Source organism: Saccharopolyspora griseoalba, from assembly GCF_042665275.1.
GTDB classification, from domain to species: Bacteria; Actinomycetota; Actinomycetes; order Mycobacteriales; family Pseudonocardiaceae; genus Saccharopolyspora; species Saccharopolyspora griseoalba.
Window position 1 is genome coordinate 220889 of record NZ_JBHTCJ010000005.1, and the last position, 57671, is coordinate 278559.

Sequence of the window (57671 nt, forward strand, 5' to 3'; positions counted from 1 at the left end):
GGCGTCGAACTGGGCGTGCTCACCCACGGCCACCCCGACGGCTACTTCCCGGCGGCCGCGCTGGCGGGCCTGGTCAACGCGCTGGCCGCGGGCCAGTCGCTGGCCGAGGCGGTGGAGACCGCGCTGCCCGAGCTGGACCGCATGGAGGGCGCAGAGACCACCGCGCAGGCGCTGCGCTCGGCCGTGGAGGTCGCCACCTCCGGTCCGGTCTCGCCGACGGTGCTGGAATCGCTGGGCGTGGGCTTCAACGCCCCCGAGGCGCTGGCCATCGCGGTCGCCGCGGCGCTGTCGCACCCGGCTTCGTTCGGCGACGCGGTCTCGCTGGCCGCCACCCACGCGGGCAACAGCGCGGCCACCGCGGCGATCTGCGGGGCGCTGCTGGGCGCCGAGCGCGGCGTCGACGAGGTTCCGCGGGAGTGGATCGAGCAGCTCGAACTGCGGGAAGTCCTGGAGCAGCTGATCGACGACGCGGAACGGGCGCGCGCCGAGGCCGAACCGGACCAACCCGCCCCCGAGTGGGCCGCCCGCTACGCCGGGTAGTCCGAAGTGGACGGGAGCGGGCTGGACGACACCGAGCGGGCGCTGCTGAGCGCGTGGCGCGTGCAGCAGCACCCGGATCCGGTGGAACGCGAGCTGCTGGAGCTGCACCGGCACTGGCAGCGGCACCCGGCCCGTCGCCCGCTGCTGGCCGCCGAGCTGCTCGACACCGGGGAGCTCGCCTCCCGGTTGCTCGGCGTGCTGCTGGGCAGCGCGGTCGGCGAGTTCGCCGTGCTGGGGCGAGTCGGCCAGCGCAGCACCGCGCTGCTGTTCGTGCTCGAAGGCCTGATCCGCGCGCACACCGCCGCGCGCAGCTCGGGCGCCGGTGACCCGGTGACCGCCGCCCTCGACGGGCTGCGCCGCTGGCTGCACACCCGGGGCGTCCCGTGGCGGGATTGCGGTTCCGCAGCGCCCGCCCCGAACGGCCCGCTGGTCGAAGCCCCGGAGCTGCGCAGCCGGTTCAGCGACGACCCCACCCCGCTGACCGCGCTGGCGAAGGTCACCGGCGGGCACCCGGTGGGCAGCAGGCAGCACCCGATCAACACCTCTGCGACGGCCACCTCGGTCCCGCTCGGCGCGGTGGCGGCGCTGTGGTCGGACGACCCCGGCGTGGTGCACGCCCTCGGCGGCGATCTGGCCGCGCTCACCCACGGGCACCCGCGCGGGCACCAGCCCGGCGGAGTGCTCGGCGTGGCGACGCTGTGGCTGCTGCGCGGCCACGACCTGGAAACCGCGCTGCGGCAGGGGATCTCCGGCTGGCAGGCGGCGCGCACCGAGCTCGGCGCAGCGGTGCGGCTGGGCAGGCTCAGCCCCGCCGGGTTCCGGCCCGGCCCCGCGCACCTGGCCCGCGCCGGGAGCAGCGGACTGGACTCGCTCGCGGTCGCCGCGCGGGTGGCGCTGGCCTGCCAGGACGACTTCGACTCCGCGATCACCTCCGCCGGCGTGCACGACGGCGACGCGGCGAGCTCCGCCGCCCTGTGCGGGCAGCTGATCGGCGCGCTGCGCGGCCCGACCGCGATCCCGGCCGAGTGGCTGGACCGGCTGCCGATCACCCCGCTGGTCGAGCGGCTGGCCACCGACGCGGCCCGCGAGTTCGGCCCGCACCCGGACGAGTCGGCGGCCTGGGAACGGCGCTACCCCGCCTCCGACGCGGTCGCCCCGGCCGCGGCGGGCACCGACTACCGCACCGGGTTGACCTCCGCGCCCCGCTCGGCGGCCGCGCGGGACCGGTTCCGCGGCGCGGTGCTCGGCGGCGCGATCGGGGAAGCGCTGGGCGCGCAGGTCGCGGCGGACAGCTGGGCGGAGATCCAGGACCGGCACGGCCCCGGCGGGCTCACCGACTACATCCCGGCGGGCTTCCCGTCCGGTCGGCTGGGCAGCGAGGCGCAGCTGCTGCTGTTCTGCGTGGAAGGGACCCTTCGCGCCAACATCGCCCGCCGCACCACCGGTCTCGACGACCCGATCCGGCACCTGCAGCACGCCTTCCAGCGCTGGCTGCACACCCAGCACCTGAGCTGGCCGCGCGCGGCGGGCGAGTTCCTGCGGGAGACCCCGGAGCCCGACGGCTGGCTGGTCGGGCAGCGCGCGCTGTTCCAGACCCGCAACCCGGGCCGCACGATGATGCGCACCTTGATCGCCTTCGCCAAGGGTCAGCGCCCGATGGGCACCCCGGCCGCGCCGGCCAGCGACTCGGCCGACAGCGGCGCGCTCCTGCGCGCCGCACCGGCGGCGCTGTGGAGCGACGACCCGGCCGAGGTCTTCGACCTGGGCACCAGGGCCGCCGCGCTCACCCACGGCGACCCCACCGCGCTGCTGGCCGCGGGGACGCTGGGCTACCTGGTCTCGCGGCTGATGCTCGGCGAGGACCCGCCCGAGGCGGTCGCCGGCGCGCTGGAGCAGATCGCGCCGCACCGCGGGCAGCAGGAGCTGTCCCGCAGGCTCGGCGCTGCGCTGCGGTCGTCCGCCGACCGGCTCGACCCCGAATCGCTGGTCCGCGAGCTCGGCACCGGCGCCTCCGCGGCCGAGGCCCTGGCCATCGGGACCTGCGCGGTGCTGGCCACCGACGCCGACTTCGACGCCGCGCTGCCGCTGGCGGCCAACCACTCGGGCAACAGCGCCGCCACCGCGGCGGTGGCCGGGGTGCTCAGCGGTGCGGCGCGGGGAGCCGAGGCGATCCCGGAGCGCTGGATCACCCAGCTCGAACTGCACGCCGAGATCGACGAGCTCGCCCGGGACGCCCTCCGCGAGTTCGGCCCGCAACCGCCGGACTGGGGCGAGCGGTACCCGGCGACCTGATCTCCCGCTTTGCCGGGGCGCCTCGGGTCGTTAACGTCTGGCGCATGGACGAACTCGTGCACCTCGACCTGGCCGACGGGGTCGGGACGATCACCCTGGACTCCCCGCACAACCGCAACGCGCTGTCCGCCCAGCTGCGGCGGGAGCTCAAGGAACGCCTGGACTCCGCGATCGCCGACGACGCGGTGCGGGTGATCGTCCTGGCGCACACCGGCAAGGTGTTCTGCGCCGGGATGGACCTCAAGGAGTCCCGCTCGGCCGATGCCGACGCGCAGGGGGTCAACGAGTTCCCCGCGCTGCTGGAGCAGATCTGGAACAGCCCGAAGCCGGTGGTGGCCAAGCTCGCCGGACCCGCGCGGGCGGGCGGGGTCGGCCTGGTGGCCGCCTGCGACATCGCGGTGGCCGCCGAGGAGGCCACCTTCGCGTTCTCCGAGGTGCGCATCGGGGTCGTGCCCGCGGTCATCTCGGTGACCGTGCTGCCCCGCATCGACGCCCGCAGCGCGCACGAGCTGTTCCTCACCGGCGAGACCTTCGACGGGAGTCGGGCCGCCGAGATCGGCCTGATCAACTCCGCGGTGCCGGCCGAGCAATTGGACGCCGAGGTCCAGCGCTACACCGACATGCTCGCGCTGGGCGGCCCGGGCGCTCTGGCCGCGACCAAGCGGATGCTGACCGCGCGGCCCGCGGCGGGCATGTCCGAGGCCTTCGCCGAGATGCTGGAGCTCTCCGCCCAGCACTTCGCGGGGACCGAGGGCCAGGAGGGCATGCGCGCCTTCGCCGAGAAGCGCAAACCGTCCTGGGTGCCCGATTCGCTGCGATGACCGGCTGTTGATGGCCACCCGTTGCGAGCCGCTCGCGGCGGGTGGCGCCCGGCGTCACTCCTCGGTCAGGACGGCCTGGAAGGTGCGCCCGCACATCGGGCGTTCGGCGGCGTCGCGGAGGACCGCGTTGATGCCGTTGAACGCCCGCGGGTCGTGCTCGGCGAGGTTCTGGAAGCCCGACCAGACCAGCACGTGCTCGCCCTCGGGCAGCCAGGACAGGTCGGTCAGGCAGTCGAACAGCGCGTCGAGGTTGCGCCCCGCCCACTCCGGGAAGTCCAGCACCGCTGCGATGCCGTCCAGCGTGGTGCGCTTGCTGTCCAGGTCCGCCCCGTCGAGCACGTGCACGATGGCGCCGCGCTGCTCGGCCTCGGCGACCACCTGAGCGGTCGTGCGATCGCAGGGAGGCTGCTCACTCACCGGCCGTTCCCTCCGCAACCTCAGCTTCGTGGCGATCATGGTGCTCAACCCGCGGTGTCGACGACGACGAACGACTCGTAGTGGTCATTGGTGTAGTACACCTCGTGCTGGCTGCCGGTGACCAGCCTGCGCGCTCCCCGATCCCGCTCGCCGGGGGTCGGCACCGTGTACTCGTGGTAGTAGCCGCGCTTCTCCGCGGGCAGCTCGCCCTCGTAGTTCCCGAACACCGAGCCGTCCTTGCCGGGGTACGGGAACGGGCCGCCTCGCTCGATCAGGTCCCAGGTCTTGCCCGCCTCCGCGGGGAGGCCGGAGAGCTCCTCGACCGGCAGGCCCGACTCGGCGGCACCGGGAACCGACCCGGAGCTCTGCGACTCGGCGAAGATGTCCTGGCCGAACCACCCCAGCACCACCAGGGCGACCAGCCCGACCAGCGCCGAGGAAATGCGCTTGCGCGAACTCACGCCGTCCGTCCCCTCTCGCCGCGTCCCCCGGCGGCATCGCGCCCGCGGGTGAACCTGGCCGCGAGGACGTCGAGCGCGCGGTCGACGCCTCGCGCCACGCCCCAGCTCAGCGGCACCAGCACCGCGAACACCAGGGCGACCTGCAGCGGGTAGGCCAGCTGCACGAGCCACAGCTCGACGCCGTCGTACCACGAGACCAGCATCTCCAACACAAACGAGCAGGGTACGCCCGCCCGACCGCCCCCGGCTCACCACCCGCCCCAACCACTCCCCTCCCGATTGGGAGCCAATTCCGGGAGCGGAACCACCTCCCCATCCGCCCGCGAAGTTCGAGGGTTTTCTGAGGTTTTACCCGGTTGGGGGAAGGGGTTGCGGTGCGTTGGGAGGCGGGAGCGAGCGCGGGAGGGAGCGGGGCGCCGGAGGCGTGGGTTGGTCGGGTCGGGTGGGCCGGGGTTCGGGCGTGGAGCGGGGTCGGGGCGGGTTCAGGGGGTGGAGTGGGTTCGGATGCTCTTGATGATGGCGCCGAAGTCCTGGTCGCCGCCGCCCTCCTCGTTGAAGCGGGCGTAGAGCTCGGTGGCGAGCTTGCCGATCTCGGTGTCGGTGCCGCTCTGCTCGGCGGCGGACAGCGCCAGCTTGAGGTCCTTGAGCATCAGGGCCGAGGCGAAGCCGGGCTCGTAGTCGTGGTTGGCCCGGCTGGTCTCCACCAGGTCCGGCACCGGGCAGTTCGTGGTCAGCGCCCAGCACTGGCCGGTCGAGATCGAGGCCACGTCGTAGAGCGCCTGGTGGGACAGCCCCAACCGCTCGCCGAGCACGAAGGCCTCGCCCACCGCGATCATCGAGGCGCCCAGGATGAGGTTGTTGCACATCTTGGTGACCTGCCCGTGCCCGGCCCCGCCGCAGTGGATGACCTTGCGCGCGGCGGGTTCGAGCAGGCCCTCGGCCCACTGGAAGTCGGTCTCCGAGCCGCCGACCATGAAGGTCAGCGTGCCCGCCTCGGCACCGGCCGTGCCGCCGGAGACCGGGGCGTCGATGGAGCCGAAGCCGGCCTCCTCGGCGCGCTGGTGGGCCGCGCGGGCGTCGGCGACGTCAGCGGTCGAGGAGTCGATCAGCAGCGCACCCGGCGTGGCGGCGGGCAGGATCTCGTCGTAGGCCGTCAGCACGTGCTTGCCGCTGGGCAGCATGGTGATCACCGCTTCGGCTCCGGCGACCGCCTCGGCGATCGAGGACACCGTGGTCACACCGCGCTTGGCCGCGTCCTCCAGCGCAGCCGGGGCGAGATCGAAGCCGCGCACGGTGTGCCCGCCCTTGACGAGGTTCGCCGACATCGGACCGCCCATGTGGCCCAGCCCGATGAAACCGATGACAGCCATTGTCACAACCTTTCTGCGCTGGAACTTCCGTCAAGGGCGCCGGGGCTCAGCCGAAGATGACCGGCTCGTCCGGGCCCGGTTCGAAGAACTTCTGCACCCGAGATTCGTCCACTTCGGACAGCTCGGCGGGCGACCACTGCGGGTTGCGGTCCTTGTCGACCAGGGTGGCCCGCACGCCCTCCACGAAGTCGCCGATGCGCACGCAGGCCATCGCCAGCCGGTACTCCTGGACCAGCGCCTGCTCCAGGGAGTCGTACCCGCTGCGCAGCGCGCGCAGCGTGACCTTCAGCGCGGTCGGCGACTTGGCCTCGATCGCCGTCGCCGCGTCCTGCGCGGCCTGCTCGGGCCGCTCGCGCAGCCTGCGCAGGACCTCCGCGACGTCGTCGGACGAGTAGGCGGCGTCGATCCACTCGCGCTGCGCGGCCAGCGGGGCCTCCGGGGCCGGGGCGGCGAAGGACTTGAGCACGTCGTCGACCTCGCCGGTGGCCAGCGCCTCGACCAGCTCGGGCAACCGGTCGCTGGTGACGTAGTGGTCGGCGATGCCGCACTGCAGCGCGTCCGCGCCGCCGACCGCACCTCCGGTGAGCGCCAGGTGGGTGCCCAGCTCACCGGGGGCGCGCGACATCAGGTAGGTGCCGCCGACGTCGGGGATGAACCCGATGCCGACCTCGGGCATGCCGACCTTGGAGCGCTCGGTGACCACCCGGTGCGAGCCGTGCGCGGTGATGCCCACGCCGCCGCCCATGCAGATGCCGTCCATGATGCCCACGACGGGCTTCGGGTAGTTCGCCAGCGCCGAGTTGAGCCGGTACTCCTCGATCCAGAAGGTGCTCGGCAACGACTCGTCCCCGGCCTTGACCGCGTCGTGCAGCGCCCGGACGTCACCGCCGGCGCACAGCCCCTTCTCCCCGGCGCCGTCGATGAGGACCGCGCGGATGTGCCGGGCGTCCCGCCACTGCTCGATCGCCTCGGTCATCTCGCGAACCATCTGCAGGGTCAGCGAGTTGAGCGCCTTCGGGCGGTTGAGCGTGATGCGTCCGAGCGATCCGCTCTCGCGGACCAGGATCTCGGGTTCGGTCATTGCGAACTCCTACGAGCGTTCTTCCGAAGTGGCCGGGCCACTCGGTCTTCCGGTGACCACCCCCGCGCCGCGGCGCGGAGCATCGCGGAGCGCTGCTCAGGCCGCCAGCAGACCGCGCGAGATGATCAGCCGCATGATTTCGTTGGTGCCTTCCAGGATCTGATGCACCCGCAGGTCGCGGACGATCTTCTCCAGGCCGTACTCGGCAAGGTATCCGTATCCGCCGTGGATCTGAAGCGCCTCGTTGGCCACGTCGAAGCCGGTGTCGGTGGCCAGCCGCTTGGCCATCGCGCACAGCCTGGTCGCGTCCGGGCTGCCGGTGTCCAGCGCCCAGGCCGCGCGCCACAGCATCAGCCGCGCGGCCTCCAGGTCGGTGGCCATGTCGGCGAGCTTGAACTGCAGCGCCTGGAACTCGCCCAGCTTGGAGCCGAAGGCGCTGCGCTCGCGCACGTAGCCGAGGGACTTGTCCAGCGCCGCCTGCGCACCCCCGAGAGAGCAGGCGGCGATGGACAGCCTCCCGCCGTCGAGCCCGGCCATGGCGATCCGGAAGCCGATGCCCTCCTCGCCGAGCCGCTGATCGGCGGGCACCCGCACCCCGTCGAAGATCACCTGCCTGGTGGGCTGGGCGTTCCAGCCCATCTTGTGCTCGTTGGCGCCGAACGACAGGCCCTCGGCCCCGGCCTCCACGACGAAGGTGGAGATGCCCTTGTGCCCGGGTTCGCCGGTGCGGGCCATCACCACGTAGACGTCCGAGCTGCCGCCCCCGGAGATGAACTGCTTGACCCCGGTGAGCACGTAGTCGTCGCCGTCGCGGACCGCGCGGGTCTGCAGCGCGGCGGCGTCCGACCCGGCACCGGGCTCCGTGAGGCAGTAGCTGGCCAGCAGCTCCATCGTGGACAGCTTCGGCAACCAGCGCGCCCGCTGCGCGCCGGTGCCGAACCGGTCGATCATCCCCGCGCACATGTTGTGGATGGAGATGTAGGCGGCGATCGACGGGTCGCCACCGGCCAGCGCCTCGAAGATGAGCACCGAGTCGAACCTGCTCAGCCCGCTGCCGCCCACCGACTCGTCGACGTAGACGCCGCCGATGCCCATCTCGCCCGCGGCGCGCAGCACCTCCACCGGGAAGTGCTTGGCCTGGTCCCACTCCACCGCGTGGGGCGCGAGCTGGTCGTCGGCGAACTCGCGCGCGGCCTGCCGGAGCGCGCGCTGGTCGTCGGTCAGGTCGAACGGCGAGGCGGGAACCGCTGCAACGGACACGTCCGCTCCTCGGGAGTCGTGGGGCCGGGATCGCCGGCCCGCGGCGGTCAGTGCATGGTCGGGATCGTGAAGCTGGCGCCTTCCTTGAGCCCGGAGGGCCAGCGCGAGGTGACCGTCTTGGTCTTGGTGTAGAAGCGGATCGAGTCGGGACCGTGCTGGTTGAGGTCGCCGTATCCGGACCGCTTCCAGCCGCCGAAGGTGTGGTAGGCGATCGGCACCGGGATCGGCACGTTGACCCCGACCATCCCGGTGTTGACCCGGGAGACGAACTCGCGGGCGGCATCGCCGTCGCGGGTGAAGATCGCCACCCCGTTGCCGTACTCGTTCTCGGTGGGCAGCCGCAGCGCCTCCTCGTAGTCGGCGGCGCGCACCACCGACAGCACCGGGCCGAAGATCTCCTCGCGGTAGACCCGCATGTCCGGGGTGACGCGGTCGAACAGCGAGGCGCCCAGGAAGAAACCGTCCTCGTGGCCCTCCATCCGGAAGTCGCGACCGTCGACGAGCAGCTGCGCGCCCTCGTCGACGCCGACCCCGATCAGGTCGTGCACCCGCTGCCGGGCCTGGCCGGTCACCAGCGGGCCGAAGTCGGCCTCCTCGTCGAAGCTGGTGCCGATCTTGAGGTTGTTGACCTTCTCCACCAGCTTGTCGACCAGCGCGTTCGCGGTCTCCTCGCCGACCGGCACGGCCACCGAGATCGCCATGCAGCGCTCCCCGGCCGAGCCGTAGCCCGCGCCGATCAGCGCGTCGGCGGCCTGGTCGATGTCCGCGTCGGGCATCACGATCAGGTGGTTCTTCGCGCCGCCGAAGCACTGGGCGCGCTTCCCCCTGGCCGCGGCGCCGGAGTAGATGTACTCGGCGATGTCGGAGGAGCCGACGAAACCGATCGCCTCCACGCGGGGCTCGTCGATCAGCGCGTCGACGGCGGCCTTGTCGCCGTTGACGACGTTGAAGACCCCGGGCGGACCGCCGGCTTCGATGAACATCTCGGCCAGCCGCAGCGGGACCGAGGGGTCGCGCTCGGAGGGCTTGAGCACGAACGCGTTGCCGCACGCGATGGCCGGGGCCGCCTTCCACAGCGGGATCATCGCCGGGAAGTTGAACGGGGTGATGCCGGCGACCACCCCGAGCGGCTGGCGCATCGAGTAGACGTCGATGCCGGTGCCGACGCCGGTGCTGTACTCGCCCTTGAGCAGGTGCGGGATGCCGGTGGCGAACTCGACGACCTCCAGCCCGCGCTGCACGTCGCCCCTGGCGTCGGGCACCGTCTTGCCGTGCTCGGAGGCCAGCAGGCGGGCCAGCTCGTCCATCTCCTCGTTGCACAGCTGCAGGAAGCGCATCAGCACCCGGGCCCGCTGCTGGGGGTTCTTCGCCGCCCAGCCCTCCTGCGCCGCCGCGGCGTTGTCCACCGCCGCGGTGACCTCCGCGGGCGTGGCCAGCGGAACCCTGGCCTGGACCCGCCCGGTGTTGGGGTCGAACACGTCACCGTAGGAACCCGAGGTCCCCGGCACGCGCTTGCCGCCGATGAAGTGTTCCAGCTCGTTGGTCATCTCGCAACGCACCTTCCGCCGAACCGCGCCGTTCAATACTCGGAAGCCAAACTTTTGGTGGCCCAATCTTTGCCCGAACACACCCGTCCACGACAGGGTGCGTTGCATCACAGTATCGATTCCGAGGTGGCATGGCAGTTCGGCCTGAACCCATCCGCCCTCGGACGGGAGCTCAGGCCGAGCAGCTGGGCGTCACACCGCGGTCTTGGCCGCGACCTTCTCGCGCCACGGCTCGGGCAGGTCGGCCAGGCCGCCGGAGACGTGGCCGGCCAGGTCCGGGCGGTCGTGGAACTGCAGCGCGAAGACCTCGCCGACGGTCACGCCGTGCTCGGGGCGGGACAGCACCCGCACCTCGTCCCCGGCGCGCACCTCCCCGGAGCGCTCGACGGCGAAGTAGGTGCCGGTGCGGCCGTGCTCGGTGAACCGCTTGACCAGGCGCTGGACGTCCCAGAAGCCGGCGAACACGCGGCAGGGCTGGCGCGGCCCGGTCACCCGGAGCACCGCGTCGCCGACGGCCCAGCGCTCCCCGATCACGGCATCGGTGCTCGCGCCGCCGGTCAGCGTCAGGTTCTCGCCCGCGTTGCCCGCCACCAGGTCCTTGCCCAGCTCGCCCGACCAGAAGTCGAGTTCCTCGGCGTCGAAGGCGTAGGCCGCCTGGAACCAGCGGCCGTGGTTGTCGGTGTCGCACACGGCGTCGCCGGACACCCCGGACTCGGTGAAGCGCACCGGCCCCGGGACCGGCCGCTTGTCGATGCCGGACCTGCCGACCCGCCCGGTCCACTCCGCGTTGGACACCACGGCCACGTTCACCGAAGACACCGCACCCACGCGGCCCAACCTACGCCACGGCCGCGCGTGCGCCCCAGGGATTTTCCCGCGGGTCACACCCCGCGCACGACGAAAGCGGGCGGGAACCCGACGCCATTGGGTTCCCGCCCGCTCCGCACCATTGCGATTTTTCCGACACCCCGCCACAGGGCCGCTGGTGCGATCGTGGGGTGACCTGGAGGTCACCGGTCCTTCAGTTGGATCAGTGGAACTGCGCGGTCTCGGTGGAGCCGGCCAGCGCCGTGGTCGAGGCGTTCGGGTCGATCGCGGTGCTGATCGAGTCGAAGTAGCCGGTGCCGGCCTCGCGCTGGTGGCGAGTCGCGGTGTAGCCCCGGTCCTCCGAGCCGAACTCCTTCTCCTGCAGCTCGACGTAGGCGGTCATGCCGTCCTGCGCGTAGCCCTTGGCCAGGTCGAACATGCTGTAGTTCAGCGCGTGGAAGCCCGCCAGGGTGATGAACTGGAACTTGAAGCCCATGTGGCCGAGCTCGCGCTGGAACTTGGCGATGGTGCTGTCGTCCAGGTTCTTCTTCCAGTTGAACGACGGCGAGCAGTTGTAGGCCAGCATCTGGTCCGGGTACTCGGCCTTGACCGCCTCGGCGAACTTGCGGGCCATCTCCAGGTCCGGCGTGCCGGTCTCCATCCAGATCAGGTCCGCGTGCGGGGCGTAGGCCTTGGCGCGAGCGATGCAGGGCTCGATGCCGTTGCGGACCTTGTAGAAGCCCTCCGCGGTGCGCTCACCGGTGATGAACGGCTTGTCGCGGTCGTCGACGTCGCTGGTCAGCAGCGTCGCGGCCTCGGCGTCGGTGCGGGCGATGACCAGCGACGGCGTGCCGGCGACGTCCGCGGCCAGGCGAGCGGCGTTGAGCGTCTTGACGTGCTGCTGGGTGGGGATCAGCACCTTGCCGCCCAGGTGACCGCACTTCTTCTCGGAGGCCAGCTGGTCCTCCCAGTGCACGCCCGCGGCACCGGCGGAGATCATGCCGCGCATCAGCTCGTAGGCGTTGAGCACGCCGCCGAAGCCGGCCTCGGCGTCGGCCACGATCGGGGCGAGCCAGTGGATGTCCTCGTTCTCGACGGACTCGGTCCCCGGGTCCAGCGCCTCGGCCCAGTTGATCTGGTCGGCGCGCTTGAGGGCGTTGTTGATCCGGCGCACGACCTGCGGGACCGAGTTGGCCGGGTACAGCGACTGGTCGGGGTAGGTCTCGCCGGCCAGGTTGGCGTCGGCGGCGACCTGCCAGCCGGACAGGTAGATGGCCTTGAGGCCGGCGCGGACCTGCTGCACGGCCTGGTTACCGGTCAGGGCACCCAGCGAGTTGATGTAGTCGGTCTCGTGCAGCAGCTTCCACAGCCGCTCGGCACCCTGACGGGCGAGGGTGTACTCCTCCTGCACGGAACCGCGGAGCCGGATGACGTCCTCAGCGGTGTGGGTGCGCTCGATGCCCTTCCACCGGGGATCGGTGTCCCACTCGCGCTGCAGCTCCTCGGCGGCCTTCTTCGCCTGCTCACGGATGCTCATTTGTTTCCCCCTCCGGGATCGCTGGCGGCCTGTTGGGATCAACTGTGCACCCTCACAAGCGAAACAGGGGGAGATTTTCGAGGTAATTTTTCGCATTTTTCTGCTAAGCTCAACGCCATGACGGAGTTCGCCAGCGAAGAAGACCGTAGTTTTTCTACGGAACATGACCTTCTGGTCTTCGGTCAGCGCCTGCGGCACTTGCGCCGCGCCGCCGGGCTGACCCTCGTGGAGCTCGGCGAGCGCGTCGGGAGAGCGCCGTCACAGCTGTCGCTGCTGGAGAACGGGCACCGGGAGCCCAAGCTGTCCCTGCTGCGCTCGCTGGCCGAAGCGCTGGGAACCACGGTGGACGAGCTGCTGTCGAAGAAGGCGCCGAACCGCCGCGCCGAGCTGGAGATCGCGGTGGAGAAGGCCCAGCTCGACCCGGTCTACCAGCGGCTCTCGCTACCACCGCTGAAGGTCGGCAAGCGGCTGCCCACCGAGGCCCTCGAACACGTGCTCGCGCTCTACGAGGAGCTCAAGCGCCGGGAGACCAAGCAGGTCGCCACCCCGGAGGAGGCCCGCAAGGCCAACGCCGAGCTGCGCTGGACCATGCGGGAGACCGGCAACTACTTCCCGGAGATCGAGCGGGAGGCCGGCAAGCTGCTGGAGCGGGTCGGCTACCACGGGGGTCCGCTGTCCGAGGGCATGATCCAGTCCATCGCCACCCACCTGGGCTACGGCCTGCGGTTCGTCACCGACCTGCCGCGCTCGGTGCGCTCGGTGACCGACCTGAAGAACAACCGGATCTTCCTGCGGCGGGAATCGCTGGGCATGCACAGCCCGCGCACGATCCTGCTGCAGACCCTGGGGCACCTGACGCTGGGCCACAGCCAACCGCGCGACTTCGCCGACTTCCTGCGCCAGCGGGTGGAGGCCAACTACTTCGCGGCGGCGGTGCTGGTCCCGGAGAAGACCGCGGTGCCGTTCCTGCAGGACGCCAAGGCCGAGCGGGACCTGGCCGTGGAGGACCTGCGCGACGTGTTCTCGGTGTCCTACGAGATGGCCGCGCACCGGTTCACCAACCTGGCCACCCGGTACTTGGACCTGGTCTGCCACTTCGTGCGCAACGACGAGACCGGCATCATCCACAAGGCCTACGAGAACGACGGCCTGGTCTTCCCGACCGACCCGACCGGCGCGATCGAGGGCCAGCGGATGTGCCGGTACTGGGCGGGTCGGCAGGTCTTCGCCTCCCCCGACCGGTACTCGACCTACTACCAGTACACCGACAAGCCGGGCGCCACGCACTGGTGCGTCGCGCACGTCGACCCGAGCCGCGGGCGGGACTTCGCGATCACGCTGGGCGTGCCCTACACCGAGTCGCGCTGGTTCCGGGGCCGCGACACCAACAACCACTCCAAGTCCGGCTGCCCCAACGGCGAGTGCTGCCAGCGCCCGCCCGCCGAGCTGGCCAACCGCTGGGAGGGCATGGTCTGGCCGTCGGCCCGGGCCCACTCGCACGTGCTGGCCGCCCTGCCCGCAGACACCTTCCCCGGTGTCGACGAGGCCGACGTCTACGCCTTCGTCGAGGCCCACCAGGCCTGAGCCCGAAGCCTTTTGATGAGAGGAGTCCCCGGCCGCTGCCGGGGACTCCTCTCATCAAGAGGGGAAGCCGCGCTCAGCGCCGGCGCTCGACGACCTTCTCGACCATCTCGACGAACTGGGCCGCGGCGGGCGAGAGCGGACCGGGGCGCCAGAAGAGCACGCCGCGGCGCACCACGCGCGGCCGCAGCGGCAGCACCACCGCACCCCGCGCGGCCGCGTCGCGAGCCAGCGACCGGGGCAGCAACGTCGCTCCCGCCCCGGCCATGACCAGCGGGACGATCATCGCCTGGTGCGCGGTCTCCACGGCGAACACCGGCGGATTCCCCGGCGTGCCGACGGTGTCCTCGATGACCGCGCGGGTCGCGGTCCCCGGCGGGGTGGCGATCCAGTCCATCGTGGACAGCTCGGCGGTGCTCAGCCGCTGCTGCCCCGGAGCCGAACCCGGCGGCAGCACGGCGAAGATCTCGTGCCCGCGCAGCACCACGCTCTCCAGCTCGCCCACGGGCTGCTCGGCGTCGACCAGGCCCAGCTCGCACTCACCGGCCCGCACCGCCGAGGTCACGTCGGTGCCCAGCTCGGGGTCGGCCACCCGCACCGCCACGTCCGGGTGCTCGCGGAGGAAGGCCCCGGTGAGCTCGGCCAGCGGGTCCACCGCGAGCGTGGTCTGCGCGACCACGTCCAAGCGCCCGGCCGAGAGCCCCAGCACCTGGCGCACCGAGGCCGAGGCGGTGCTCAGGTCGCGCATGACCTGCCGGGCCGGTTCGACCAGCGCATCGCCCGCCGAGGTGAGCGTCACGCCGTGCGGGATGCGGTGGAAGACCTTGCCGCCCAGCTCCTTCTCCAGGTTGCGGACGGCGTGCGAGAGGGACGGCTGCGAGATGTGCAGCGCCTGCGCGGCCGCCGTGAAGCTGCCGTGCTCGACGATCGCCAGGAAGTACTCCAGCTCACGCCGCTCCATCCGACCCTCCGCTCACGACGAACCCCGCCCGCCTGGCATACACCAGACGGGCGGGATCCTGCCAATCAGGCCGTCGCCGGCGGCGGGCGCCCCGCCCGAGGCGGGGCGCCTCGAGGCCACCGGCGCGCGGGTTCACTCGTGCGCGGTGCGGAAGGCCTCCTGGGCCTCCGCGTCGGACCACTGGTCGTCGTCCAGATCGACCCGGACCTGCTTGAGCCTGCCGGTGAAGGCGTTGTCCACCGGGGCGTAGTCGTCGGTGACCGGGCTGGCCCGGTCGCAGCCGACGTCGAAGGTCTCGTCGAAGGCGAAGTAGTACGGGATCGTCTGGTCCACCCGGACCGACCCGGACTCGACGCCGTCGACGTGCAGGGTGGCCGTGCCGCCCTTGCCGACGCCGCCGCCGTCGTAGTCGAACCGCAACCGGACTTCGTGCGCCCCCGCGGCCAGCGGCTCGGCCGCGCGGACGGTGTCGACCTTGATGCCCATCTCGTTGTAGGCGTAGGCGGGCCTGCCCTCGTGCAGGTACAGCGACCAGCCGCCGAACCGGCCGCCCTGGGCCACCAGCACGCCCTCGGCGCCGCCCTCGGGCACCTCGACCTGCGCGGTCAGGGTGTGCGAGCGGTTCTTGACGTTGGGCGCGGTCTCCTCGGTGAGCCGCTTGGCGTTGCCGTGGAAGGTCACCGAGCTGCGGTCGCCCATCAGGTCCAGCCGGCCGGCCTCTCGGGGGTTCTCCCGCTCGGTCATCCGGTCGTCCAGCGGGAACACGTCGTGCTTGGCCGCCTCGACCAGGAACAGCTGCTGCAGCTCGCGCAGCTTCTCCGGGTGCTGGTCGGAGATGTCGTGGGCCTGGGTCCAGTCGACGTTGGTGTCGTAGAGCTCCCACTCGTCGTCGTCGAAGGAGCGCCGCCGGCCGTCCTGGACCATCTCCCACGGCGTGCCGTGGCGGGTGACCGCCATCCAGCCGTCCTGGTAGATGCCGCGGTTGCCGACCATCTCGAAGTACTGCACGCGGTGCTGGTCGGGCGCCTGGGCGTCGTTGAAGCTGTAGAGCATGCTGGTGCCCTCGATGGGCTGCTGCGGGATGCCGTTGACCTCGGTCGGGTGCGGCAGCCCGGCGGCTTCCAGCGCGGTCGGCAGCACGTCGATGACGTGGTGGAACTGCTCGCGCAGCCCGCCGCTCTCCTGGATTCCGCTCGGCCAGTGCACGATCATGCCGTCGCGGGTCCCGCCGAAGTGCGAGGCGACCTGCTTGGTCCACTGGAAGGGCGTGTTCATCGCCAACGCCCAGCCGACCGGGTAGTGCGCGTGCGTGGTGGCGTCGCCCAGCGCCTCGTCGTGCTGGTTGATCAGCTCGGCGCTGTCCGGGATGCCGGAGGCGAAGCGGTGCTCGTTGAGCGTGCCGCCCAGGCCGCCCTCGGCGGAGGCGCCGTTGTCGCCCAGGATGTAGACGAACAGGGTGTTGTCCAGCTCGCCCATCTCGTCGAGGGCGTCGACGAACCGGCCGACCTGGTCGTCGGTGTGCTCGGCGAAGCCCGCGTAGAGCTCCATCAGGGAGGCCGCGGAGCGCTTCTCGGCCTCGGAGAGCTCGTCCCAGTGCGGCACGCCCTCGGCCCACGGCGCCAGCTCGGCGTCCTGCGGGACCACGCCGAGCTCCTTCTGCCGCTGCAGGGTGATCTCGCGCTGGCGGTCCCAGCCGTGGTCGAAGGCGCCCCGGTACTTCTCCCGGTACTCCTTGGGCACGTGGTACGGCGCGTGGGTGGCGCCGAAGGGCATGTAGACGAAGAACGGGTTGTCCGGCTTGAGCGCGGTCTGGTCGCGCACCCAGTCGATGGCGTTGTCCACCATGTCCTCGGACAGGTGGTAGCCGTCCTCGGGCTTGCGGCCCGGCTCGACCGGGTTGGTGCCGTCGAACAGCACCGGGTACCAGTGGTTCATCTCGGCGCACAGGAAGCCGTAGAACTTGTCGAAGCCCTCGCCGGTGGGCCAGCGGTCGAACGGACCGGCCGCGCTGACGTCCCGGGCCGGGGTCTGGTGCCACTTGCCGAAGGCGGCGGTGTTGTAGCCGTTGCCCTGGAGGATCTGACCGATGGTGGCCGCGCTCTGCGGCCGGATGCCGCAGTAGCCGGGAGCGGCGCTGGACATCTCGGTGGTCACGCCCATGCCGACCGAGTGGTGGTTGCGACCGGTCAGCAGCGACTGCCGGGTCGGCGAGCAGATCGCGGTGACGTGGAACCGGTTGTAGCGCAGGCCGCCGTCGGCCAGCCGGTCCGCGGTGGGCATGTTGCAGGGACCGCCGAACGCGCTGGGCGCGCCGAAGCCCATGTCATCGATGAGCACCACGACCACGTTCGGAGCGCCCTGCGGCGGGCGCAGCGGTTGCCGCGGCTGGAACGCCGGGCTCTGTTCGCGCGCGTCGAGCGCGGTTGCCGACGGCTGCTGCTGATCCGGGATCGGCAGCCGCTCGCGGGATGGTTCCACCAACAACCTCCAGGCATCATCGGACGCACCACGATTGGTGGCGCAGGCGATGAGAACGTCGAAACTGCTCCGCAAAACCGAAGCACCGCAATGTCTTTGCGCGCCACGCAGCCTATCGGCCAGCGACCACCGCACAAGCCGACCGACGCCCCAACGGCGCGACGCACCTCACAGATCGGCCGGATATCCCCAGTTCACCGAGCAACCAGACCGGTTCTCGATCCTCCCCATAGACCCGCTCTATGACCCCGGTGCCCTCGCAGTTTGGCCGGAAACTACGCCCCCTGGGAGCGTAGTTTCCGGCCAAACTGCGAGGTGCCCGAGCGGACGACGCCGAGGGTTACTTCTTGCCCTTGGGCTTGTCCTCCTTGGCGTCGCCGTCGGTGGACAGCGCCGCGACGAAGGCCTCCTGCGGGACCTCGACCCGCCCGATGGTCTTCATCTTCTTCTTGCCTTCCTTCTGCTTCTCCAGCAGCTTGCGCTTCCGGCTGATGTCACCGCCGTAGCACTTGGCGAGCACGTCCTTGCGGATGGCGCGGATGGTCTCGCGCGCGATGATGCGCGAACCGATGGCCGCCTGGACCGGGACCTCGAACTGCTGGCGCGGGATGAGCTCGCGCAGCTTGGTGGCCATCTTGGTGCCGTAGGCGTAGGCGCCGTCGCGGTGCACGATCGCGCTGAACGCGTCGACCGGCTCGCCCTGCAGCAGGATGTCCACCTTGACCAGGTTCGACGCCTGCGTCCCGGACTCCTCGTAGTCCATCGAGGCGTAGCCGCGGGTGCGGGACTTGAGCTGGTCGAAGAAGTCGAAGACGATCTCGCCGAGCGGCAGCGTGTAGCGCAGCTCGACGCGGTCCTCGGAGAGGTAGTCCATGCCGCCGAGCTGGCCCCGCCTGCCCTGGCATAGCTCCATGATCGCGCCGACGAACTCCGAGGGGGCGATCACGGTGCACTTGGCGACGGGCTCGCTGACCTCCTTGATCTTGCCCTCGGGCCAGTCGGAGGGGTTGGTCACCACGAGCTCGGTGCCGTCCTCCAGCTCCACCTCGTAGACCACGTTCGGCGCGGTGGAGATCAGGTTCAGGTTGAACTCGCGCTCCAGCCGGGCGCGGGTGATCTCCAGGTGCAGCAGGCCGAGGAAGCCGCAGCGGAACCCGAAGCCCAGCGCTCCCGAGGTCTCCGGCTCGTAGGTCAGCGCGGCGTCGTTGAGCTGCAGCTTGTCCAGGGCCTCGCGCAGCAGCGGGTAGTCGCTGCCGTCGACCGGGTAGAGCCCGGAGTAGACCATCGGCTTGGGCTCGCGGTAGCCGGGCAGCGGTTCCTCGGCGCCCTTCTTCTCCGCGGTGACGGTGTCGCCGACCTTGGACTGGCGGACGTCCTTCACACCGGTGATCAGGTAGCCGACCTCGCCGACGCCGAGCCCCTCGGAGGGCTTGGGCTCCGGCGAGATGATGCCGACCTCGAGCAGCTCGTGGGTGGCGCCGGTGGACATCATCCGGATCCGCTGCCGCGGGGTGATCTTGCCGTCGACCACCCGGATGTAGGTGACCACGCCGCGGTAGGTGTCGTAGACCGAGTCGAAGATCATCGCGCGGGCGGGCGAGTCCGCATCGCCCTCGGGCGCGGGCACGTCGTTGACCACGGCGTCGAGCACCTTGTCCACGCCCTCGCCGGTCTTGGCCGACACGCGCAGCACGTCCTCCGGCTCGCAACCGATGAGGTGGGCGAGCTCGTTGGCGTACTTGTCCGGCTCCGCGGCGGGCAGGTCGATCTTGTTGAGCACCGGGATGATCTGCAGGTCGTGCTCCATGGCGAGGTAGAGGTTCGCCAGGGTCTGCGCCTCGATGCCCTGCGCGGCGTCGATCAGCAGGATCGCGCCCTCGCAGGCGGCCAGCGACCGGCTGACCTCGTAGGTGAAGTCGACGTGCCCCGGGGTGTCGATCATGTGCAGCACGTGGTCCGCGCCGTCGACCGTCCACGGCAGCCGCACGTTCTGCGCCTTGATCGTGATGCCGCGCTCGCGCTCGATGTCCATCCGGTCGAGGTACTGGGCCCGGTAGGCGCGTTCCTCCAGCACACCGGTCAGCTGCAGCATCCGGTCGGCCAGCGTCGACTTGCCGTGGTCGATGTGGGCGATGATGCAGAAGTTCCGGATCCGCTCCGGCGGCGTGAACGTGGTGTCGGCGAAACTGCTCACTCAGTGTCCCTCGTGTGGGCGGCGTCCGTGTTGCGGTCGGCGGCGCCCGGCGACCGGGCGTTCGCTCCATGGTCCCACGTCGCCCGAAGTGCCCGGAGCCCAACTCCCGGTCACGGCGCCCCGGTCCCTCAGTCCCCTCGGGTGTCCCGGCGGATCGGGTGATCGGCGGGGACCTCCACGAGCACGATCCGCACGCCGTCCGGATCGGTGATCCAGGCCTCGTCCAGGCCCCACGGCTTGCGCTCCGGGGCCGCGAGGACGGTCACGCGCTCGGCCAGCCGGTCGAACTCGGCGCGCAGGTCCCTGACCTGCATCCACAGCACCTGGTCGGGGCTCGGGCCGTCCTCCCCCTCACCGGACACCTCCAGGAAGCCCTGACCCAGGAAGAACACCGTGCCGCCCGGGAACTCCCGCGAGACCGCCAGGCCGAGCACGTCGCGGTAGAAGCTCACCACCCGCTGGTGGTCGCGGGGGCGCAGGATCATCCGGCTGTTGAGCACCTCCATGGCGACCTTTCTACCGGCCGCCGGCGGCTGCCGCCCGGGTCGGCCGCCTCGGGCTCAGCCGAGGACCGTGATGCTGCGGCGGATCGGGCGCTCCTCGCTGCCGTCGACGAAGAGCTCGGGGGACTCGGCGCGGACCCGCTCGATGTCGTCGAAGACCGCGCGCAGGTGCGCGCGCAGGGCCTGCAGAGCGCCGTCGAGATCGCGGCGACGCAGTCCCTCGACGATCTCGCCGTGCTGGTCGATGAGCCCGGCCACCGGGCTGACGGTGCGCAGGCCGAGTCGGCGCGCCCGGTCGAGGTGGGCCTTGGCCTGCTCCACGGTGCGCCAGGCGTTGGCGTGCCCGCCGGTGGCCATCAGCCGCTGATGGAAGGCCTCGTCCAGCTCGAAGAAGCGCTCGGAGTCGTCGACGGCCTCGCGCTGCTGGTCCAGCAGGTCGTGCAGCTCGGCGACGTCCTGCTCGGTGCACCGCTCGACGGCGTCGGCCAGGGAGGCGACCTCGACGGCCTCCCGGACGAACTGCGCGTCGGCGATGCGCTGCGGGTCCACCCGCGCCACGAACGAGCCGAGCTTCGGGAACACCCGCACCAGGTCCTCGTCGGCGAGCAGCAGCAGGCTCTCCCGCACCGGCGTGCGGGAGACGTCCAGCTCGGCGGCCAGCTCGTTCTCCGAGAGCGGGTGACCGGGAGGCAGCTGGAGGGTGATGATGCGATGCCGGAGCTCGCGGTGCACCAGCACCCGGGCGGACGGTTTGCCTGCGCTCGCTGCCATGCGACCACCTTATCGACAGCGCTTGACCGGCTGGATCTCAGCACTTGTATGGTAGCGCTGGTATTCAAACACTGAGGAGGGTCGATGCCGACGGACCTCGACGCACGGGACCGGTCGGAGCGGACGCCGGGGAAATCTCTCGGCCGCACCGTCGCCGCATCGGTCATCGGCACCATCGCCGAGTACTACGACTTCTTCATCTACGGCACCGCCTCCGCGCTGGTGTTCAACGAGGTCTTCTTCCCCGACGTCGACCCGCTGGTGGGCACCCTGGCGGCGTTCTCCACCTACGCCGTGGGGTTCTTCGCGCGCCCGCTCGGCGGGCTGGTCTGGGGCCACGTCGGCGACCGGCTCGGCCGCAAGCGGACCCTGGTCTACACGCTGCTGCTGACCGGGTTGGGCACCTTCGTCGTCGGGCTGATGCCCACCTACGAGCAGATCGGCATCTGGGCCGCGGTGGTGCTGGTGCTGGTGCGGCTGATCCAGGGCTTCGGCGTCGGGGGCGAGCAGGGCGGAGCGCTGCTGCTCACCGCCGAGGCCGCACCACCGGGCAAGCGCGGCTTCTACGGCAGCTTCGTGCAGATGGGCTCGCCCGCGGCCTACCTGATCCCGACCGCGCTGTTCGCGGTGCTGGAGGCGCAGCTGTCCGACGAGGCGTTCCTGACCTGGGGCTGGCGAATCCCGTTCCTGCTCAGCGCCCTCGTCGTGGTGATCGGCCTCTACATCCGGCTGCGGGTGCCGGAGTCGGAGACCTTCCGCGCGGTCAAGGAGCAGCAGCGACCGCAGCAGGCCCCGCTGAAGGCGCTGCTGCGCGACCACCGGCGCGAGGTCGTCGGCGGCCTGCTGGCCAAGTTCGTGGAGGCCGCGGTGTTCCCGCTCTACACGATCTTCCTGGTCTCCTACGCCAAGCAGCACGGGGTGGACAGCGGCATCGTGCTGGACGCGGTGATCATCGCGATCGTCGCCGAGCTGATCATGCTGCCGCTGTGGGGCAGGCTCACCGACCGCATCGGCAGGCGCACCACGTTCGCCGGCGCCGCCGCGCTCAACCTGGTGCTCCTGGTGCCGGCGTTCCTGGCCGTCGAGACCGGCGACGTCGTGGTGATCACCGCGCTGATGGTCGCCGGGCTGGCGCTGGGGCACGCGGGCACCTACGCCCCGCAGGCGTCCTACTTCCCGGAGCTGTTCCCGTCGGCTTCCCGCTACAGCGGCGTCTCGGTGGTCTGGCAGTTCGGCGCCATGATCGCCAGCGGTCCGTTCACGGTCGTGGCCTCCGCGCTGCTGGTGCTCGCCGGCGGCGGCTTCGCCCTGGTCGCGGTCTACGTGGCGGCGCTGATCGGGCTGAGCCTGCTCGGGCTGCGGATGCTGCCGGAAACCGCGCCGAACCGCCGCGACGGCGAGTACGCCGACTGGCCGCGATACGAAACCCACTGAGAGCGAGGACGAATTGTCCAAGATCGTCGATGCGAAGGTCATCGTCACCGGCCCGGGCCGCAACTACGTGACGCTCAAGCTCACCACCGCCGACGGCGTGGTGGGCTGGGGCGACGCCACGCTCAACGGCCGGGAGCTGGCCGTGGCCGCCTACCTGCGCGACCACGTCTGCCCGCTGCTGCTCGGCCGCGACGCCAACCGCATCGAGGACACCTGGCAGTACCTGTACAAGGGCGCCTACTGGCGCCGCGGGCCGGTCACGATGACCTCGATCGCGGCGGTGGACATCGCGCTGTGGGACATCCTGGGCAAGGTGGCCGGGCTGCCGGTCTACCAGCTGCTCGGCGGCGCGGCCCGCGACGGCGTGCTCGCCTACTGCCACGCCACCGGCGAGGACGTCCCCTCGCTGCTCGACGACGTCGCCGCGCACCTCGAACGAGGCTTCCTGGCGGTGCGCGCGCAGGCGGCGGTGCCCGGGGTGGACAAGGCCTACGGCGTGCCGCCCCGAGGCGAGTTCTACGAACCCGCCTCGGGCGCGGTGCCCGAGGAGAGCCGCTGGGACACCGAGTCCTACCTGCGGCACGCTCCCGAGGTGCTCGGCGCGGTGCGCGAGCGGTTCGGCTTCGGCTTCCACCTGCTGCACGACGTGCACCACCGGCTGACCCCGATCGAGGCGGGAAGGCTCGGAAGGGACCTGGAACCGCACCGGATGTTCTGGATGGAGGACCCGGTCCCCGCCGAGGACCAGAGCGCCTTCCGGCTGATCCGGGAGCACACCACCACCCCGATCGCGGTCGGCGAGGTGTTCAACTCGATCTGGGACTGCCAGCAGCTGATCACCGAGCGGCTGATCGACTACATCCGCACCTCGGTCTCGCACGCGGGCGGGATCACCCACCTGCGCCGGATCTTCGCGCTGGCCGAGCTCTACGGGGTGCGCACCGGATCGCACGGGGCCGGGGACCTCTCGCCGGTGTCGCTGGCCGCGGCGCTGCACGTGGATCTCGCGGTGCCCAACCTGGGCGTCCAGGAGTACATGGGCCACACCCCGCAGACCGCGGAGGTCTTCCGCCCGAGCTACACCCTGGAGAACGGCTACCTGCACCCGGGCGACGCACCGGGTCTGGGGGTCGAGGTCGACGAGGAGGCCGCGGCGAAGTTCCCCTACGACCCCCGCTACCTCCCGGTCAACCGCCGCCGGGACGGCTCGATCCACGACTGGTGACCCCGCCCGCGAGCGGCGCGGTTCCGCCGAGGTGCTCCCGGGCGTGAAGCCCGCTGTTCCGAGCGGACCCGCGAACCGGCTGGCCGCGAAACGCGAAGAGGGCCCTTCCCGGCGGGGAAGGGCCCTCTCTCGGCGCTCGGCGTCAGAGCTTGTTGACGCGGGCGGCCATGGCCGACTTCTTGTTGGCGGCCTGGTTCTTGTGGATGACGCCCTTGCTGGCGGCCTTGTCCAGCGCGCGGGCCGCGGCCTGCTGCTGCTCGACGGCCTTGGCCTTGTCGCCGGTGGCAGCGGCCTCGCGGAACTTGCGGATGGAGGTCTTCAGCGAGGACTTCACGGCCTTGTTGCGCTGACGCGCGGCCTCGTTGGTGAGGATCCGCTTCGCCTTGGACTTGATGTTGGCCACTGCCTGCACCTTTCGTCGTAGGAACGCTCGTGCCGCGCTTCCATCGGCCCGGTCCCGAAGGACCGGTTTTCCTCCACGTCGGAAAGCCGCACGGCACGACGGACCATGCTAGCAACGCTCACCTGGGACTTCGCCGCCAGGTCGACGCGCGCGAGCGTGGTCACAGACGAGGACCCCGGACCGTTAGCGCGGCTTAGGGTTCCAGCTCGTGCTCACCGCCTTGAACTGGCCCGGATTCGCCGACCTGACCCTCGCCGGACTGCTGTTCCTGTGCGCGGCCGCGTTCCTCGCGGGCGCGGTGGACGCGATCGTCGGCGGAGGCGGGCTGATCCAGCTGCCCGCGATGATGATGCTGATGCCCGGCGGCGAGGTGATCTACTCGCTGGCCACCAACAAGGTCTCCTCCATCGCCGGCACGGCGGCGGCCGCGCGCACCTACGCCAGGCGCGCGCCGATGGACTGGCGCTCGGCGCTGCCGATGGCCGCGGTGGCGCTGCTGGGCTCGCTGGGCGGTGCGGCGCTGGCCGACGCGCTGCCCTCCTCGGTGCTCAACGTCGTGGTGCTGGTGGCGCTGGTGGCCGTGGGCCTCTACACCTGGCGCAAGCCCGGCCTGGGCTCGTCCGACGAGCCGCGGTTCGCCCGGCGGGTGCAGCTGCTGGTGATGCTGCTCGGCGGAGCGGTGATCGGGTTCTGGGACGGCATCGCCGGGCCCGGCACCGGCTCGTTCCTGGTGTTCTGGCTGGTGAGCCTGGTCGGCTTCGCCTTCGTCACGGCCTCTGCCACCGCCAAGGTGGTCAACGTGGCCACCAACGTCGGCGCCCTGATCTTCTTCGTGCCGGCGGGCAAGGTGCTGTGGGGCCTCGGGCTGGCGATGGCGGTCTGCAACGTCGCGGGCAGCGTCGGCGGCGCGGTGCTGGCGACCCGGCGCGGCTCCGGGTTCGTGCGCCGCATGTTCCTGACCGTGGTCACCGGCCTGGTCCTCAGCCTCGGCTGGAAGCTGGCCGTGGGCGCGTGATCGGCGGTACGGTCGTCGCGCCTGCGCCTGGGGTTCCGCCCGCGCTCCGGCGCTCGACCGACGACCAGGAGAGCGGGATCCGGTCCGAGCGGCACCAGCGGCCCCGGCAGAGGGCGGGGCCGCACACCTGACGGGGAAAGCCCTGAGGGCCCGGTGCCGCGCGCCCGCGCGGCCGGGGAGGGTTGATGGGCATCGCCGCAGTCGTCCTCGTCGTGCTGGCCGCGTTCGCGCACGCCGGCTGGAACTTCTTCACCAAGCGCGCCGGCTCCTCGGGCGCCGGCTTCGTGTGGCTGACCGCGACCTGCGCCACCGTGCTGTACCTGCCGGTCGCCGCGGTCGCGCTGGTCGCGACCGGGGTGCCGCCGGTGCGCACCTGGCTGCTCGGGGTGCTGGTCAGCGCGGTGATCCACCTCGGCTACTTCCTGCTGCTGCAGCGCGGCTACGCCGCCGGGGACATGTCGGTGGTCTACCCGCTGGCCAGGGGCACCGGCCCGCTGCTGGCCGTGGTGATCGCCGTGCTGGTGCTCGGCGAGCGCCCCGGGTGGCTCGGGATCTGCGGGGCCGCGCTGGTGGTCACCGGTGTGTTCGCGATCGGGCTCTCCGACGGCCTGCCGCGCGCCGGGGCGAACCTCGCCGGGATCGGGTTCGGCCTGCTCACCGGGGCCCTGATCGCCGCCTACACGCTCTGGGACGCGCACGCGGTGACCGGGCTGGCGCTGTCCCCGCTGCTGTTCGACTGGTCCAGCAACCTCGCCCGCAGCGCACTGCTGGCCCCCTACGCGATCGCGCGCAGACCCGCGCTGGCAGCGGTGTGGCGGCGGCACCGCCGGGAGATCCTCGCCGTGGGGCTGCTGTCGCCGCTCGCCTACGTCCTCGTGCTGTTCGCGATGCGGCTCGCGCCGGTGAGCCTGGTGGCTCCCGGCCGGGAGCTCAGCATCGTCATCGCCGGCGTGCTCGCCTGGCGGCTGCTCGGCGAACCGCAGCCCGCCCGCCGCCTCACCGGCGCGGCCGTGGTGCTCGCCGGCGTCGTGCTGATCGGCGCGGCGTGAGCCCCTGTTCGGGGTTGCGGCGGTGCCGGTGGCAGGTCCGCACCTGAAACGGCGGCTCCGCCGCACTCCCGAGCGCCGCCGAACGGGGCGTCGGCTCAGGCCCGCTGGTTCCGGAGGCGCACGAGGGTGAGGACGGTCTGCTCCAGGGCGTAGTCGGCGTCGGCCGCGATGCCCTTGACGCCCGCGTTGACCTCCGCGGTTGCCCGCATGGCCTGGGAGAGGGTGGTGGGAGTCCAGCCCCGGCACTGCGCCTGGGCCTTCTTGATCTTCCAGGCCGGCATGCCGAGGTCGCCCGCCAACCGGAACGGGTCGTTGCGGGCGCCCGCCGCGGCCACGCGCCCGATGGTGCGGACCGCGTCGGCCAGCGCGTCGGCGATCAGCACGTGCGGCACGCCGAGCTGGATGGCCCAGCGCAGCGCCTCCAGGGCACCCGCGCGATCACCGACCACGGCCTTCTCGGCCACCGCGAACCCGGTCACCTCGGCGCGACCCCGGTGGTAGCGGCGGACCACTTCCTCGGTGACCTTGCCGCCCCCGGTGTCGGCCACCAGCTGCGAGGCCGCCGAGGACAGCTCCCGCAGGTCCGAACCCACGGTCTCGATCAACGCCGACACCCCGCCGGAGTCGGACTTGCCGCCGGCGCGCTTGATCTCGTCGCGCACGAAGGCCTCGCGCTCGGCGGGCTTGGTGATCTTCTTGCACTCGGTGACCCGGGCGCCGAGCTTCTTCAGCGCCGCGGGCAGCTCCTTGGCGTGCTTGGCGCGGCCACCACCGCTGTGCAGCACCACGAGGGTCATGCCGTCGGCGGGCTGCTCGGCGAACTCCAGGACCGCCTCGGCGATCTCCTTGCCGGCGTCCTGAGCCGACTCGATCGCCAGCACGCGCCCCTCGGCGAACAGCGACGGGCTGAGCAGCTCGACGAGCTCCGGCGGGGTGAGTTCACTCACCTTCACCCTGCGCAGCTCGGTCTCCGGGTCCGCCGCGCGGGCAGCGCTCACCGCGGACCACATCGCGCGCTCAACCAGGAGCTCTTCGTCTCCGAGAACCAGGTGCAGCGGGTCGGCGACCACGGCCGGGGAGCTCATATCGGCATCGTCGCACGGGCGCCCGACGGTCTCGCCATCTGGATGGAACTGGCCAGATCGCTGGACGGTCCACTAGCGTGCAGTCAGCTGTTTACAACGGAATAGCTCATCCAGAGGGGCAGAGGGAACGGCCCGTTGAAGCCCCGGCAACCGCCCGGCCGAAGATTCGTGATCCGTCGCGAGGTCTCGGCCGAAATCGGTGCCAATTCCGACCCGTCCGCGGGATAGATGAGGAAAGGACCTCGCGATGACCGCTGCTGCCCAGACCGCCAAGAAGTTCGACCTCGGCAACGCCGTCGAACTGGTCTCCAAGGAAGAGGGCCACCGGCAGCCGCTGGCCCCCGAGTTCGTCTCGCTGGAAGACTTCTCGCCACTCGAGGTGGCATACGACTTCGGCAAGATCACCCGCGCGGAGATCGAGGCCGGTCCGCGTTCCATCTGGCGCTACAAGCAGCTGCTGCCGGTGCCGAGCAACGTCGACCAGATCGCCAACACCGAGCCCGGCTGTACCCGCCTGATCCAGGCCGACAACCTCGCCAAGGCGCTGGGCGTCAAGAAGATCTGGATCAAGGACGACACCGGCAACCCCACGCACTCGTTCAAGGACCGGGTGGTCGCGGTCGCGCTGGCCGCCGCCCGCGAGTTCGGCTTCAAGGTGCTGGCCTGCCCGTCTACCGGCAACCTGGCCAACGCCGTGGCCGCGGCCGCCTCGCGCGCGGGCTGGGACTCGGTCGTGCTGGTGCCCAAGACCCTCGAGCGCGCCAAGATCCTGATGAGCGCCGTCTACGACGGCTCGCTGCTGGCCGTCGACGGCAACTACGACGACGTGAACCGGCTGGCCACCGAGCTCGCCGGGGAGCACGAGGACTGGGCGTTCGTCAACGTCAACGTCCGCCCCTACTACTCCGAGGGCTCCAAGACGCTGGCCTTCGAGGTGGCCGAGCAGCTGGGCTGGCGGATCCCCGAGCAGATCGTGGTCCCGATCGCCTCCGGATCCCAGCTGACCAAGGTCTACAAGGGCTTCAACGAGCTCACCGAGGTCGGACTGGTCGACCCGAGCCCGGTGAAGATCTTCGGCGCGCAGGCCGCCGGCTGCTCGCCGGTGTCCACGGCGTTCAAGGAGGGCCACGACGTGGTCCAGCCGGTCAAGCCGGACACCATCGCCCGCTCGCTGGCCATCGGCGCGCCGGCCGACGGCCCCTACGTGCTCGACGTCGTGCGCAAGACCGGCGGCGCGATCGAGGACGTCACCGACGACGAGGTGCGCGAGGGCATCAAGCTGCTGGCCCGCACCGAGGGCATCTTCGCCGAGACCGCCGGTGGCGTCACCGTGGCCAACGCCAAGAAGCTCATCGAGGCGGGCAAGATCGACCCGGACGCCGAGACGGTCCTGCTGATCACCGGTGACGGCCTCAAGACCCTGGACGCCGTCCAGGACTCCATCGGCCCGAAGGCCGAGGTCGCCCCGACCACCGAGTCGGTGAACCAGGCCCTGGGCCTGTGAGGCGCGGTTCCCCGTTCTGATCGGCGGCCCCCGCGAGCAGCTCGCTCGCGGGGGCCGTTCGTCGGCGGACGACGGCGCACGACCGGTCAGTCGGTTTCCCGCGAGGGGTCGCCGCGCGAGCGCGGCAGCGGCCCGGAACCGGTGGCCAGCACGGCGATGTCCCCGCGCCGGTCGGTGCGCAGCACGCGAGCGCCCGCGCGGGTGAGGGCACCGACGATGACCGGGCTGGGGTGGCCGTAGTCGTTGCCCGCGCCGACGCTGATCAGCGCGATGCGCGGCCGGACCTGCGCCAGGAACCGGGGCGTGGTGTAGCGCGAGCCGTGGTGCGGCACCTTGAGTACCTCGGCGCGCAGGTCCGCGCCGCCGGCGAGCAGCCCGCCCTGCGCGGGCGGTTCGATGTCGCCGGTGAGCAGCATCCGGCCCGCCGGGGTGGTCGCGCGCAGCACCACCGACGCGTCGTTGGCGTCCTCGGCCGTCTGCGTGCCGGCCGACCCCGCTTCGGGTGCCAGCACGTCCAGCACCAGGCCCGGCCAGGTCATCCGCTGACCCGCGCGCACCGCCCGCAGCGGGGTGCCGTGCCGCCGGGCCTCGCGCACCACCTCCTCGTGGGCCCAGCGCGGTTCCCGCAGCGGGCCGAGCGCCACCGCACCGACCGGCAGCTCGTCCAGCACCGACGACAGCCCGCTGACGTGGTCGGCGTGCAGGTGGGTCAGCACGATCAGCGAGACCCGCTCGACGCCCAACCTCCGCAGGCACCCGGCCGCGCGCCGCGGATCGGGTCCGGTGTCCACCACGACCGCGTCGCCGCTCCTCCCGGTCGACAGCACCAGGGCATCGCCCTGGCCCACGTCGCAGGTCACCAGGCTCCACCCCGGCGGCGGCCAGCCCGGCAGGACCGCGCGCACCGGCACCACCACCAACGCCGTGAGCAGCACCGCGACCGCTGCCAGCACCCGGACGCGCTTGCCGCGCAGCACGACCAGCGCGATGAGCAGCAGCACGCCCAGCAGCGCTCCCCCACCGGCGCCCGAAGGCCAGGCGAAGGCCGCGCCGGGCACCGCTGCCGCCCGATCGGCCAGCAGCAGCACCCACTCCAGCTCCGGCCCGGCCAGCAGGACCAGGAGCCCGGCCGACCAGCCCGACAGCGGCGCGATGACCGTGGCCAGCACGCCCAGCACGGTCGCCGGACCGATCACCGGTGCCGCCAGCAGGTTCGCCAGCACCGCGACGAGGCTGACCTCGCCGCTGATCGCCGCGATCAGCGGTGCGGTGACCAGGTGCGCGGCCACCGGAACCGCGAGCGCCTCGGCCAAGCCGACCGGCACGCCGCGCTCGCGCAGCGCCGCGGCCCAGGCCGGTGCCAGCAGGACCAGCCCGGCGGTCGCCGCGACCGACAGCGCGAAGCCCGCGCTGGTGGCCAGCTCCGGCAGGGTCAGCAGCAGCACCAGCACGCTCGCCGACAGCACGGGCAGCGCCGAGCGCTGCCTGCCCAGCACCAGGGCGAACAGCGTGATCGCGCCCATCACCGCGGCCCGCAGCACGCTGGGCTCCGGACCGGCCAGCCCGACGAAGCCGAGCAGCGCCAACCCCGCCCCGGTCGCCGAGAGCACGGGCCCGGAGCCGAGCAGGCGCAGCAGCACCAGCGCCGCACCGCACACGATCGCCAGGTTCGCCCCGGACACCGCCAGCAGGTGCGCCAGGCCCGCGGTCTCGAAGTCCTGCCGCACCTCGGGCGAGATCCCCGCGGTGTCGCCGACGACCAAGCCGGGCAGCAGCCCGGCGGCCTCCGGTCCGAGCCGCTGCTCGGCGAGCTCCCGCAGGTCCGCGCGCAACCGCGCGGCCACCCGCTGCCAGCCGGGAGCCCGCTCGACCTCGCCGGGCGCCGCGTGGACGGGCAGCATCGCGACGGTGAGCTCACCGGCGCGCGGCGGGACCGCCTCGGCGCTGACCGTCACCCGCTGCCCGGCGATCAGGCCGCGCCAGGTCTCGGTCGGCACCAGCAGCACCACCGAGCCGCCAGCGCGCACCCGAGCTCCGCCGGTCTCGGCGGCCACCAGATCAGCGGTCACCAGCGCGCGATCCTGCGCGCGGCTCGCGCCGAAGGAGGCACCGCGCAGCGGGCGCGGGGCCGCGGTCAGCTCGACCCGCGCGGTGACCGACTCGCCGCGTTCGGCCGCCTGCCGCAACGGGTTCCGCTCCACCGCGTGCGCCCGCACCGCGGTCGCGCCGGCGGCGACGCCGACCAGCAGCACGACCACCAGCGCGGCCCGCGCGCCCGCTCGGCCGCGCATCAGGAGCAGCGGGAGCACCGCCAGGCCCGAGCCCGCCGCGACCACCGCCGCCGGGGCCCAGCCGGCGCGGATGCCGAGCAGGGTGACCAGCCAGACCGCCAGCGCCGCCGGTGCGAGCCGCAGGTCCAGCCGGGCGATCACACCCGGACCAGCTCGCGCAGCCGGGCGAGCCGCACCTCGCCGATGCCGCCGACCTCGCCGAGCTGGTCCACCGAGTCGAACCGGCCGTGCTTCTCGCGCCACCGCACGATCCGCTGCGCGGTCACCTCGCCCACCCCGGGCAGCTCGTCGAGCTGCGCCTCGCTCGCCCGGTTGAGGTCGAGCTTGCGACCAGGCCCGGCGGGCTCCGCCGCTTGGGGCTGGCGGACCTCGGGCGGCACCGGGACGGCGACGTAGAGCTGCTCCCCGTCGACGAGGCGCCGGGCCAGGTTGAGCGAGGTCAGGTCGGTACCGGGCACTGCCCCGCCGGCGGCCTCCACGGCGTCGGCGACCCGCGCGCCCTCGGGCACGCGGACCAGCCCCGGGCGCCGCACCTCCCCGACCACGCTGATCACCAGCTCGGGCGGTGGGCTCGCGCTGGTGGTCCGCTCCACCGGCGGCGGTGGTGGAAGGGGTGGCGGAGCCGCTTCGGGAGTCGGCCGGGCGGTGGCGACCAGCACGACGACGCCGAGCAGCACGACCAGGGCCACCATCGCGACGGCGAGCAGCCCGGCGCGCCCCGGGTCGACCCGGGCCCGCAGCAGCGAGTCCGGTATCCAGCGCGCGGCCAGGCGCCGCGCGCGCGAACCTCGCGCCGGGTCAGGTGGCGGGTCCACCGAGTAGTCGCGGGAGGTCCGCTCCCGCGGATCGTCCCGACCGGCTTCCCGGTGCAGGGCGCGCAGCCGGGCCTGCGGCCCGAGCTCGGCGTGCGAACCGCCATCGGTGGCGCGGAAGACCTTGCCGTCCAACATGACGACGACGTTAGCGCGATCGAAACGCCTTTCCCAGCACCACTTTTCGGCATCACGACCAAAGTGGAACCAAGATCGCGTTGATTCAGCCCGAAGGTGTGGAATCAACGCCCCGAAGGGTTTTCACGCTCGAAAACGCCACCCGTTCGGGAGAACCACGACGCCCACCGCCCCGGGCCCGATGTGCGCCCCGATGACCGCGCCGACCTCCGAGACCACGCACTGCGCGGACTCCCCCAGCTCGGCGGTGAACTTCTCCGCGAGCGCCTCGGCCCGCTCGGCCGCGGCGAGGTGGTGCACCGCGATCGCCGCCGAACCCGAACCCGCCGCGTCGAGCGAGATGTCGCGCAGCCGAGCCATCGCGCGCGTGGTGGTGCGCACCTTCTCCAGCGCGTCGATGCGCCCGTCGTGGACGTGCAGCAGCGGCTTGATCGCCAGCGCGGTGCCCAGCACCGCAGCCGCGGTCCCGATCCGGCCGCCGCGCCGCAGGTGTTCCAACGTGGGCACGGAGAACACCGTCGTGGTGCGCGCGGCGGTGACCGCGGCGGCCCGCTCCACCTCGTCCAGCCCGGAACCGCCCGCCGCCGCGTCGGCGGCGGCCAGCACCGAGAAGCCCAGCCCCATCGCCGTCGAGCGGGAGTCGACCACCCGGACCCGGTCCGGGTCGATCTCCCGCGCGGCCAGCCGGGCGGCGTCCCAGGTGCCCGACAGCTGCCGCGACAGGTGCACGGCCACCACCCCGTCGGCGCCCTCGTCGAGGGCCTGCCGGTAGGCGCGGCCCAGCTCGCGAGCCGTCGCGCTCGCGGTGGTCACCCGCTGCTTGCGCTCCAGGGCGGCGGCCAGCTCGGCCGGGGAGAACGCGGGCTCGTCGACCGGCGCTCCGCCGTCCACGCTGACGTGCAGCGGGACTGTGCGCACGTCGTACTGGGCCGCGTATCCGGGCGGCAGGTAGGCCGTGGAATCGGTCACGACTGCAATGGACACGGCGCAACCCTACGACGCCGGTCCTACTCGCCGACCCCTGCGTTGTGCGCCATCAGCCGCCAGCGCTGATCCCCGCCCCCGCGGCGCTTGAGCACGACCCAGTGGCAGTTGCGCACCCCGCCGAGGCTGGGCCACAGGTCCACCGGCAAGCCGAGCAGCTTCGCGGTCAGCGCGGTGATCAGCCCGCCGTGCGCGGTCAGCAGGGCCGTGCCGTGGTGGCGGGCGTCCAGCTCGACCACGACCTCGACGGCGCGCGCGGCGACCTCCACCCGGGACTCCCCGCCCGGTGGGGCCCAGCTCGGGTCGGCTCGCCAGGTGTTCAGCGCGCCGGGCCAACCGTGCTCGACCTCGGCACCGCTGAGCCCCTGCCACTCGCCGACGTGGGTCTCGCGCAACCGCTTGTCCAGCGCGACCTCCGTCCCGCTGATCTCGGCGTAGGTCGCCGCGGTCGTGCGGGCCCGGTTGAGGTCGGAGCTGACCGCGATCGACGGCTCGAACTCGGCGATCGCCGGAGCGGCCTGCCGGGCCTGCCGCACGCCGTTCTCGGTCAGCGCGCTGTCCAGGTGCCCCTGGATGCGCCCGGCGCGGTTGTAGTCGGTCTCCCCGTGCCGCCAGAGCACGAGCTGATCGAGGCTCACGCCTCGTCGCCCTCGGCAGACGTGCCCGCGTCGACGAACTCGATGCGCGGGCAGTCCTTCCACAGCTTCTCCAGCTGGTAGAACGAGCGCTCCTCGTCGTGCTGCACGTGCACCACGACGTCGACGAAGTCCAGCAGGACCCAGCGCCCCTCGCGGGCGCCCTCGCGCCGGACCGGCTTGGTGCCCGCCGCGCGCATCTTCTCCTCGACCGCCTCGACGATCGACTCGACCTGCCGCTCGTTGGGCGCCGAGGCGACCATGAAGCAATCGGTGATCACCAACTGCTCGGAGACGTCCATCAGCACCACATCGGTGGCCTTCTTGTCCGCCGCCGCCTGAGCGGCGACCAGGGCCAGCTGGCGGGCGTTCTCGGTGGCTGCCACTTCTTCTCCCTCTCGGCGGGGCCTCGCGCCCGCGCCGGGTAACCAGGATAAGCCGCACGCGCGCCCCCATCGACGCGCCCGGCGTGAGTCCGTTGTGCCCGAGCCTACGGGCCGCGCTCCGCCCCGCAGGAGCGGGACGCCCCGATCCCAGCCCGCCGCGCCCCGGCCCCGCGACGATCTCCGCGGGGTCGGGCGCCTCCCGGCGAGCAACCGCGCGAACCGCCGCTGAACTGCACGAACAGCTTCCGAGCGGGCCGACGATCGACCCCCGCGGAGCACCGGAAGCGCCCCGGCTCACCGCGGCATCGCGGTCACCGGCCGCCTGCGCGGGGCCGGAACGCGGACACCAGGCGCGCGACGAGCGTCACCAGGAAGATCTGCCCGACCAGGGCTTCGAAGACGGCCAGCGAACGGCCCGCCTGGGTCGCAGCCGCGAAGTCCCCGTAACCCAGCGTGGTCAGCGTCGTGAAGCTGAAGTACTGGAGCACGTCGGTGCTGGCCCGCTGGCCCCCGGCGAAGAACGGGGCGGGGTCGAGCTTGACGAGGGCGCCGTAGATCGCCGCGAACGTGAAACCGATCAGCAGGTAGGCGCTCAGCGCTCCGAAGATGGTGTTGACGGTGACCACCTCGTGGGCGAGCACGCGCCGGACGATCACCAGGACGGTCACCAGCAGCACGACGGCCATCCACGCGTTCAGCACGCCGAGGCCGAGCGAGTCCGCCCCGACCGCCACGAGCAGCGCGACCGCGGCGGTCCCGGCGAACATGACGGCGGCGATCCAGCGCGCGACCGAGCGGTGGACGTTCGACGTGCGCACCGCGAGCACCAGCGTCACGACGAACACCACCAGGCGGGAGGCGTCGCCGAGCGCGCCCGCCGGGAACACCCCCACCAGGTAGTTGACCAGCAGCAGGCCCAGCACGAGGAGGTAGCGGTCCGGGCTGCGGACCGCGGGGTTCAGCAGCTCCCCGAGCGACCGGCGACGCGGTGCACCGAATCCAGGCATCCCCACCCCCGCCGAGCGCGCTCGGGCGCAACCCTCGCGCCCGCTGCCGAGCACACAACCGAACGGCCGAGCTGCCCGCAAGCGGACGCACAGCAGACCGCGCTGGCGCACCCGCCAGCCGGTGCGCTCTTTCGTCAAGAGTCCCGCACCCGTGCCGGAGGCCCCTGATGGAGGGGTGCGCCGGTCGCGTTTCCGCTGCTAGGGGCCCCACTCGGGTTCGGTTTCGCGGTAGAGGCCGCGCTTGGAGATGTACTGCACGATGCCGTCGGGAACGAGGTACCAGACCGGCAGACCAGCGCGGACGCGGTCGCGGCAGCCGGTCGAGGAGATCGCCATCGCCGGGATCTCCACCAGCGAGACCGAGCCGTCCGGCAGGTGGGCGCTGTCGAGCGAGTACCCGGGCCGGGTGACGCCGATGAAGTGCGCCAGCTCGAACATCTCCTCCACCCGGTGCCAGGACAGGATCTGCTCCAGCGCGTCGGCGCCGGTGATGAAGTACAGGTCCGCGTCCGGGTACTCGGAGTGCAGGTCGTTGAGCGTGTCCGCGGTGTAGGTGGGTCCCTTGCGGTCCACGTCGACCCGGCTGGTCAGGAACCGCGGGTTGGAGGCGGTGGCGATGACCGTCATCAGGTAGCGGTCCTCGGCGGGGCTGACCGCTTCGTGGCTCTTCTGCCAGGGCTGGCCGGTGGGCACGAACACGACCTGCTCCAGGCCGAACTGCGCCTGCACCTCGCTGGCTGCGACCAGGTGCCCGTGGTGAATGGGATCGAAGGTGCCACCCATGACCCCGATCCGACGGCGAGACATAGCCATCAAGCCTAGTGAAACGGGCCCGACTGCCCGATCGGCGGGGCACCTGGAGGTGTCCGGGGACACGGAGGACGCGCGGACCCCGACGATAGGCCCCCTCCTCCTCACGTCGAGGTCCGCGCGCTGATCTCGGGGCCGACCCAAGCTCCCCCTCGAGCCGGCCCCGAGACCCTGCGCGACCCTCCGGCGGCTGGGGGCCCACCGTCAGGTCGCGGGCGCTGCCGTGTTCCAGGCGCGCACCGGTGGGACCCACCGGTGCCGGACCTATGACGCGAAGCGGCGGAGTGACGCCGGTCACTCCTCCGGGGCGACCACCTTCCCGGACTCGACGTCCCTGACCAGGATCGCCTCCACCGGGCAGGACTCGGCGGCGTCGACCAGGTCGTCCGAGGGCTCCACCCGGTCCTTCTTGGCCTGCGAGTACCCGTCGACCAGCTCGAAGTGGTCCGGCGCCACGCCCGCGCACATGCCCGATCCGATGCAGGTTTGGTCATCGACCGCGATCGACCAGCTCATGGGAACCTTCCTCCTACGGCGAATATGAGCGAGATCACTTGCTCTGCCACGAGAGTGACATGCGCAGCGGTCCGCGCACGAGCATTCCCGTCTTCCAGTCGATGTCGCGATCCGGGGAGCTGGCGAAGTCCAGGCCGGGCAACCGGGTCAGCAGGGCGCGCAGGGCGACCTGGAGCTCCATCCGGGCCAGCTGGGCACCGAGGCAGTGGTGCGGTCCGTGCCCGAAGCCGACGTGCGAGGCCTCGTCGCGGGCGAGGTCGAGCTCGTCGGGGTTGGCGTAGACCGACTCGTCGCGGTTGGCCGAGGCCACGCTGACCAGCACCGGCTCCCCCGCTCGCACGAGCACGTCGCCGAGCCGCACGTCCTCGGTGGCGTAGCGCGGGAACCCGGCGCCCACGCCCAGCGGCACGAAGCGCATCAGCTCCTCGACCGCGCTCGGCACCAGGTCCAGGTCGGCGCGCAGCCGCGCCAGCTGCTCGGGATGGGTCAGCAGCACGTAGGTGAAGTTCGGGATCTGGCTCGCGGTCGTCTCGTGACCGGCGACCAGGATCCCGGCCGCGAGCTGGACCATCTCCTGCTCGGAGAGCTTGTCCTCGTCGTCGCGCGCGGCGATCAGCGCGGTGATCAGGTCGTCCGCGGGCTCGCTGCGGCGCTGCTCGATCAACCCGCCCATGTAGACCCACATCCGGTCCATGTAGTCGCCGACCTGCTCGGGGGTGAGCTTGGTCGTGGACAGGAAGGCGTCGGACCACACGCGGAAGTCCCCGCGGTCCTCGAAGGGCACGCCGAGCAGCTCGCAGATCACCGTGATCGGCAGCGGCAGCGCGAAGTCCTCGACCAGGTCGGCGGGCGGCCCCTGGGCGATCATCTCGTCGACGAGGTCGTCGGCGATCCGCTGGGTGCGCTCGCGCAGCTTCTCCACGCGGCGAGCGGTGAAGGCCTTGGCGACCAGGCGCCGCAGCCGGGTGTGGTCCGGCGGGTCCAGGGACAGCAGACCGCCGGGCATCGACCCGCGGGCGCGCAGCCGCGGCTCGTCGCGGTCGACGGCCATCGCGCGGGAGAACCGCGGGTCGCCGAGCACGACCTTGGCGTCCTCGTAGCGGGTGGCCAGCCAGGCCTCCTCGCCGAAGGGGAGCTTGATCCGCGACAGCGGTTCCCGCTCGCGCAGCTGGGCGTAGAAGGGGTCGAGGTCGAGCGCTTCGGGTCGGTTGAACGGATAGGTCCGCGGCTCTGTGGTGGTCATGCGCAGCTCCCGGTGCACCTCTGATGTAAGCACTCGCTTACATCAACACCGTACGCCGCCGCGAAGCGGAGCGCATTCCTCCGCTACTGATCGTCCGGAAGATCCCCTCCGGGCAGCAACGCCGAAGTCGCACGAGTGACGTATCGGGTGATGCGCTCCGGATCCGCCTCCGCCAGCGGGCTCTTGCCCAGCACCGAGCGGACCATGCCGATGCCGAACACCCACGCAAGCACCAGGTCCGCGCGCAGCTCGGCGTCCTCGGCGCCGGAGAGCTCGGCGAGCCGCGCGGTGTAGCGGGCGCCGAGCTCGTCGCGCAGCAGCTCGGCGGCGCGCTCGTCGCTCCACGAGCGCAGCATCGCCACGATCGGGTGCTCGCCGTTGTGCTCCTCTGCCGTCAGCAACCCCTCCAGCAGCCTGCGGGGCAGCTCCTCGGCGGGCAGCTCGGCGAGCAACCGCGTGCTGCGCCCCGCCAGCACCGCGGCGAACAGCTCCGACTTCGAGCCGAAGTAGCGGAACAGAAGGGCCTGGTTGACCCCGGCCCGCGCCGCGACGTCGCGCACCGTGGTCGCGCTGAAGCCGCGCTCGGCGAACAGCTCCGAGGCGGCCTGCAGCAGCGCTTCCTTGGTGGCGGCCGAGTCCTTCCTGCGGCGCGGCGCCCCGGTCACATCAGCTCCCGGTCGGGCGCACGTGGCCGTCGCCGTAGGCGATCCACTTGGTGGAGGTCAGCTCCGGCAGCGCCATCGGCCCGCGGGCGTGCAGCTTCTGGGTCGAGATGCCGATCTCGGCACCCATCCCGAACTCGCCCCCGTCGGTGAAGGCGGTGCTGGCGTTGACCATCACCGCCGCCGCGTCCACCTGGGCGGTGAACCGCTGGGTCGCGCGGTAGTCCGCGCTCACGATGGCCTCGGTGTGCGCCGAGGAGTGCTCGCGGATGTGCTCGACCGCGTCGTCCAGCGAGTCGACCACCTTCGCAGCGATGTCCAGCGACAGGTACTCGGCGTCCCAGTCCTCCTCGGTGGCCGGCACCACGTCCTCGCCGCCGGTCGCCCGCACCCGCTCGTCGCCGTGCACGGTGACCCCGGCCTCGGCGAGCGCGGCGAGCGCGCGCGGCAGGAACTCGTCGGCGATCTCGGAGTGCACCAGGAAGGTCTCGGCCGAGTTGCACACGCTCGGGCGACGCGCCTTGGAGTTGACCAGGACCTCCAGCGCGGTGTCCTGATCGGCGGCGCGGTCGACGTAGACGTGGCAGTTGCCCACGCCGGTCTCGATCGCCGGCACCGTGGCGTTCTCCACGACCGCCTGGATCAGCCCCGCCCCACCGCGCGGGATGACCACGTCGACCAGCCCGCGCGCGGTGATCAGGTGCTGCACCGAGGCGCGGTCCTCGCTGGGCAGCAGCTGCACCGCGTCCAGCGGCAGGTCGAACTCGGCGAGCACGTCGCGCAGGATCCGCACCTCGGCGTCGTTGGAGCGAGCCGCCGAGGAGGAACCGCGCAGCAGCGCGCTGTTGCCGGACTTCAGCGCCAGCCCGGCGGCGTCCACCGTCACGTTCGGGCGGCCCTCGTAGACCATGCCGACCACGCCCAGCGGCACCCGCACCTGGCGCAGCTGCAGGCCGTTGGGCAGCACCTGGCCGCGCAGCACCTCGCCCACCGGGTCGGGCAGGCCGGCGACGGTGCGCAGCCCGTCGGCCATCGACTCGATGCGCCCGGTGTTGAGGGTCAGCCGGTCGATGAGCGCCTCGGAGAGGCCGGACTCGCGGCCCGCGGCGATGTCGCGCTCGTTGGCCTCCAGGACCTCCGGCGCGCGCCGCACGAGCGCGTCGGCCATGGCGTGCAGGAGGCGGTCCTTGGTGCCGCGGTTGAGCAGCGCGAGCTCGGCGGCGGCGCGCTTGCTTCGCCGCGCCGCGTCGCGGACGTGTTCGCGCAGGTCGTCGCGGGGTTCCTGGGCGGTGCTGGGGGTCTGGGTGACGGTCACGCGCCCCAGCGTAATCCGTTCGGCGCAGCGCCCCGAACCCGATTTCCCGACACGCGGGACGGCCCCCGCCCCGACCGCCGAGCGGACGTCCGGTAGGAACGGGCGCGTGGATGAGGACGCCCTGCGGGAATTGGCCGAGGAACGACTCCAAGCGCTGGCCGGGCCGGAGGCCCGGTTGCGCGAGGACCAGTGGGCGGCGATCCGCGCCCTGGTGCTCGAACGGCGGCGCGCGCTGGTCGTGCAGCGCACCGGTTGGGGCAAGTCCGCGGTGTACTTCGTGGCCACCGCGCTGCTGCGCGAGCTCGGCGAGGGCCCGACGGTGATCGTCTCGCCGCTGCTGGCGCTGATGCGCAACCAGGTGGCCGCGGCCGCCGGCGCCGAGGTGCACGCAGCGACGATCAACTCCGGCAACCCCGAGGAGTGGGAGGACATCGAGGAGCGCGTCGCCGCGGGCGAGGTCGACGTGCTGCTGGTGAGCCCGGAGCGGCTGAACAACCCCGACTTCCGGGACACCGTCCTGCCCGAGCTCACCCAGAGCGCGGGGCTGCTGGTGGTCGACGAGGCGCACTGCATCTCCGACTGGGGCCACGACTTCCGCCCCGACTACCGCAGGTTGCGCACGCTGCTGACCGAGCTTCCCGAGGGCGTGCCGGTGCTGGCCACCACGGCCACGGCCAACGACCGGGTGGTCGCCGACGTCTCCGACCAGCTGGGCGTGGGCGGGGAGTTCACCGATCCGCAGGAGACGCTGGTCCTGCGCGGCACCCTGGACCGGGAGAGCCTGCGGCTGGGCGTGATCGAGCTGCCCACCGCGCAGGCCAGGATGGGCTGGCTGGCCGCCAACCTCGACCAGCTGGCCGGGTCCGGCATCATCTACACCCTCACCGTGGCCGCCGCCGACGAGGTCAGCTCCTACCTGCGCGAGCGCGGCCACGAGGTGGCCTCCTACACCGGCCGCACAGATCCCGCCGAGCGCGAGCAGGCCGAGTCCGACCTGCTGAACAACCGGGTCAAGGCGCTGGTGGCGACCTCCGCGCTGGGCATGGGCTTCGACAAGCCCGACCTGGGCTTCGTGGTGCACCTGGGCGCGCCCTCCTCGCCGATCGCCTACTACCAGCAGATCGGGCGAGCGGGCCGCGGCGTGCGGCGCGCCGAGGTCCTGCTGCTGCCCGGGCGCGAGGACCGCGACATCTGGGCCTACTTCGCCTCGATGGCCTTCCCGCCCGAGAGCATCGTGCGCGCGGTGCTCGACGCGCTGCAGCAGAACGGCAAGCTGTCCACCGCGGCGCTGGAGCCGCACGTGGAGCTGGGCCGGTCCCGGCTGGAGATGGTGCTCAAGGTCCTCGACGTCGACGGGGCAGTGCGGCGGGTCAAGGGCGGCTGGGAGCCGACCGGCGAACCCTGGCACTACGACGCCGAGCGCTACCAGCGCATCGAGGCCGAGCGCCGCGCGGAGCAGCAGGCGATGATCGACTACATCGGCACCGGCAGCTGCCGGATGGAGTTCCTGCGCCGGCAGCTCGACGACCCGCATGCCGAGCCGTGCGGCCGCTGCGACAACTGCACCGGCGAGGGCCGCTCCGCCGAGGTCGACCAGGAGGCGGTGCAGCAGGCCCAGGAGCGGTTGCAGCGGCCGGGCGTGGAGCTCGCTCCGCGCAAGATGTGGCCCAGCGGGATGTCCGCGCTGGGCGTCGAGGTCTCCGGCAAGCTGGCCGCCGAGGAGCAGATCGCCACCGGTCGCGCGGTCGGCAGGCTCACCGACATCGGCTGGGGGAACCGGCTGCGCGAGGTGCTGGCCACCGGGGCACCGGACCAGGAGGTGCCGGAGGACCTGTTCCAGGCGGCGGTCAAGGTGCTGGCCGCGTGGGACTGGGAGCAGCGCCCGGTCGGCGTGGTCGCCCTCGGCGCGCGGACCCGGCCGAAGCTGGTGCGCAGCCTGGCCGAGCGCATCGCGAGCATCGGCAGGCTGCCGCTGCTCGGCGAGGTGGCGACCAACCCGAACACCGCGCCGCAGCACGCCACCAACAGCGCGCAGCGCGTGGCCGCGCTGTGGCGGCAGTTCAAGGTCCCCGAGGACCTAGCGTCCCGGCTGTCCGGATTGGACGGACCGGTGCTGCTGATGGACGACTACGCCGACACCGGCTGGACGGCCAGCATCGCCGGCCGCCTGCTGCGCCGGGCCGGAGCCCCGGCGGTCCTCCCCTTCACCCTCGCGACGACGAGCTGAGCGCGTAGCAGTTTGGCCTGAAACCGCACGCCCTTGGGGCGTGCGGTTTCAGGCCAAACTGCTAGCGGCCGCTCGAGCGCGCTTGATCCGGAAGGGTGGGTTTTCAACTTTCCTTCCGGATCTTCCGGATGTCCGGACGGGGGCCTAAGGTGTGCGCACCGCCGACGTCCGGAGGTTTCGATGGTCACGGACCCGCCGCAGACCGACGAGCACCGACTCCCCGCCCGAACGCTGGTCGCCGCGAGCATCGGCAACGCGATCGAGTGGTACGACTGGACGATCTACACCGCGTTCAGCGTGTACTTCGCCTCGGCGTTCTTCCCGGGAGAGTTCGCCCTGATCAACACCCTGGCGACGTTCGCGCTCGCGTTCTTCTTCCGCCCGCTCGGCGGCTGGGTCCTCGGGCGGTTCGCCGACCTGCACGGGCGGAAGACCTCGATGCTGCTGACCATCACGCTGATGGCCGGTGGTTCGCTGATCATCGGACTCCTGCCGGGCTACGAGTCGATCGGCTGGTTCGCCCCGATCCTGCTGGTGCTCGCGCGGATCGGGCAGGGCATGTCGCTGGGCGGCGAGGTCTCCAACGCCTCGGCCTACCTCGCCGAGATCGCCCCGCCCGCGCGGCGCGGCCGGTACTCCTCGTTCTTCTACATCTCCACCGGTTCGGCCGTGCTCATCGGCTCGGTGCTCGGCTTCGCGCTCAGCTCCGCGATGGGCGAGGAGCAGCTGAGCTCCTACGGCTGGCGGATCCCGTTCATCATCGGCGGTCTGCTCGGCCTGCTGGGCATGTGGTTGCGCACCACGCTCTCGGAGACCGAGCAGTTCGAGGAAAACAAGGCCAAGGCCGAGCAGCTGAAGAACCCGCTGCTGATGACCCTGCGGCACCACCCCAAGGCCGTCGGGCAGCTCGTGGGGTTCACCATGCTCTCCACGCTGTGCTACTACACCTTCTTCAGCGCGCTGACCCCGTTCGCGGTCAAGACCCGGGGCGCCGACGCCACCGACGTGTTCCTGGCGCTGTCGATCGCGACCGCGCTGTTCGTCGCGCTGCAGTACCCGCTGGGCGTGGTCTCCGACCGCTACGGCCGCAAGCCGCAGCTGCTGCTGTGGTCCGGGGCGACCGCGATCCTGGTGGTCCCGCTGTCGGCGCTGGTGCGGCCCGGGCTGGGCAACCTGCTGGTGGTCTTCGTCGTCGGGCTGGGGCTGTACTCGGCGATGACCTCGATCGCGCCGGCGATCATGTCCGAGCTCTTCCCCACCGAGCTGCGCGGCCTGGGCATCGGCGCCTGGTACAACCTCACCGTGGCCGTCTTCGGCGGCACGGCACCGCTGGTCATCCAGGGCTTCGCCGAGCTGGGCCTGGCCGACGTCTACTTCTGGTACGTGGCCGTCGGCGCGGCCATCGCGTTCTTCGTCATCCGCACCCTGCCCGAGACCAGGGCCGCCGAGCTGCGCTGACGACGCGCAGTTCCGCCGGACACCGCGCGCGGACCGCGCCGGTTCCGCCCGCGCGGTCGCCGGCAGGGCTGCGAGCTCACTTGAGGGCGACGAGGTCGTCGGCGTGGACGACCTCCCGGCGCTGCTCGGCGGGCAGCTCGTGGCTGGTGCGGCCGATGATCTCGGGCAGCTCCTCGGCGTCGTAGGCCACCACGCCGCGCGCCACCACCTTGCCCGCGGGGTCGAGCAGCTCGACGACGTCGCCGCCGTCGAAAGCACCCTCGGTGGCGGTGATGCCCGCGGCGAGCAGCGAGCGGCGGCGCTTGACGACCGCGGTGACCGCTCCCTCGTCCAGCCACAGCCTGCCGCTGGCGTCGGCGGCGTGGGCGAGCCAGAAGCGGCGGGCCGACAGCCGGGCGCCGGTGGCGGCGAACGCGGTGCCCACGTCGGCGGGCCCGAGCGCCCGATCGGCGTTGTCCGACGAGGTCAGCAGCACCGGGATGCCGGAGGTGCAGGCGACTTTCGCGGCGGCGACCTTGGAAGCCATGCCCCCGGTCCCCAGCCCGGACGAACCGGTGCTGCCCGCGTCCACGCCCACCATGTCCGCGGCGCCGTTCACCTCGCTGATCACCTTGGCACCACCGCGCCGCGGGTCGCCGTCGTAGAGGGCGTCCACATCGGACAGCAGGACCAGGGCGTCGGCGCCGACCAGGTGCGAGACCAGCGCGGCCAGCCGGTCGTTGTCGCCGAAGCGGATCTCCGAGGTGGCGACGGTGTCGTTCTCGTTGACCATCGGCACCACGCCGAGCCCGAGCAGCCGGTTCATGGTGCGCTGCGCGTTGCGGTAGTTGCCGCGCCGCACCACGTCGTCGGCGGTGAGCAGCACCTGCCCGACCTTGATGTCGAAGCGGGCGAACGAGGACGCGTAGGCGTGCGCGAGGGTGAGCTGGCCGACGCTGGCCGCGGCCTGCTGGGTCGCCAGGTCCTTGGGCCTGCGGCGCAGGCCCATCGGCGCGATGCCCGCCGCGATCGCGCCCGAGGAGACCAGCACCACCTGGCCGCCCGCGGCGACCCGCTTGGCGACCGTGTCCACCAGCGCGGTGAGCCGCCCCGCGTCCAGCCCGCCCTCGGCGGTCGTCAGCGACGAGGAGCCGATCTTGACCACGATCCGCTGCGCGGCGGCGACGGCCCGCCGGGTGGCCGAGACCGTCACCGGTCGTCCTCCTCGTCGTCCTCCGCGTCCCCGACGTGGCGGCCGAACTCGTCGAGCGAGGTGCGGCGGTCCCTCTTGGCCTGCTTGCGCTCGTGCGCCCGGACGCGATCGTCCTCCTCCAGGCGCATGTCCTCGCCGCGGCGACCCATGACGCTGGCCATCCCGGCCGGCGTCGAGGGCTCCCAGTCGAAGGTCATGTCGCCGATGGTGACCTGGCTGCCCGGCTCGGCACCGCGCCGCGCCAGCGCGTCCTCCACGCCCAGCTTGGCCAGCCGGTCGGCCAGGAAGCCCACCGCCTCGCTGTTGTTGAAGTCGGTCTGGCGCACCCAGCGCTCGGGCTTGGTGCCGCGCACGACGAACGCGTCGTCGAGCTCCGGGTCCTCCTCGACGGTGAACCCGCCGTCGTCGACCGCGGTCGGGCGCACCACGACGCGGGCGGGTTCCGGCTCGGGCAGCGTCTCGCGGTAGGCCTCGACCTCGCGAGCCATGGCGAAGCTGAGCTCGCGCAAGCCCTCGCGGGAAGCGGTGGAGACCTCGAAGACCGGCCAGCCGCGCTCGTCCATGTCGGCGCGCACCAGCTCGGCGAGCTCGCGAGCCTCCGGCACGTCGACCTTGTTCAGCACCACGATGCGCGGGCGGGAGGCCAGGTCCGGGCCGCCGACCTCGGCGGCCAGCGCCGGTGTGTACTCGGCGAGCTCGGCCTCCAGGGCGTCCACGTCCGAGATCGGGTCGCGGTCGGGCTCCAGCGTCGCGCAGTCGACGACGTGCACCAGCACCGCGCAGCGCTCGATGTGCCGCAGGAAGTCCAGGCCGAGACCGCGGCCCTGGCTGGCCCCCGGGATCAGCCCGGGCACGTCGGCGACGGTGAAGACCGTCTCACCGGCGGTGACCACGCCCAGGTTGGGCATCAGCGTGGTGAACGGGTAGTCGGCGATCTTGGGCTTGGCCGCCGAGAGCACCGAGATCAGCGAGGACTTGCCCGCGGACGGGAAGCCGAGCAGGCCGACGTCGGCGACCGACTTGAGCTCCAGGACCAGCTCCAGCTGGTCGCCCGGCTCGCCGAGCAGCGCGAAACCGGGAGCCCGGCGCGCCTTGGAGGCCAGCGCGGCGTTGCCCAGCCCGCCGCGGCCGCCCGCGGCGGCGACGAACGTGGTGCCCGCGCCCACCATGTCGGCCAGCACCTCGCCGTCCGTGCTGAGCACCACGGTGCCGTCCGGCACCGGCAGGACCAGGTCCTCGCCCTGGGCGCCGTTGCGGTGGTTGCCCTCGCCGCGCTTGCCGTTCTCGGCGCGGGCGTTGGGGCGGTAGTGGAAGTCCAGCAGGGTGTGCACCCCGGGGTCGACGACCAGGCGGACGTCACCGCCGCGACCGCCGTTGCCGCCGTTCGGGCCGCCCAGCGGCTTGAACTTCTCCCGGTGCACCGATGCGACCCCGTTACCCCCGTCACCAGCGGCGACGGAGATGGTCACGCGGTCAACGAACCGCGACACGAATGCCTCCAGGAAGATCGAGCCGGGCCGGGCCCGGCGCGCGGTGTCTGGGGTCGGTTGCAGCAGCGCGGCGGACGCCGCGCTTCCCCAGGGTTGGCGGTTCCGCCGGAGATCGCACGCGCTGGTCGGCGAAACCGCTGCGAACAGCACGAAGCGAGGGGCGGCCGGCCGTACCGGTTGTCCGCCCCTCGCTTCGGGAAGTGTTCGCTGCCGAGAGCCGGATCAGGCCTCGACCGGCGTCACGCTGACGGCCTTGCGACCGCGGTAACGACCGAACTCGACGGTGCCGGCCTCCAGCGCGAAGAGAGTGTCGTCCTTGCCCCGGCCGACGTTCAGGCCCGGGTGGAACTTGGTGCCACGCTGGCGGATCAGGATCTCGCCGGCATTGACAACCTGGCCGCCGAAGCGCTTCACCCCGAGGTACTTGGGGTTCGAGTCGCGGCCGTTCCGAGAGCTGGATGCGCCCTTCTTGTGTGCCATGACTACTCAGGTCCTCACTTGTTGATGCCGGTGACCTCGACGCGGGTCAGCTTCTGCCGGTGACCCTGCCGCTTGTGGTAGCCGGTCTTGTTCTTGAACTTGTGGATGCGGATCTTGGGGCCCTTGGTCTGCTCGACCAGCTTGCCGGTCACGGCCACCTTGCTCAGCGCGTCGGCGTCGGTCGTGACCGTGGAGCCATCGACGACCATAAGCGCCGGGAGGGTGACCTCGGTGCCCAGCTCGCCATCGAGCTTCTCGACCTCGACGACGTCTCCGACAGCCACCTTGTACTGCTTGCCGCCGGTTTTGACGATCGCGTACATGAGTCGGAAGTCTCCTGCTGCTCGGTTTCGCTACTTCACCAGGTCTACGGCGGACGTCCACCCCGACCACGCGGGACGAGGTCTCCTACCACGCCGTCGGTGCAGCGTCTCGGTGGGTTCCTGCCTCATCGCGATGATCACGAGGACTACCGCACTCGAAACAGGCGTTTAGTCTCTCCGCCCGTCCGGCGGCGAGAAGTTCTCACCCATCATACAGTCCGGGTTTCCGCCCTCGTCCCGGGGCGTCCACCTGAGCGGCGGGCCGCGAATCCGGCCCCGCGCCCGATGAGCGAGCCGGATCATCATACGGCGAAGCGCCCGCCGGGCTCGCGCGGGGGTCGCCGGGGAGCCGCGCGCGGCGGTTCCCGGCAAACCCGCCAAAGCACTCTCCGTGCACGGCGTCACCTGTCGGGAATGCGTCAACATCGCGGCGGCCGAGCGCGGACGATCATGGCCGAGGGCCGGCACCACGCGCTGTAGCCCTCGGAAAACAGCCTGGTAACGGCGCCCTGACGGAGGTGTTGCGCATTACCCGATGGTGTTGAGCGCCGGCCCAGGGGGCAGCCGAACACGGGCCGTTACCGCCCGTATGGTTCCCCCGTGCACCATGAGTCGGCGAAGAAACTGCGGCTGATCGCCTCGGTACTGGGGCTGGTCGGCACCGCGTTGGCGCTGTTGGTCCCGTTCCTGCCGGTCAACCACAACGTGGGGACGCTGAAGTGGCCAACCGCGGAGGGCGGGACCCGGGCGGTCTCGGCCCCGCTGGAGGCCTATTCCCCCGTGTGGCTGAAGGCGAAGGTCCCGTGCGCCTCGGCGCGCGACCTGGACGCGCGCAGCCAGGGACCGGGACTGCTGCTTAGCACCAACCCGCCCACCTCGGACTACGGCAACCTCACCGCCCTGACCCTGCAGGTCGACGACGGTCAGGTGCAGCTGTACTCCAAGGGCCAGCAGATCAGCACCACCGAGCTGCCCGCCGGGGACTGCACCATCGAGCTGCGCGCGGACGCCAGCGGCACCAAGGCCCACGTCGGCGGCGAGCGCTGGGCCAACGTCGCCGGTGACCAGCGACCGCAGCTGACCGGCATCTACTCCTCGCTGAACGACCAGGTCGACGACGTCGAGGGCCTGGACTTCCAGGCCCGGGTGGACAACCGGTTCAGCTCCTGGGCCACCCCGCTCAAGACCGCGGTCATCGTGCTGACCATCGCCTCGTTCATCGGCTCGGTGATCGCCCTGGGCAGGCTGGACCGGCTCGCCGGGCGCAAGGGCCCGCGGCTGGCGCCGCTGCGCTGGTGGAAGCCCACGCTGCGGGACGCCTCGGTGTTCCTCGCGCTGGGCATCTGGTGGCTGATCGGGGCGATGACCTCCGACGACGGCTACGTGCTGAGCATGGTGCGCTCCGAGCAGAGCGCCGGGTACGTCACCAACTACTTCCGCTGGTTCGCCAACCCGGAATCGCCGTTCGGCTGGTTCTACGAGATCTACTCGCTGTGGGTGCGGGTCTCCACCTCGACGCCGTGGGTGCGATTGCCCGCGCTGCTGATGGGCGTGATCAGCTGGATGCTGATCAGCCGGGAGATCCTGCCGCGGCTGGGCAGGCAGGTCCGCCGCTCCAACGCCGCGGGCTGGGCGGCCGCCGCGGTGTTCCTGGCCTTCTGGCTGCCCTACAACAACGGCCTGCGCGCCGAGCCGGTCGTGGTGCTGTTCTCCCTGCTGGCGCTGTGCGCCGTCGAGCGCGCGATCGGCTCCGGCAGGCTGATGCCCGCCGCGCTGGGCCTGGTGGCCGCTGCGCTGTCGGTGGGCGTCAACCCGCACGGCCTGGTCGCGGTGCTGCCCTACATCGCCGGGCTCAAACCGCTGTTCCGGATCGTGCGCAAGCGCGCGAGCGATCACGGCTGGCTGCCGGTGCTGGCGCCGATCTCGGCCTCCGGGTTCGTGATCCTCACCCTGGTCTTCTACGACCAGACCTGGCAGTCGGTCATGGACTCGATGGAGCTCAAGACCACATTCGGGCCCAACGGCCACTGGTACGAGGAGTTCGCCCGCTACACGCTGCTGTTCAGCCAGAGCGCCGACGGCTCGATGACCCGTCGGTTCCCGGTGCTGCTGGTGATCCTGTGCCTGGCCACCTGCCTGGTCGTGCTGCTGCGGCGCAGCCGCATCCGCGGCGCCAGCCTCGGCCCGAGCAGGCGGCTGCTCGCTATCGGCGCCGGCTGCTTCGTGGTGCTGGCGCTGACCCCCACGAAGCACACCCACCACTTCGGCATCTTCGCGGCGTTCGGCGGGGCGCTGGCAGCGCTGACGGCGCTGGCCACCAGCAGCACGGTGCTGCGCTCCCGGCGCAACCGGATGCTGTTCGTGACCGGGCTGCTGGTCATCGTGGCGCTGGCCGCGACCGGCCCGAACGCCTGGTGGTACGTCTCCGGCTGGGGCGTCCCGTGGTTCGACAAGCCGCCGTCGATCAAGGGCTACCAGGCCAGCACGCTGCTGCTGGGCTGCGCCGGGATCACCGCGGTGATCGCGATGATCGAGCACCTGCGCATCGACGAGGACAACCCGAAGGTCGTCGACGAGCGGTTCGACCGCGACGAGGGCGGCATCCGGGCGCTGCGGTGGGGCACCGCCCCGCTGTCGGTGCTGTGCGCGCTGCTGGTGCTCGGCGAGCTGGCCGCCTTCGGCAAGGCGATCCAGGAGCAGGGCGACAGCTACACGCTGGCCACCTCCAACATCAACCAGCTCGCCGGGCGCAGCTGCGGGCTGTCGGACTACGTCGGCGTGGAGACCGACGCGCGCGAGGGCGTGCTGCCGGTCTCGGCGCAGCAGCCGGTGCGCGCGGCACAGGACGTCGAACCGCCGAAGCGGCTGGAGGGCAAGGAGGACGCCGACCAGTACCTGCGGTCCAAGCAGGAGGGCTTCAACGACCCGGGCGTGCCGCCGACCGACGAGGCCGACCCGGAGGCGATCAGCTACCGCCCGCCGAACCAGTTCGGCGGACCGGAGGCCCCGGTGTGGGGCAGCTTCGACAAGGCCGGGACGAACACCGGTGAGGTGCGCTCCCCCTGGTACGACATCCCGAAGGCCGCGCTGGAGCACGAGTCGCCGCTGGCGCTGAGCCTGGCCGGGACCGAGACCGGTGCGAACTCGGTGATGTACGAGTTCGGCAGGGACACCCCGCAGGGCTTCGAGATCACCGGCCGGGCGCCGCTCGTGCAGGGCCCGCCGCCGGGCTGGCGGGAGAACCGCTACATGCTCGGGCCGGAAGCCGAGGGCGCCACCAAGGTCCGGCTGGTCGCCGTGGACCAGGCGCTCGGTCAGGAGGGCTGGATCGCGGTCACCGCCCCGCGGGTGCCGAAGCTGACCAAGATGACCGAGTTCATCGGCAACGCTCCGACGTTCGTGGAGTGGCCGGCCGCGCTCGTGCACCCGTGCCTGAAGATCAACGGGATCTACAACGGCATCGCCGAACTGCCCAAGTTCCGGGTCTCCGGTGGTGAGGAGGTCCGCGACATCGGCGAGGGCTGGTCCTCGCCGGACGCGGGCGGTCCGTTCGGCTGGCTGAGCGTGGCCACCAGCGCCCAGCTGCTGCCGACGTACCTGCAGAACGATCCGCAGAAGGACTGGGGGTCGCTGTACGTGCTGCACCCCTACAGCCCGGAGGCGCTGCCCGCCGAGACGGCGCTGAAGGTGCACAGGGAGACCCACTGGGGTCTGTGGGCACCGGGCCCGCTCAGCCAGGCGGTGACCCTGCCGGGTGACATGCCCGCCTCGGACGACCGCACCGACGTGCCCCAGTTCGACGACAGCGGCGACCAGAACTGAAGCACGGCGGTTCGAGCGGAGGAGTCCCCGCGCGCGGCGAGCGCGCGGGGACTCCGCTCTGTTCGGGCGAGGCGGGACCGGCGAGAATCCGGGTGTGAGCGGTTATCGCGAGTGGCGCCCTCCGGCGGAGCTGCGCGGCGTCGTGGCCTGCCTCTGGGAGCACGGCGGTGCCCGCACCGGCGCCGAGCAAGTGGTGGTGCCCGACGGGTGCGTGGACCTGATCTGGCGGGAAGGCCGGATCGAGATCGCCGGGCCGGACACCGGGCCGTGGACCTCCGCGCTGGCGCCCGGCGAGCGGCTGCGCGGGATCCGGGCGTCGCCCGGTGCGGCTCCGCTGCTGCTCGGCGTCCCCGCCCGCGAGCTCCGCGACCTGCGCGTCGACGGCACCGACCTGTGGGGACCGCGCTCGACGGGCCTGGCCGAGCGGATCGGCGCGGAGCCGGAGCGGGCCGGCTCGGAGCTGGTGGAGTTCGCCCTGGCGCGGCTGAGCGAGTGGCGGGCCGATCCCGCTGTCGGCGCCGCGGTGGCCGCGCTCGACCAGTCGCGACCGCCTTCGGTGCGCCGGCTCGCCGCGGACCTCGGCCTCTCCGAGCGCCAGCTGCGCAGGCGGCTGGTCGACTCCGTGGGCTACGGGCCCAGCGCGCTCGTGGGCGTGCTGCGCTTCCAGCGGGCCGCGCGGCTGGGGCGCCGACTTCCGGTCGCTGAAGCCGCGGCCCTGGCCGGCTACGCCGACCAAGCGCATCTCGGCCGCGAGTTCCGCAGGCTCACCGGCCTGACCCCGCGCCGCTACCTCTCCAGGTCGTAGGCCCGCAGCGTGCGCAGCGCGTCGAGGGTGACCCTCGGGCGGCCTTCCAGCGCCGTGACCGGCGCCCACTCCAGCCAGGAGATCGGCCAGCCGCCGTCCTCCTGCTGCTGCGCGGCCAGGTGATCGAGCCCGCGGGAGATCTCCTCGTCGGTGAACCACGCGCGGGCGAGGCTGTCCGGTTCCGGCGCGTAGTCGCAGACCCCGGGCACCTCGCCGGGGGCGTAGCCGGGGGCGGTGCGGGCCTGCTCCGGCCGGTCCGGGTCGAGCAGCACGTAGCCGGTCTCGCGGATCATCTTCCCGAAGCGCTCGGCCGCCGCGGCCGCCCGCTCCCGCTCCGGCGCGTGGTCCAGGAAGGCCACCACCGCCCGCGCCTCGTAGGGGTGGGTCTCGGTGCACGCGTCGATCGCCGTCCAGCAGAACTCGCTCGCCCGGTCCAGCCACGGGTGCTCGACCCGGTTCTTCAGCAGCACCCCGGTCAGCAGCGCGGTGCTGAGCAAGCTGCCCTCGGGCTCCTCGACGGCGGGCATCCACGGCGCGTGCGGGTAGTCCCGCAGCCGCGGGTCCCCCGCGGGCACGCCTCCGTCGGGGCGGGTGATCCCGGCGAGGTGATCGCAGATCTCGCGGGCGGCGGCGCCGGTGCAGCAGCCGATCTCGTCGAGGACCACCAGCGCGCTCCACACCTGCAGCGGCTGGCTCACCGGTCCCCTGGCGTCGGGTTCGAGCCCGTAGGCGTAGCCGCCGTCGGCGCTGCGGTAGGCCTGCAGGGCGGTGCGAACGGCCTCCGGATCACCGCCCGCGTGCAGGTGTTCGAACCGGCGCTGCTCCAGCACCCGGGCGGTGCGCCAGATGAACCGCTCGGCGGCGGCGAGGCGTTCGGGCGTGCATCGAGTCATGCCCGAACGCTAAACGGGGATGGCCGATCCGTTCTTGAACGAATCGGCCATCCCGCGCGCGATGCGTGCGCGTCAGTTCCCGCTCGGGCGGGAGACGCGGCGGCGGGCCCGGCGCACCGGGGCCGCCGGAGCGACCTCCGGCATGCCGTCCGCCGCGGACTGAGCGGGCTCAGCGGGCTTGGACACCACCATCGGGGTCGCCGGAGCACCGGTGCCCGCCGTGGTCCGGGTGACCTTGCGCCGACGGCGCGTGCCGCCGTCCTGCGCGGCCTCGGCGTCCGGCTCGGCCTCGGCGTCCGGCTCGGGCTTGGTCTCAGCGGCCGGCTCGGCCTCCGCGACCGGCTCCGGCTTGGCCTCGGCGGCGGGCTCGGACTCCGCAGCAGGCTCCGGCTTGCTCTCCGCGACCGGCTCCGGCTTCGGCTCCGGCTTCGGCTCGGGCTTCGTCTCGGCGACCGGCTCCGGCTTCGGCTCGGGCTTGCGCTCGGCCTTCGGCTTGTCGGCCTTCGCCTCGGCCTTGGACTGCTGCTTGGCCTCGGCCTTGGGCTCCTGCCGCTTGGGCTCGGCCTTGGGCTGCTCGGCGTCCTTGGACTCGCCCTTGCCCTTGGACTCGGACTTGTCCGCCTTCGGCGTCTCCTGCGGCTCCTGGTCCTGCTGCTTGCCGCGGTTGCGGTTGCGCTTGCCACCGCCGTTGCCGCCGGAGGACCCGTTGCCGCCACCGCCGTTGCCGTGCTGGTGGTTGATCGGCTCGGTGGACACCAGCAGACCGCGGCCGCGGCAGTGCTCGCAGCTGCTGCTGTAGGCCTCCAGCAGGCCGGTGCCGACCCGCTTGCGGGTCATCTGCACCAGGCCCAGCGAGGTCACCTCGGCCACCTGGTGGCGGGTGCGGTCGCGGCCCAGGCACTCGGTGAGCCTGCGCAGCACCAGGTCGCGGTTGGACTCCAGGACCATGTCGATGAAGTCGATGACGATGATGCCGCCGACGTCGCGCAGCCGGAGCTGGCGGACGATCTCCTCGGCCGCCTCCAGGTTGTTGCGCGTGACCGTCTCCTCCAGGTTGCCCCCGGATCCGGTGAACTTGCCGGTGTTGACGTCGATCACCGTCATGGCCTCGGTGCGGTCGATGACGAGGTAACCGCCGGAGGGCAGCCAGACCTTGCGGTCGAGCGCCTTGGCGATCTGCTCGTTGATCCGCTTCTCGGTGAACACGTCGTTCTTGCCGACGTGCTTCTGCAGCCGGGAGGCGAGGTCGGGCGCCACGTGGTGCACGTAGTCCTCGATGGTCGACCACGCGTCGTCGCCCTGGACGGTCATCGAGGAGAAGTCCTCGGTGAACAGGTCGCGGACGACCTTGATCAGCAGGTCCGGCTCCTCGTAGAGCAGCTGCGGGGCCTGCGCGCCGCTGACCTCGGAGCGCTCCTTGATGACCTCCCACTGGGCCTGCAGCCGCCGCACGTCGCGGTCGAGGGCTTCCTCGCTGGTGCCCTCGGAGGCGGTCCGGATGATCACGCCCGCGTTCTCCGGGACGATCCGCTTGAGGATCTCCTTGAGCCGCTTGCGCTCGTTGTCCGGCAGCTTGCGGCTGATCCCGGTGGCGCCACCGCCCGGCACGTAGACCAGGAAGCGTCCCGGCAGGCTGACCTGGGTGGTCAGCCGGGCGCCCTTGTGCCCGACCGGGTCCTTGGTGACCTGCACCAGCACGCTGTCACCGGTCTGCAGCGCCTGCTCGATCCGGCGCGCCTTGCCGGCCAGCCCGGCGGCGTCCCAGTCGACCTCACCGGCGTAGAGGACCGCGTTGCGGCCCCGGCCGATGTCGACGAACGCCGCCTCCATGCTGGGCAGCACGTTCTGCACGCGGCCCAGGTAGACGTTGCCCACCAGCGAGCCCGAGCCCGAGGAGGTCACGAAGTTCTCGACCAGGACGTTGTCCTCGAGAACCGCGATCTGGGTCTGCTCGCCGCTCTGCCGGACCACCATCTTGCGGTCCACCGACTCGCGGCGGGCCAGGAACTCCGACTCGGAGAGCACCGGTGCCCGGCGGCGGCCGGCCTCGCGGCCGTCCCGGCGGCGCTGGCGCTTGGCCTCCAGGCGGGTGGAGCCCTTGACCGCGCGCACCTCGTCGTCGCTGGAGTCCTTGCTGGTCTCCGGCTGCGACTCGCGGACGTGCACCACCGTGTTCGGCGGGTCGTCCTCGCGGGTGGAGCCGTCGTCGTCGGAGGTGCCCTTGCGGCGACGGCGACGACGCCTGCGGCGGGTTCCCTCGCCCTGGCCCTCGGAGTCCCCTCCGGAGGTGTCCTCTGACTTCTCGCCGGAGCCCTCCTGGGTCTCGGACTTGGTGTCCTCGGCCGCGGAGCTCTCGGTGCCGTCCTCGGCGTTCTCGCCGTCGGAGTCGCCACCGCGACCCCGGCCGCGACCGCGACGACCCCGGCGGCGACGACGACGGCCGGCGCCCTCGGCGCCGTCGTCCTCGGACTCGCCGCCCTCGGACTCGGTCTGCTGGGTCTCGGTCTCGGCGGGCTCGGCGGTCTCGGCCGCTCCCTCGGCGGGCTGCTCGCCCTCCGGCTCGGCGGCCGGAGCGGCCGGGGCGGCCGGGGCGGCCTGCTCCGGAGCCAGGAACATCGCCTCCGGGGCCGCGAACACCGGGGTGAGACCCGCGGCGGGCGCCGCGTCGGCGGACGGCGCGGCGGCGAAGTCCGCGGCGGGCACCGCTGCCTGCGACTCCGGCTCGGCCTCGGCCGGGGCGGACTTCGCGGGCTGGGCCTCCTGGGTCGCCTTCGCCGGCTCGGGCTCGACCTGCGCGGCCTGCTCGGGCTGAGCGACCTCGGCCTGCTCAGCGGCCTGCGGGGCGGCCTCGTCCTGCGGCGCGGACTCGTCCACCAGCTCGGGGTTCATCGCCTGCACCACCTGCACGGCGACGTCCCGGTTGATGTTCGACTGCGCGCTGCGGACCGGTTGGCCGATCTCCTCCAAGGTCTTGATGATCTCGCGGCTGCTGGCGCCCAGCAGCTTCGCGAGGGCGTGCACCCTGAGCTTCGCGGGCAGCTCGATGGAGTCCTGCGTCTCCTGGGTAGGTGTGGTCGACTGCCCGCTGGTGTTCCCAGCGGGCGTATCCATGTTCAACATCCAGCTCCTCCGCCCCCGGGCGCGTCCGGTGGACGCGGCCGCACAGAGGCATGTGCGATCTTTTAGTTTCCGCCACCCTCGGGTGACGGCAATTCTTCGTGGTCCCTCCGCCCCGGGCCTGTCGGCCGGGAAGTCGTACGGCGGGTCGACGACGCGGCGTCCGTCACCCGGCCGCGGGCTCTCCCGCCGGAGTCCGGTCGCCGCCTGAGTCCTGGGCCAACGGGTCGGCAATGCCTCCCCCGTCATCGAGCCGACCCTGCTCCAGCCGGGTCGCGCTCGCGGCGGCCGACGGTGCCAGATCGGCGACGACACGCAGGGCGCTCAGTACGTCGTCGGGTCGTACGACCGGTGTTGTCTGCCGCACGACCGTTACGAGTATCCCATACGGTTCGCTCGCCCCGGGCCAATCGTCCACCTGGGCGGTGGTGGATCGGTTTTGATCACGCTGCGCGATCGGCCGAGGACCTTCCAGCGCCTCCGCCGAGAGCAGCGCCGCGCGCGCGTCGATGGTCTTGCGACCGTTCTTGGTCATCCGCTCGACCGGCGCCTCGTCGGCCGCCATCAGCTGCTCGGCCGCCGCGCGCAGCTCGGCCACCGCGGTGCCGGGCAGGTCGATGCGCCAGCGGCTGACCTCGAGCTGATCGGCCAGCGCGCCCGACCCGGCCTCGACGGCGCTCAGCACGTCGATGCCCTCGGGCAGCACCTCGTCGAGCTGGGCGCGCAGCACCTCGGGCTCGACCCGGTCCACTAACTGCAGCTCGACGTACTCGGCCTCGCTGGCCACGCCGGTGGGCACCGCGCCCGCCCAGGAGACCTTCGGATGCGGGCTGAAGCCCTGGGAGTACGCCATCGGAACCCCCGCCCGGCGCAGCGCACGCTCGAACGTGCGCGCCACGTCCCGGTGCGAGGTGAAGCGCAGCCTGCCGCGCTTGGCGTAGCGCAGCCGCAGCTTCTGCACCGGCGGCGCCGAAGGATTGGGGTGATCTCGCCGACTCAGAATGCCCTCCCCGACCACGGATCGTCAGCGGCGCTCCCGCAGGACCGCCCGATCCCGATGCTTGCTTGCTCAACCGCGGTGTGACAACACCCACGGGAAGTTTTCGCGGAAACCGTACCCCGCTCGCGCGGACGCGCGCGTCCGCGCGAGCGGGTGAATGCTGGCGCGTCGCAGGTCAGCTGCTGGTGAACGCCGGGTTCTGCACCGGCGAGCCCTGGCCCACCGGGGAGATCGGCAGCAGCGTCCGCCCGGACGGGCCGACCTCGATGTCGGTGCCCATGGTCGGGCACACGCCGCAGTCGAAGCACGGCGTCCACCGGCAGTCGTCCTGCTCGCGGGCGTCCAGGGCGTCCTGCCAGTCCGCCCAGAGCCACTCCTTGTCCAGCCCGGAGTCCAGGTGGTCCCAGGGCAGGATCTCGCCCTCGGTCCGCTCGCGGGTGGTGAACCAGTCCAAGTCCACCCCGTGCGGCGCGAGCGCCTCGGCCGCGGAGTCGACCCAGCGCTCGTAGGAGAAGTACTCGTTCCAGCCGTCGAACCGGCCGCCGTTGCGCCACACCTGCTCGACGACCCGGCCGATCCGGCGGTCGCCCCGGGAGAGCAGGCCTTCGATCATCGAGGGCTTGCCGTCGTGGTAGCGCATGCCGATGTTGCGGCCCAGCGAGCGGTCGGTGTTGATCGCCTCGCGCAGCTTGCGGAGCCGGTCGTCCACCGTTCCCGGGTCGGTCTGCGAGGCCCACTGGAACGGCGTGTGCGGCTTGGGCACGAACCCGCCGATGGAGATGGTGCAGCGGATGTCCTTGCGACCGGAGGCCTCGCGACCTGCCCGGATGACCTCCTTGGCCATCTCGGCGATCTGCAGGACGTCGGTGTCCTCCTCGGTCGGCAGCCCGCACATGAAGTAGAGCTTGACCTGCCGCCAGCCGTTGGCGAACGCCGCCGAGACGGTCCGGATGAGGTCTTCCTCGGAGACCATCTTGTTGATCACCCGGCGGATCCGCTCGCTGCCGCCCTCGGGCGCGAAGGTCAACCCGGAGCGACGACCGTTGCGGGAGAGCTCGTTGGCCAGGTCGATGTTGAACGCGTCGACCCGGGTGGAGGGCAGCGACAGGCCGGTGTTGGTGCCCTCGTAGCGGTCGGCCAGGCCCTTGGTGATCTCGCCGATCTCGGAGTGGTCGGCCGAGGACAGCGACAGCAGGCCGACCTCCTCGAAGCCGGTGTTCTCCAGGCCGCGCTGCACCATCTCGCCGATGCCCTCGATGGAGCGCTCGCGCACCGGCCGGGTGATCATGCCCGCCTGGCAGAACCGGCAGCCGCGGGTGCAGCCGCGGAAGATCTCCACGCTCATCCGCTCGTGCACGCTCTCGGCGAGCGGCACCAGCGGCTGCTTCGGGTACGGCCAGTCGTCGAGCTCCATCGTGGTGCGCTTGAACACCCGGTAGGGCACGCGCTCCCGGTTGGGCGCGACCTCGGCGATGGCGCCGTCCTCGCCGTAGGCGACGTCGTAGAATTCGGGGACGTAGACCCCGCCGGACTCGGCCAGCCGCAGCAGCAGTTCGTCGCGCCCGCCGGGCCTGCCCTCGGACTTCCAGCGGCGAACGGCCTCGGTGATCTCCAGGACGGCTTCCTCGCCGTCGCCCAGCACCGCCGCGTCGACGAAGTCCGCGATGGGTTCGGGGTTGAACGCCGCGTGACCACCGGCCAGCACGATCGGGTGATCATCGGTGCGGTC

48 protein-coding genes and 1 riboswitch (2 of these 49 running past the window's edge) are annotated in these 57671 nt (G+C 72.1%); of the genes, 13 read left to right on the forward strand and 35 right to left on the reverse strand.

The annotated features are described in order from the left end of the window. The 3 genes in view from ACFQRI_RS12220 to ACFQRI_RS12230 are tightly spaced (at most 44 nt apart) and all read left to right on the forward strand, a layout consistent with a single transcriptional unit that may run on beyond the window. Positions 1-540, forward strand: the final stretch of a protein-coding gene (locus ACFQRI_RS12220) for a type VII secretion system-associated protein (protein WP_380667792.1). 4236 nt of this gene lie to the left of the window's left edge; the window shows 540 of its 4776 coding nt (coding positions 4237-4776); the start codon falls outside the window, past its left edge; it ends in the stop codon at positions 538-540. 6 nt (positions 541-546) lie between these two features. After that, positions 547-2832, forward strand: a complete 2286-nt coding sequence (locus ACFQRI_RS12225; protein WP_380667794.1) for an ADP-ribosylglycohydrolase family protein — start codon at positions 547-549, stop codon at positions 2830-2832. A gap of 44 nt (positions 2833-2876) precedes the next feature. After that, the gene (locus ACFQRI_RS12230; protein ID WP_380667796.1) at positions 2877-3653 is read left to right on the forward strand and encodes an enoyl-CoA hydratase-related protein; all 777 of its coding nucleotides are present in this window, start codon (positions 2877-2879) and stop codon (positions 3651-3653) included. A 54-nt stretch (positions 3654-3707) separates the two neighbouring features. Here ACFQRI_RS12230 and ACFQRI_RS12235 read toward each other — a convergent pair whose 3' ends face one another. The 9 genes from ACFQRI_RS12235 to aceA form a co-directional block, all read right to left on the reverse strand. After that, on the reverse strand, positions 3708-4070 hold the full coding sequence (locus ACFQRI_RS12235) for a barstar family protein (RefSeq protein ID WP_380667798.1): 363 nt from the start codon (positions 4068-4070) through the stop codon (positions 3708-3710). 44 nt (positions 4071-4114) lie between these two features. Then, positions 4115-4531 (reverse strand): guanyl-specific ribonuclease, encoded by a 417-nt coding sequence (locus tag ACFQRI_RS12240; protein ID WP_380667800.1) that lies wholly within the window; start codon positions 4529-4531, stop codon positions 4115-4117. Beyond that, complete coding sequence (locus ACFQRI_RS12245) at positions 4528-4734, reverse strand: hypothetical protein (protein ID WP_380668063.1); 207 nt, start codon at positions 4732-4734, stop codon at positions 4528-4530. Before ACFQRI_RS12245 ends, ACFQRI_RS12240 begins: the two co-directional genes overlap by 4 nt. Positions 4735-5013: 279 nt before the next feature. Then, entirely contained in the window at positions 5014-5901 is an 888-nt protein-coding gene (mmsB, locus tag ACFQRI_RS12250; RefSeq protein WP_380667802.1) for a 3-hydroxyisobutyrate dehydrogenase, read from the reverse strand. Between the two features lie 46 nt (positions 5902-5947). After that, on the reverse strand, positions 5948-6982 hold the full coding sequence (locus ACFQRI_RS12255) for an enoyl-CoA hydratase/isomerase family protein (RefSeq protein WP_380667804.1): 1035 nt from the start codon (positions 6980-6982) through the stop codon (positions 5948-5950). A 96-nt stretch (positions 6983-7078) separates the two neighbouring features. Further along, on the reverse strand, positions 7079-8242 hold the full coding sequence (locus tag ACFQRI_RS12260) for an isobutyryl-CoA dehydrogenase (protein ID WP_380667806.1): 1164 nt from the start codon (positions 8240-8242) through the stop codon (positions 7079-7081). 47 nt (positions 8243-8289) lie between these two features. Further along, positions 8290-9789 (reverse strand): CoA-acylating methylmalonate-semialdehyde dehydrogenase, encoded by a 1500-nt coding sequence (locus ACFQRI_RS12265; RefSeq protein WP_380667808.1) that lies wholly within the window; start codon positions 9787-9789, stop codon positions 8290-8292. Between the two features lie 192 nt (positions 9790-9981). After that, entirely contained in the window at positions 9982-10617 is a 636-nt protein-coding gene (locus ACFQRI_RS12270) for an MOSC domain-containing protein (protein WP_380667810.1), read from the reverse strand. A gap of 202 nt (positions 10618-10819) precedes the next feature. Next, positions 10820-12133, reverse strand: coding sequence for an isocitrate lyase (aceA, locus tag ACFQRI_RS12275; protein ID WP_380667812.1), 1314 nt, complete (start codon positions 12131-12133; stop codon positions 10820-10822). A 117-nt stretch (positions 12134-12250) separates the two neighbouring features. Between aceA and ACFQRI_RS12280 the strand changes: the two genes are divergently transcribed. After that, on the forward strand, positions 12251-13717 hold the full coding sequence (locus ACFQRI_RS12280; RefSeq protein ID WP_380667814.1) for a helix-turn-helix domain-containing protein: 1467 nt from the start codon (positions 12251-12253) through the stop codon (positions 13715-13717). A 73-nt stretch (positions 13718-13790) separates the two neighbouring features. Here the strand turns inward: ACFQRI_RS12280 and ACFQRI_RS12285 are convergent, their stop codons facing one another. The 5 genes from ACFQRI_RS12285 to ACFQRI_RS12305 form a co-directional block, all read right to left on the reverse strand. Continuing rightward, positions 13791-14675, reverse strand: a complete 885-nt coding sequence (locus ACFQRI_RS12285; RefSeq protein WP_380667816.1) for a LysR family transcriptional regulator — start codon at positions 14673-14675, stop codon at positions 13791-13793. A 132-nt stretch (positions 14676-14807) separates the two neighbouring features. Further along, positions 14808-17153: an arylsulfatase gene (locus tag ACFQRI_RS12290; RefSeq protein ID WP_380667818.1), complete on the reverse strand. Its 2346-nt coding sequence runs from the start codon at positions 17151-17153 to the stop codon at positions 14808-14810. Positions 17154-17493: 340 nt separating this feature from the next. Then, a complete protein-coding gene (gene lepA, locus ACFQRI_RS12295; RefSeq protein WP_380667820.1) occupies positions 17494-19347 on the reverse strand; it encodes a translation elongation factor 4 in 1854 nt (617 codons plus the stop codon). Positions 19348-19475: 128 nt separating this feature from the next. After that, on the reverse strand, positions 19476-19853 hold the full coding sequence (locus ACFQRI_RS12300; RefSeq protein WP_380667822.1) for a VOC family protein: 378 nt from the start codon (positions 19851-19853) through the stop codon (positions 19476-19478). Between the two features lie 54 nt (positions 19854-19907). Beyond that, positions 19908-20621 (reverse strand): GntR family transcriptional regulator, encoded by a 714-nt coding sequence (locus ACFQRI_RS12305; protein ID WP_380667824.1) that lies wholly within the window; start codon positions 20619-20621, stop codon positions 19908-19910. A gap of 84 nt (positions 20622-20705) precedes the next feature. Between ACFQRI_RS12305 and ACFQRI_RS12310 the strand changes: the two genes are divergently transcribed. Both ACFQRI_RS12310 and manD read left to right on the forward strand, forming a co-directional pair. Then, positions 20706-22055 (forward strand): MFS transporter, encoded by a 1350-nt coding sequence (locus ACFQRI_RS12310; protein ID WP_380667826.1) that lies wholly within the window; start codon positions 20706-20708, stop codon positions 22053-22055. 13 nt (positions 22056-22068) lie between these two features. After that, entirely contained in the window at positions 22069-23280 is a 1212-nt protein-coding gene (gene manD / locus ACFQRI_RS12315) for a D-mannonate dehydratase ManD (RefSeq protein ID WP_380667828.1), read from the forward strand. Between the two features lie 142 nt (positions 23281-23422). Here manD and rpsT read toward each other — a convergent pair whose 3' ends face one another. After that, positions 23423-23683, reverse strand: coding sequence for a 30S ribosomal protein S20 (gene rpsT / locus ACFQRI_RS12320; protein ID WP_380667830.1), 261 nt, complete (start codon positions 23681-23683; stop codon positions 23423-23425). 208 nt (positions 23684-23891) lie between these two features. Here rpsT and ACFQRI_RS12325 point away from each other — a divergent pair, with 208 nt between their 5' ends. Together ACFQRI_RS12325 and ACFQRI_RS12330 are read left to right on the forward strand one after the other, a co-directional pair. Next, complete coding sequence (locus ACFQRI_RS12325) at positions 23892-24698, forward strand: TSUP family transporter (RefSeq protein WP_380667832.1); 807 nt, start codon at positions 23892-23894, stop codon at positions 24696-24698. Positions 24699-24883: 185 nt separating this feature from the next. Continuing rightward, complete coding sequence (locus ACFQRI_RS12330) at positions 24884-25747, forward strand: EamA family transporter (RefSeq protein ID WP_380667834.1); 864 nt, start codon at positions 24884-24886, stop codon at positions 25745-25747. Positions 25748-25842: 95 nt separating this feature from the next. Here the strand turns inward: ACFQRI_RS12330 and holA are convergent, their stop codons facing one another. Further along, positions 25843-26832, reverse strand: a complete 990-nt coding sequence (holA, locus tag ACFQRI_RS12335) for a DNA polymerase III subunit delta (RefSeq protein WP_380667836.1) — start codon at positions 26830-26832, stop codon at positions 25843-25845. Between the two features lie 103 nt (positions 26833-26935). Then, positions 26936-27067: riboswitch (SAM riboswitch) on the forward strand. Between the two features lie 12 nt (positions 27068-27079). Between holA and thrC the strand changes: the two genes are divergently transcribed. Then, positions 27080-28336, forward strand: coding sequence for a threonine synthase (gene thrC / locus ACFQRI_RS12340; protein ID WP_380667838.1), 1257 nt, complete (start codon positions 27080-27082; stop codon positions 28334-28336). An 86-nt stretch (positions 28337-28422) separates the two neighbouring features. Here thrC and ACFQRI_RS12345 read toward each other — a convergent pair whose 3' ends face one another. The 11 genes from ACFQRI_RS12345 to ACFQRI_RS12395 form a co-directional block, all read right to left on the reverse strand. Continuing rightward, positions 28423-30768: a DNA internalization-related competence protein ComEC/Rec2 gene (locus tag ACFQRI_RS12345; protein ID WP_380667840.1), complete on the reverse strand. Its 2346-nt coding sequence runs from the start codon at positions 30766-30768 to the stop codon at positions 28423-28425. Beyond that, complete coding sequence (locus tag ACFQRI_RS12350) at positions 30765-31577, reverse strand: ComEA family DNA-binding protein (protein WP_380667842.1); 813 nt, start codon at positions 31575-31577, stop codon at positions 30765-30767. The genes ACFQRI_RS12345 and ACFQRI_RS12350 overlap by 4 nt, the downstream gene beginning before the upstream one ends. A gap of 123 nt (positions 31578-31700) precedes the next feature. Beyond that, the gene (locus ACFQRI_RS12355; RefSeq protein WP_380667844.1) at positions 31701-32561 is read right to left on the reverse strand and encodes a DegV family protein; all 861 of its coding nucleotides are present in this window, start codon (positions 32559-32561) and stop codon (positions 31701-31703) included. A gap of 23 nt (positions 32562-32584) precedes the next feature. Next, positions 32585-33199, reverse strand: coding sequence for a histidine phosphatase family protein (locus tag ACFQRI_RS12360; RefSeq protein ID WP_380667846.1), 615 nt, complete (start codon positions 33197-33199; stop codon positions 32585-32587). Then, complete coding sequence (gene rsfS / locus ACFQRI_RS12365; protein WP_380667848.1) at positions 33196-33582, reverse strand: ribosome silencing factor; 387 nt, start codon at positions 33580-33582, stop codon at positions 33196-33198. Before rsfS ends, ACFQRI_RS12360 begins: the two co-directional genes overlap by 4 nt. A 311-nt stretch (positions 33583-33893) precedes the next feature. Beyond that, positions 33894-34589 carry a potassium channel family protein gene (locus tag ACFQRI_RS12370; RefSeq protein WP_380667850.1) on the reverse strand — a complete coding sequence of 232 codons (696 nt, stop codon included), beginning with the start codon at positions 34587-34589 and terminating at the stop codon, positions 33894-33896. 198 nt (positions 34590-34787) lie between these two features. Then, complete coding sequence (nadD, locus tag ACFQRI_RS12375) at positions 34788-35396, reverse strand: nicotinate-nucleotide adenylyltransferase (RefSeq protein WP_380667852.1); 609 nt, start codon at positions 35394-35396, stop codon at positions 34788-34790. 297 nt (positions 35397-35693) lie between these two features. After that, the gene (locus ACFQRI_RS12380; protein WP_380667854.1) at positions 35694-35915 is read right to left on the reverse strand and encodes a ferredoxin; all 222 of its coding nucleotides are present in this window, start codon (positions 35913-35915) and stop codon (positions 35694-35696) included. 34 nt (positions 35916-35949) lie between these two features. Beyond that, positions 35950-37158 carry a cytochrome P450 gene (locus tag ACFQRI_RS12385; protein WP_380667856.1) on the reverse strand — a complete coding sequence of 403 codons (1209 nt, stop codon included), beginning with the start codon at positions 37156-37158 and terminating at the stop codon, positions 35950-35952. Between the two features lie 83 nt (positions 37159-37241). Beyond that, on the reverse strand, positions 37242-37823 hold the full coding sequence (locus tag ACFQRI_RS12390) for a TetR/AcrR family transcriptional regulator (RefSeq protein WP_380667858.1): 582 nt from the start codon (positions 37821-37823) through the stop codon (positions 37242-37244). 1 nt (position 37824) lies between these two features. Further along, the gene (locus tag ACFQRI_RS12395; RefSeq protein WP_380667860.1) at positions 37825-39135 is read right to left on the reverse strand and encodes a glutamate-5-semialdehyde dehydrogenase; all 1311 of its coding nucleotides are present in this window, start codon (positions 39133-39135) and stop codon (positions 37825-37827) included. Between the two features lie 106 nt (positions 39136-39241). Between ACFQRI_RS12395 and ACFQRI_RS12400 the strand changes: the two genes are divergently transcribed. Together ACFQRI_RS12400 and ACFQRI_RS12405 are read left to right on the forward strand one after the other, a co-directional pair. After that, the gene (locus tag ACFQRI_RS12400; RefSeq protein WP_380667862.1) at positions 39242-41362 is read left to right on the forward strand and encodes a RecQ family ATP-dependent DNA helicase; all 2121 of its coding nucleotides are present in this window, start codon (positions 39242-39244) and stop codon (positions 41360-41362) included. A gap of 180 nt (positions 41363-41542) precedes the next feature. Next, positions 41543-42820, forward strand: a complete 1278-nt coding sequence (locus tag ACFQRI_RS12405; protein WP_380667864.1) for an MFS transporter — start codon at positions 41543-41545, stop codon at positions 42818-42820. Positions 42821-42896: 76 nt separating this feature from the next. Here the strand turns inward: ACFQRI_RS12405 and proB are convergent, their stop codons facing one another. The 4 genes from proB to rplU all read right to left on the reverse strand — a co-directional run bounded on the left by proB (position 42897) and on the right by rplU (position 46305). Next, entirely contained in the window at positions 42897-44012 is a 1116-nt protein-coding gene (proB, locus tag ACFQRI_RS12410; protein ID WP_380667866.1) for a glutamate 5-kinase, read from the reverse strand. Continuing rightward, positions 44009-45502 (reverse strand): GTPase ObgE, encoded by a 1494-nt coding sequence (obgE, locus tag ACFQRI_RS12415; RefSeq protein ID WP_380667868.1) that lies wholly within the window; start codon positions 45500-45502, stop codon positions 44009-44011. The genes proB and obgE overlap by 4 nt, the downstream gene beginning before the upstream one ends. A gap of 222 nt (positions 45503-45724) precedes the next feature. Further along, positions 45725-45982, reverse strand: coding sequence for a 50S ribosomal protein L27 (gene rpmA, locus ACFQRI_RS12420; protein ID WP_380667870.1), 258 nt, complete (start codon positions 45980-45982; stop codon positions 45725-45727). A gap of 14 nt (positions 45983-45996) precedes the next feature. Beyond that, positions 45997-46305 carry a 50S ribosomal protein L21 gene (rplU, locus tag ACFQRI_RS12425; protein ID WP_380667872.1) on the reverse strand — a complete coding sequence of 103 codons (309 nt, stop codon included), beginning with the start codon at positions 46303-46305 and terminating at the stop codon, positions 45997-45999. A gap of 600 nt (positions 46306-46905) precedes the next feature. Between rplU and ACFQRI_RS12430 the strand changes: the two genes are divergently transcribed. Next, entirely contained in the window at positions 46906-50127 is a 3222-nt protein-coding gene (locus ACFQRI_RS12430) for an arabinosyltransferase domain-containing protein (RefSeq protein WP_380667874.1), read from the forward strand. A gap of 94 nt (positions 50128-50221) precedes the next feature. Beyond that, positions 50222-50932 carry a helix-turn-helix domain-containing protein gene (locus ACFQRI_RS12435; RefSeq protein WP_380667876.1) on the forward strand — a complete coding sequence of 237 codons (711 nt, stop codon included), beginning with the start codon at positions 50222-50224 and terminating at the stop codon, positions 50930-50932. Here ACFQRI_RS12435 and ACFQRI_RS12440 read toward each other — a convergent pair. The 4 genes from ACFQRI_RS12440 to ACFQRI_RS12455 all read right to left on the reverse strand — a co-directional run. Further along, a complete protein-coding gene (locus tag ACFQRI_RS12440; protein WP_380667878.1) occupies positions 50914-51825 on the reverse strand; it encodes a hypothetical protein in 912 nt (303 codons plus the stop codon). The two genes, ACFQRI_RS12435 and ACFQRI_RS12440, sit on opposite strands and share 19 nt — an antisense overlap. A gap of 72 nt (positions 51826-51897) precedes the next feature. Then, complete coding sequence (locus ACFQRI_RS12445; protein WP_380667880.1) at positions 51898-54945, reverse strand: translation initiation factor IF-2 N-terminal domain-containing protein; 3048 nt, start codon at positions 54943-54945, stop codon at positions 51898-51900. Between the two features lie 163 nt (positions 54946-55108). Further along, positions 55109-55903, reverse strand: a complete 795-nt coding sequence (locus ACFQRI_RS12450; RefSeq protein WP_380667882.1) for a TIGR03936 family radical SAM-associated protein — start codon at positions 55901-55903, stop codon at positions 55109-55111. A 214-nt stretch (positions 55904-56117) separates the two neighbouring features. Further along, on the reverse strand, positions 56118-57671 hold the 3' portion of the coding sequence (locus tag ACFQRI_RS12455; protein WP_380667884.1) for a TIGR03960 family B12-binding radical SAM protein. Its footprint extends 411 nt past the window's final position; the window shows 1554 of its 1965 coding nt (coding positions 412-1965); its start codon lies off the right edge, out of view — the gene reads right to left on this strand; its stop codon occupies positions 56118-56120.

Coding starts and splice junctions, on each gene's coding strand:
- ACFQRI_RS12230 (WP_380667796.1), top strand. CDS start 2,877: ATGGACGAACTCGTGCACCTCGACCTGGCCGACGGGGTCGGGACGATC.
- ACFQRI_RS12245 (WP_380668063.1), bottom strand. CDS start 4,734: ATGCTGGTCTCGTGGTACGACGGCGTCGAGCTGTGGCTCGTGCAGCTG.
- mmsB (WP_380667802.1), bottom strand. CDS start 5,901: ATGGCTGTCATCGGTTTCATCGGGCTGGGCCACATGGGCGGTCCGATG.
- ACFQRI_RS12255 (WP_380667804.1), bottom strand. CDS start 6,982: ATGACCGAACCCGAGATCCTGGTCCGCGAGAGCGGATCGCTCGGACGC.
- ACFQRI_RS12265 (WP_380667808.1), bottom strand. CDS start 9,789: ATGACCAACGAGCTGGAACACTTCATCGGCGGCAAGCGCGTGCCGGGG.
- aceA (WP_380667812.1), bottom strand. CDS start 12,133: ATGAGCATCCGTGAGCAGGCGAAGAAGGCCGCCGAGGAGCTGCAGCGC.
- ACFQRI_RS12280 (WP_380667814.1), top strand. CDS start 12,251: ATGACGGAGTTCGCCAGCGAAGAAGACCGTAGTTTTTCTACGGAACAT.
- ACFQRI_RS12285 (WP_380667816.1), bottom strand. CDS start 14,675: ATGGAGCGGCGTGAGCTGGAGTACTTCCTGGCGATCGTCGAGCACGGC.
- ACFQRI_RS12300 (WP_380667822.1), bottom strand. CDS start 19,853: ATGGAGGTGCTCAACAGCCGGATGATCCTGCGCCCCCGCGACCACCAG.
- ACFQRI_RS12305 (WP_380667824.1), bottom strand. CDS start 20,621: ATGGCAGCGAGCGCAGGCAAACCGTCCGCCCGGGTGCTGGTGCACCGC.
- ACFQRI_RS12310 (WP_380667826.1), top strand. CDS start 20,706: ATGCCGACGGACCTCGACGCACGGGACCGGTCGGAGCGGACGCCGGGG.
- ACFQRI_RS12330 (WP_380667834.1), top strand. CDS start 24,884: ATGGGCATCGCCGCAGTCGTCCTCGTCGTGCTGGCCGCGTTCGCGCAC.
- holA (WP_380667836.1), bottom strand. CDS start 26,832: ATGAGCTCCCCGGCCGTGGTCGCCGACCCGCTGCACCTGGTTCTCGGA.
- thrC (WP_380667838.1), top strand. CDS start 27,080: ATGACCGCTGCTGCCCAGACCGCCAAGAAGTTCGACCTCGGCAACGCC.
- ACFQRI_RS12350 (WP_380667842.1), bottom strand. CDS start 31,577: ATGTTGGACGGCAAGGTCTTCCGCGCCACCGATGGCGGTTCGCACGCC.
- ACFQRI_RS12370 (WP_380667850.1), bottom strand. CDS start 34,589: ATGCCTGGATTCGGTGCACCGCGTCGCCGGTCGCTCGGGGAGCTGCTG.
- nadD (WP_380667852.1), bottom strand. CDS start 35,396: ATGTCTCGCCGTCGGATCGGGGTCATGGGTGGCACCTTCGATCCCATT.
- ACFQRI_RS12380 (WP_380667854.1), bottom strand. CDS start 35,915: ATGAGCTGGTCGATCGCGGTCGATGACCAAACCTGCATCGGATCGGGC.
- ACFQRI_RS12385 (WP_380667856.1), bottom strand. CDS start 37,158: ATGACCACCACAGAGCCGCGGACCTATCCGTTCAACCGACCCGAAGCG.
- ACFQRI_RS12405 (WP_380667864.1), top strand. CDS start 41,543: ATGGTCACGGACCCGCCGCAGACCGACGAGCACCGACTCCCCGCCCGA.
- rpmA (WP_380667870.1), bottom strand. CDS start 45,982: ATGGCACACAAGAAGGGCGCATCCAGCTCTCGGAACGGCCGCGACTCG.
- rplU (WP_380667872.1), bottom strand. CDS start 46,305: ATGTACGCGATCGTCAAAACCGGCGGCAAGCAGTACAAGGTGGCTGTC.
- ACFQRI_RS12440 (WP_380667878.1), bottom strand. CDS start 51,825: ATGACTCGATGCACGCCCGAACGCCTCGCCGCCGCCGAGCGGTTCATC.
- ACFQRI_RS12445 (WP_380667880.1), bottom strand. CDS start 54,945: ATGTTGAACATGGATACGCCCGCTGGGAACACCAGCGGGCAGTCGACC.